Genomic DNA, 53,565 nt, shown 5'->3' with positions numbered 1-53,565 from the left:
ACGATTAACAGGTTCCCAGCCGAAAGTCCGATTAAACCGCCGAAAGTCACCAATAAACGCGACTGTAGTACTAGGCGCCGCCACTCCTACGCGCGGTTCTCCCGTTGCAGGGCGGCGTCGTGTTCGGCGTGGGCCTGCTTGAGCAGGTCCATGAACTCCGTTTCGTTGCGGATGAGCCGTTTGTACTTCTCCGGAAGCTTTTTGAGTTCCCCCTCCTCGCGGAGCATCTTGTTGAAGATTTCCTCGCGCTCGGCAATGCCCGTCTCGTAGTTCAGGTCCACGTATTCGGTGGCGTGCCGCTTGGCGCCGGAAACCATGTTCTTGGCCTTGCCCTTGGGGCTGTAGATCGAAGCCAGGATGGTGACCACCAGGACACCGATGATCACGGTGAGCGAGAGACCGGTGCTGATCTCGACGACGGTCACGTGTTCGCCGCCGTTGATGAAGTGCACGTTGTTCTCGTGCAGGGCGTGGAGGATGAGCTTGACGCCGATGAAGCCGAGGATCGCGGCCAGGCCGTAGGAAAGGTAGATGAGGCGGTCGAGCAGTTCGTCGATGAGGAAGAACAGCTGCCGCAGGCCCATGAGGGAGAACGCTGTGGCGGTGAATACGACGAACACGTTCTGGGTCAGGCCGAAGATGGCGGGGATGGAGTCCAGCGCGAACAGGATGTCCGTTCCGCCGATGGCCACCATCACCAGCAGCATGGGGGTCAGGACGCGTTTGCCGTTTTCCACGGTGAAGAGTTTGTCGCCGTCGTAGTGCTGTGACGCGGGGAGGAACTTCCTGGCAAGCCGGACCACCAACCCTTCGGAGTCGTCGTCGTGCGAATCCGGCCTGAGCAGGTTGCCGGCGGTGATCAGCAGGATGAGGCCGAAGATGTAGAACACCCAGGCGAAGCTGTTGATCAGGGCGGCGCCGAGGAAAATGAAGCCGGTGCGGGCGATCAGGGAGAAGACGATGCCGAACAGAAGCACCTTCTGCTGGTCCGCACGGGGGACTTTGAAGCTGGCCATGATGATCAGGAACACGAAAAGGTTGTCCACGGACAGGGCCTTTTCGGTGACATAACCGGCGAAGTACTCCGTGCCCATGGTGGGGCCGCCGAAGATCAGGACGCCGATGCCGAAGACTAGGGCGATGCCCACGTAGATCGCTGACCACGTGGCCGACTCCCTGAGCTTGGGGGAGTGCGCCTTGCGGACGTGGAAGAAGAAGTCGAAGGCCAGCAGGCCCACGATGCCGACGACGGTCAGTATCCATACGTAAAGGGGGACCTGCATGCTGCGTGCCTTCCGGTCGGTTGGGGTTGAGTCAACCCTACCGGGCGAGGGTTACTGGCTGCCTGCTACTGGGCGGTGTCTGCCCAGCCTTTGCTGGACGGGCCGCCGTCGGCTCCGTCCTGACACAGCCGGAAGGCGACATCGGCGGCCTGCGCGACCGCCGCCGCTGACGACTGCTTGGAACCGGCGCTCCCGGTGGCCGTGCCTGTGCTGGTGCCGGCTGCGCTGGCGCCGGCTGCGCCGGCGCCGGCTGCGCTGGTGCCGGCTGCGCTGGTGCCGGCTGCGCTGGTGCCGGCTGCGCTGGTGCCGGCCGCGAGTCCCGCCGCGTAGCCCACCATCAGGGCGGTGATTGGTGCCGCGGCGTGGGTGACGGACCGCGCCGACTCTCCGGCCAGGTCCAGGATGAGTTCGCGGTCAAAATCGAGGTCCAAGAGCTGCAGGGCCTGTGCCAGCCGGTGGCTCCATTGGTCCAGGATCTGGTTTTCGTTGTCGTTGGCGGTCATGGGTCGCTCCTAGGTGACGAGTGCGGTCAGATGTGTGGTCGGGAAATAACGGCAGATGCCTCGAGGTTAGGCTGTAGCGAGAGCTGCTATCAAGGAGATTCCCGATGAGTGATGTGACCATCCGCCAGAACCCGGACCGTGAGCGCTTTGAAGTGCTGGTCGCAGGCACCGTGATCGGCAAGGCGGCGTACAAAGAATACGACGCCGGCGACTCGCCGCAGCGGATTTTCTACCACACCGTGATAAACGAGGAGTACGGCGGCCAGGGGCTGGCAGGCAAGCTCGCCACCGCGGCACTGGATGAAACCGTGGCCGCCGGGCTGCGCATCGTCCCAGTGTGCCCCTACATCAAGAAGTTCCTCACCAAACATCCCGAGTACGCCGCGAGCACTACCGCCACCACACCGGCCCACCTCGATTTCCTCAGCGGGGCGCTGGCCGCGCGGGCTTGAGGGTAGCGCGGCGGCGGCGGGCGTAGCGAGGGCCGTCGCAGGCGCGGCGGGCGTAGCCAAGGCAGCGCGACGGCCATGGGTTTCGCGTGGCGCCACGCGCTGGCGTGGTCGGGCTGCCCGGTTAGGCTGCGATCCACTTCTCCCAGTCCGGCAACGGGTCAACGGGCAAGCCCGCGGGTGGATCTGGATCGAAGGGAATGTCCGGAGGCGCGTCTGGGTCGAAGGCACCGGGCATCCACGGCGGTTCCCAGTCGTACCCTTCGCTGAGGTAGCGGCGACCCGAGGGTGCCACCCAGCCCGGCGGTGCGTCGGTGCCCGCGCCGACAGGTTTCCAGCCGGTGGTGTGCCTGAGCCGGTGATGCCTCCGGCAGGGCTGGTTGAGGTTGGAGACGCCTGTAACGCCGCCCTTGTGCCAGGGCGTGACGTGATCCGCCTCGTTGTCGAGGGATTGGCTGTTGCAGCCAGGGAACGGGCATTTGCCATCCCGGAGGCGGAGCCACTGGAGCATGGCCACCGGGATGCGGTAACTGGAGCGTCCGATCTCCAGCGGTGCACCGGTGCCAGGGTCAGTCAGCACGCGGTGGAAGGACGTGGCGCCGTTTGCGACCAATTGGCGAGCCATGCTGGGCGGGATGGGTCCGTACCCATCCAGGTGGGCTGGTTCTTCGGTGGCACCCAGCAGGGAAAACACCGGCACCGTGACCAGTACTTGCGCCTTCGGCGACGGGACACCCTCAGCGACACCGGCGACCAGCCATTCTGCGGCGGTGTCTGCCCGGAGCTGGGCAAGGTTCCGCGGCTCGGCGGGCCCTTGTAGGGTCCTGGCTGCCGCAGTGGCGCGTTGCCAGATGGAAGCGGCGGTGTCGGCAGGCAGGTAGGCGGAAAGCCACGCCATGCCGTCGCGGTCCGGAGTGTATTCCAGCCGCCGGTCCTCAACGCTGGCCTGATGGCGTCGTTCGATGCTGACGGGGTGGTGGCGCTCCCGCCATGTTCGTGCTTTGGCGCGGAAGCGGGACGGCACCAGATCTCCAGCCGGACAGCCCCGCGCAGCGTTAACGGCGTCCGGGTCCAGGAAGTGCGCTTCCAGAGCGGCAGCCGCCGCCGTGTCGATGCCGGTGGTTTCGTCCACCAGGATCCGGGCGTGCTGCCAGGAGATGGTCCCGGCCTGAAGGGCAGTAAGAGTCAGCGGAAGTGCCGTGGTGAGCTGCCGGGTTTCCTGGAGGAATGCTTCAGCGGTTCTTTCGCTAACGGTCAGGACGCAAGCTAGCTCGGCGACCACACCCATCGCCGCGGAGCACCGCTCCTGGGGCGACGCCGACGGGGATGCCATGGCTTTCGTCGCCTCCGCAAAGGTCTCCGTCAGCCCGACCTTGACGGCTGCGGTGCGGGCCTCGATGTGGGCCACCTCGGTAAGGCCGTCCAGGCAGACGTCAGCCAGCTGCCGCAGATGGTCCGAGCCGGTCCCGCTGGCGAGCCGCGAACCGTCCCACACGCGATGCAGCTCGGCAACGGACGCCGCGACGGCGTTCAATGCCGTGACCACTGCGTTGTTTTCCATATTTACAGTTTGGCGGGAGGGTCCGACATTCAACATTTGCTCAATGGCACCGAGACTCTATGCTGGGCTGATCAAAATCCGGCCGCGCCGAGCCGGAATTAGGGCACGCTTCTTGCGACACTGGAAACATTCTTTGCCGGCGCGCTCACTGATACGTCAACGGAGTCCTTGCTATGAGCCACCTATTTAAGACCACCGCGTCATATCCGAATGCCCTGATGCTTTTGATAACGGAAGACGATCCAACTGTTCCGGAAATTGACCGAGTATCCAACATTTGGCAGAGCGAGAGCATGTTGGCCATCGCCGTTCAACACGATGCCGAGGGTGACGTTGAACTCCAGATCACCAATGAAACCCCGTCGACGTCCAACATGACGCTGCTCTTCCATGGCCTCCTCCCGACGGGGAGACGGCTTGTTGAGATCCAGACAGTGTATTTGGACCGCATCACCGGCATCAGGACCCTGACGCAGGAACTTCCGCTTCGCATTTGGGGTGACGATCCGGGGCAGCCGGAACACGTGGTGATCGAATGTCTCGGAATTGTGGAGCTTTCCTAGAAGGACCCCGGCACAGACAGTGGTCCGCGGCGACGGGGAACGTTTCAGCGCTATATCGCCTCAGCGCAGGAGTGAGTCGCGCTGCCCGCTACGCTCGACCTATGCATTCCCACGATGAGCCCCTTCCGCACCGGCCGAGGCGGGTCCTGGTGGCAGGAGTATCGGGCGCAGGCAAAACCACCCTGGCTGCGCGGATCGCGGCTATCACGGGCGGCAAGCACACGGAGATTGACGCTCTCTTCCATGGGCCGGACTGGACGCCCCGAGGGGAATTCCTGGCCGACGTGCACAGGTTGGTGGGCACCGATTCGTGGACCACCGAGTGGATGTACGATGCCGCGCGGCCACTGCTGGCTGACAAGGCGGACCTCCTCGTTTGGCTCGATCTTCCGTTCCTTCGCGTGACCCTTCCCCGTGTCCTCCGGCGAACTGTCCGCCGTCGGTGGCGCCGCGAAGAACTCTGGAACGGCAACATTGAAGCGCCGCTACTGTCCTTCTTCACAGATAGGGACCACATCGTCCGGTGGGCTATTCGGACGCGGCGAAAGTACTCCGGGGTGATGCCGCAGTTCGTCGCCGAATACCCGCATGTCGTCGTCGTCAGGCTGAGGTCCCAGCGCGAAGTCGAACAATGGCTCGGCGGATCGCTGATGCCTGCCGTCACCGGTTGACCGGTCCTGGGGGCAGAATGGGACCGTGATCTCGCCGAACGCAACAGTGAACCGCAACCCAAAAATGTCGCCGGGGGCGTGGGTGAGCCTCGCCATCACAGCTCTGGTTCTCTGCCTCGGGCCGGTGCTTATCGTCGTCGGCACGCTCCTCGTGGATGCCGACGACGAGCTTGCGCGGAGCGGGGAACGGACGGTGGGGTTGATTGTTGATTTTGACGACGTAAGGAAAGCCTCCGCCCGCGACATCAGAGTCGAGTACCAGTCCGCCGACGGATTCGTTTACTACACCTCGGCCGCCGTGGACCATGACCAGCACCCGGTGGTGGGCGAGGAAGTCACCGTGGCGTACCAGGAATCAGATCCAGGCAACGCAACGGTCCTCGGGTATGAAAGCGACGGCGTATCTTTGCGGGGGATGGGCGTCCTCCTGACTGCCCTTTTCGGGGGAATCGGCGTCTTCGTGTTCATCAGTAAGCTGCTGGGCAAGAGGAAGGACCCCAGGAAGCGCACGGACTAGCGCTTCGGGCAACGCCCAGAAAGATGAGGATCGGAATGCCAGAGACCGTTGAGGCTGTCCTTCACGACGGGTCAAGAATAGCTATCACGGCTCAGGGGGAGGGGCCGGCGCTGCTCCTGCCAGTCCGGCTGGAACCGTATGGGACCGTCGAGGCCGAGACCATGCGCGAATGGGGCGGGGATCCTGACGTGGGACCGGCCTTGGTCCACGGGCTTTCCAGGTCAAACCGCGTGATCGCGGCCGACTACGAAGGCCACCGGATGGCCCATCCTGCGGCAGACACGCTGACCCCCGATCACCTCGCCGCCGATCTGCTGGCCATTGCGGACGCCGCGGGAGCCGACGTTTTCGGTTACTACGGTTACTCATGGCTTGCGTTGAGCGGGCTCCAACTCGCCCTCCGCACGGACCGCCTCCGTGCCCTGGTGATGGGCGGTTTTCCGCCCGTGGACGGACCGTACCGGAGCATGCTGGCGGTCACCCGCGCCGCACATGCGATGTCCCAGGCGACGTCCACCCAGTCTCCTGGCCAGTCCACTGTTCCGGTCGCCGAGGCCGAACCGGGAGACTGGGACCACGTTTCCGTCCAGACCACCGAGGCGCAAACGCGGCAGTTCGTCACCCTGTATGAAGCGCTCCAAGGGTTCGACGACTTTGCCGCCGAAGTCCCGCCGGACTTGCCGCGGCTCGCCTTTGCCGGTGCCGAAGATCAGATTGACTACAGCGCCCAATGGGGCGGGGTCCGGGTGCGGATCGGTGAACCCCTGGCCCAACACCAGGCGGCCCTCATCGCTGCAGGTTGGGACGTTCAAGTCCTTCCCGGCCTGGATCACCTCAGCGCGATGCACAGCTCAGTGGTGCTGCCGATTTTGACCGCCTGGCTTCAGAGGGTCGGATGGGTAAGGCGGCCGGCTGCTGATTAGGCTTGGACCATGGACTTCCAGATCCGCCAGGCCACGCCGGATGATGCCGACGCCCTCGTGCGCATGCACACCCTGGTCCACGAGGAGTGCTACGCACGCCAGTTGTCACCCGAGTTCTTCCGCGCCCGCCGGGCCAGCATTCCCCAGCGCATCGAACAGCGTCGAAAATCCCTGGCAACCGCTGACCCGCGTCTCATTGCCTTGGACGACAGCAACGAAGTGGTGGGATTCGCCGATGCCGGCCCGGCACTCGACGCGGACGCGCCCGAACAGCTGGAGCTGTACGCGATCTACATTCTCCGGCGCATGTATGGCAGCGGCCTGGGGGCTGCCCTGCTGCACGCCGCCGTCGCCGATTCACCGGCGTACCTGTGGTTGCTTGAGGACAATCCCCGGGCGCTGGCCTTTTACCTCAAATACGGCTTTCGGGAGGACGGCGAGCGCAAACTGCTGCCGCCGGAATGGGAGGAGCTGCCCGTGATCCGAATGGTCCGGTCAGCCAAGCCCTAGGCTAGTCCGGCTGACCGCCAGGCTCCGTCCCGTCAGGCTCCGTTCCGCCAGTCTCTGTCCCGCCGGGTGCCGCGGTCTCCTCGGGTTCCCAGCGCAGCAGGTCGCCCGGCTGGCACTCCAGCACCTCGCACAGGGCTTCGAGGGTGGTGAAGCGCACCGCTTTGGCTCGGCCGTTCTTGAGCACCGCCAAGTTTGCGGGCGTGATCCCGACGCGATCCGCGAGTGCTCCCACGGACATCTTCCGCTTGGCAAGCATCACGTCGATGTCGACGACGATCGGCATCAGATCACCTCGTCGAGTTCGTCCCGCAGGTGCCTGGCTTCGGCATCGCGGGCCACCGCCTGTGCCAGCAGCATGCGCAGTACGACGACGACGAGCGCCACTCCGGCGATCAGCACGCCGGCGCCTCCGATCAGGAGGACGACGCCGGGGGCGACGGATTCGCCCGGGGCGAGGACGACGCCGAGCCCGAAGGTCAGCAGAGACGCCGCGGCGAAGGCTCCCGTCACCACATCCACGTAACGGAAGGCGGCGTGCGAGAACACGGTTCCGCGCCGCACCATCGTCAGCAGCCGCCAGACGCAGACCATGGTGACCTGGACGGCGAGGATGCCCAGGAGGACGATCACGAGGACCGGCACACTGACGCGGGCGATGTCCGGGCCCAGGTCCTCGTTGAGGTCCCGGGCCAGCAGCGGAACCATCACGGCCTGCACAAATACCGAACCGGCGAGTCCCATCGCGAGCACAATCCGCAATGCGAGGACAGTCAGCTTTCCCATTAGATCTCCTTGGGTGTCGAATAACAGTTGGATACTATCGATATTCGATAGCTTGGACAAGCGGACCCGGCGCGTGACTCCTCGAAAGGCCAGCCCGCAAGCGGACGCCCGTGGTAGCCTGCCGGGCATGGCCGTGGACCCTTCCCTGCTCACCTGGCTGCTCGACTCCGACCCGGCGCTCCGCTGGCAGGTGGAGCGCGACCTTGCGGGCGCGCCGCGTGACACGTGGGAAGCGACCCGGTCCCGTCTGGCCACGGAGGGCTTCGCCGCACGGCTCCTCGCCCTGCAGGATGCCGACGGCCAGTGGGCGGGCGGTGCGTTCTTCCCCCGAGACTTTGACTTCCACGGCCCCGAGGCAGCCGACGGCGCGGGGCAGCCGTGGACCGCAACCACGTGGACGCTCAACAGCCTCCGTGACTGGGGCCTCGATGGAGCCGTCCTCGCCGGCACCGCCGAATTGCTCGCCGCGAACAGCCGCTGGGAGTACGACGACCTGCCGTACTGGGGCGGTGAGGTGGACTGCTGCATCAACGCCTACACGCTGGTCAACGGGGCATGGCTCGGGGCAGACGTCTCCGGAATCGCCCAATGGTTCCTGGACCACCGCATGGCCGACGGCGGCTGGAACTGCGAGTGGGTGGAGGGCTCCACCCGGTCGTCCTTCCATTCCACCCTCAACGCGCTGAAGGGCCTGCTGGACTACGAAGCCGCGACCGGCGGAACCAGCAGGCTGCGCGCCGCCCGCCGGGCCGGTGAGGAGTACCTGCTGCAGCGCCGGCTGCTCCGCACCCTGTCCACCGGCGAAATAGTGGGCCCGTGGGTGACGCGGTTCGCCTACCCGTTCCGCTCGTTCTATAGCGCGCTCAACGCGACGGACTACTTCCGGGCAGCGGCCCTGCACGACGGAGCCGCGCCCGATCCGCGGCTGGCCGAAGCCATCGAGACGGTCCGGGCCGCCCGCCGTACCGACGGTACATGGCTGCAGGAGCGCCGCCATCCCGGACGGGTCTGGTTCGAAGTCGACGTTGCGCCCGGGGAGCCGTCCAAGTGGCTGACCTTCTTCGGGGCGCGGGTGCTGGACTGGTGGGACGGCGCGAACGGACACGTGCGGCCCCGGTGAAAGGGGCCGCACGTGTCCGTTCGCGCTTACCAGGCTGTTCCGGATGAGGGACCACCGGCCTATACCGCCCGGCAGTCCTTGTGGGTACCGTGGCCTCATGCAGAAGATATCGATCGAGGCCCTGGCCCGGCAGCAGCTCGCCGCCGCGCTTGCAGCGAGCAACGGGCGTGCCGCAGACACTGTCTATGGCGGGCATGAGAAGGTGCTCCGCCAGACCGTGATGGCGCTCAAAGCCGGAACGCAGCTGAGTGAGCATCAGAACCCGGGAGACGCCACGGTCTATGTCCTCCAGGGCAGCCTCCGCCTGCGCGCCGGTGAGAACTCGTGGGACGGCAAGCCGGGTGACCTGCTGATCGTCCCGGACGGCCTGCACAGCCTGGAAGCCGAAGAGGACTCGACGTTCCTGTTCACCGTGGCGAAGGGCACGACGCGGCCGTAACCAAGTTCGGCCCGGCGCGCCGATGTAGGCAAGACTGTTTCCGTGAGCAACAAACCCCGGACAGCCCTCGCCGTCGCCGGCCTCAGCCTGGGCACGTCGCTGAACCCGCTGAACTCGTCCATGATCGCCGTTGCCCTGGTGGTGCTGCGCGCGGACTTCGGGCTCGACGTCGCCACGGTCACCTGGGTGATTACAGCCTTCTACCTCACCTCCGCGGCTGGCCAGCCGCTGATGGGCCGGATGGCGGACCGCTTCGGGCCGCGGCGCCTGTTCAATTTCGGGATGATCCTGGTGGCAGTGACCTGCGCGCTGGCGCCTTTTGCCCCGAACTTCGCGCTGCTGTGCGTCGCCCGGGCCGTCATGGCGCTGGGGACTGCGACGGCGTACCCGAGCGCCGTCGTCATTGTCGGTGCCCTGGCCCGGGCCGCCAACGTCAAGTCCACCAGGCCGCTCGGCCGTATCCAGATGGCCAACACCTCCGCGGCGGCGGTGGGTCCGGTGGTGGGCGGGCTGCTGGTGAGCCTGGTCGGCTGGCAGGCCCTGTTCCTGATCAACGTGCCGTTGTCGCTGGCGGCGCTCCTCATTGTCCGGAAGTACGCCCCGGTGGACGACGACCGGGAACGCGGCAGCGCCGCCGAACTCCTCAGGGACTCGGACATTCCCGGCATCCTGGGCTTTGTCGGCTCCCTGACGCTGGTCATGATGGCCCTGCTGAACGTGCTGCCGGACGCGCGCTGGTGGCTGCTGGCCGGCGGTACCGTGCTGGCCGGGCTCTTCGTCTGGCGCGAACTGAAGTTCAGCCCGCCCTTCCTGGACCTGCGGCTGCTCGGCAGAAACCGGCCGCTGCTGCTGGTCTACCTGGGCTTCGCCGTGTTCAACGGCATCTACTACTTTGCGTTCTTCGGCCTGCCGCAGCTGCTGCAGGAAGCGGCCGGCTACGATCCCGGCGTCGTGGGTCTCCTCATGCTGCCGCTGGCAGCAATGTCCGTGATCGCGACGCCGTTCGCGGTCCGCGCGATCGATCGCTTCCGTGTGCGGCGGGTGCTGATCTCCGGCGTCCTGTTCCTGGTGGCCGCCGCCGGAGCCATGTGGCTGCTGACCGCCTCCTTCGCCATCCCGCTGGTGCTGCTGCTGACGGCCCTGATGGGCATTCCGTGGAGCGTGGTCAGCATCGCCTCCAGCCAGGGCATGTACGTCTCCACCCAGCCGCACGAGCGCGGCGTGGCCGCCGGGATCTTCCAGACCTGCCGGTACCTGGGCGCCATTACGGCCACGGTGATGATCGGCATCTTCTACGGCAGCGGCGTGAACCAGGCCAACTGGGGCCTGATGGTTCTCACCATGCTGGTGCTGGGGGCGGTCGCCTTCGGCGTGACGCTGCTGTGGCGGGAACGGAAATGAGCTGTGGGGTGCGGCCCAAAATGAGCGCCAAAACCACGCCGTAAGGACCCCCGCCCGCGCCCTCCGAAGCGCCCATCGGCGCCCCGATTTCCTTGTTTTCACGCCATATTGACACCCAGATGGCGCGGGAATACTGTCTGCCTTAACGGGGTCCTTCCGCCCCGTTTTCCAATATTTTCGGCGCTGACCCTGGGCCGCTTCTGCTTGGCGACGGCGCCAGCGAGGAGGGTCCCATGTCTTGGGAAATGTCCGGAACATACGTCGGCAACTGCACCTGCTCCCTGATCTGCCCCTGCCCCGTGGACGGCGTGCCCACCGGCCCGGACGGCGAGTGCCGCGGCTTCAACGTGTTCCATATTGCGACCGGCGCGATGGAGGAAACGGACCTGTCCGGCGTCGACTTCGCGTTCTTCAACTGGTTCCCCACCCACCTGACCGCAGGCGGCTGGAAAGTGGGGGCCGTCGTCGACGAGGGCGCATCCGATGCCCAGGTGGACGCACTCGAGAGCATCCTCCGTGGCCAGGCCGGCGGCCCGTTCGGGGATTTGGCTGCGCTGTACGGCGAATGGCTGGGACTGGAACGCGCAAGTGTCTCGTTCTCCGACGGGGATACTCCGTCCGGCTCGGTGGCGGGCCGCGTGGTTGTCACCTTCGAGCCGTTGCCCGGGCCCGACGGCGGCGTGACCACCGTGAAGAACGCGATGTTCGGCTTCGCCCCGGAGTTCCGGATCGGCAAGGGACCGGGGCACCCGGACCGCTTCGGGATGGAGTTCGACGGCGTATACGGCGAGACGTCCGACTTCACCTTCGCCAGCGAAATGGCCGAGGGCGCCCCCAAGGGCCGCGGCTAGGCCCCGCGTGATGTACCACCGGAAGCTGTTCAGGAGGGTGGGTGTGCAGCCGGTGGCGCACGCCCACCCTCAGGTATATGCCAGGCCGGCCTCCCGGATCGACCCGCGGGAAGCCGGGCTCGTCGCCATCCTCCTGGTGCTCGCGGCGGCGAGCTGGATCTTTACTTCAACCCAGCTGAGCGGAATGGACATGGGCCGCTGGACGGACCCGGGGCCGCTGGGGTTCTTCGTGGCCACCTGGGTGGTGATGCTGTCGGCCATGATGTTTCCGTCCGTGGCGCCCATGGTGGTGGCGTATGACCGGATCCAGCGGCACCGCAGGGTCACGGGACGGCACGCGCCTGCCGGGGCAACAACTGTGTTCGTGGCCGGGTACCTGCTGGCCTGGACAGCCTTCGGGCTGGTGGCCTACTCGCTGTACATGTCGGTCGCCTCGCTCGCGCCCGGGCTCTTCGGCTCGGACCAGGGCGGACGTTACCTGGCAGCCGGCGTGATCCTGGTCGCGGCGGTCTATCAGCTGACCCCCGCCAAGAACGTCAGCCTGATGAAATGCCGGACGCCCATGGATTTCATCCTGCACCGCATGCGGCCCGGCTACCGGGGCGCGCTGGTGATGGGTGTGGAGCACGGGGCGTGGTGCGTCGCCTGCTGCTGGGCGCTGATGGCTGCCCTGTTCGCCCTCGGGGTGATGAGCGTCGGCTGGATGGCGCTGATCGGTGCCTTCATCGCCGCGGAGAAGATGCTGCCCTGGAAACGGCTGGCCAACCGCTCCGTTGCCGTGGCGTTCGCCGTGATTGCGCTCGGCATTGCCCTCACCCCCGCGGCGACGGCGGGGATGGGGATGTAACGTGCCGCCGTCGCTGAGCGCGGGCGGCCATTAACCGGGGGAATTATCCAAAGGTCTCACCGAACAAAGGAGCCGACAATGTCTGAAGGAACTGGACTCCTCAGGCGGTTTTACGAAGAAGTGCTGGCGGGCGGAAATCTCGCCCTGATCGATGAATTTGTGCTGGACGACATCCAGGACCACGAGGACCCGATGCCCGGGCAGCCGCCGGGAAAGGACGGCGTGAAGTTCTACACCAACGCCATCCGTGCGGCGTTCCCTGACCTCACCGTCCAACTCGATCCGGCGTTGGCCGACGGCGACCTTGAGGCTGCCCACGTGGTGCTGTCCGGCACGCACACGGGGGAGTTCCTGGGTGTTCCTGCAAGCGGCAAGAGCGTGCAATTCAGCAGCGCGGACATCATCCGCATCCAGGACGGGAAGGTGGCCGAGCACTGGGGTTCCTCCGACACGCTGAGCCTCATGCAGCAGATCGGCGCCGTCCCGTCACAGACAACGGACGCGAGCGCCGGCTGATAAAGGTTCGGGCCAACAGAGTTTCCCGCCGCCGCTCCTAGCCGACGGCGGGAAGCACCGCGTGCGGCACTGTCCCGTGACGGTGCCGCACCCCTTTGCCCGCGAGGCTAGCGGCGCGCAGCCACGCCCGCGCCGGCAGGAGCCTCCGCCGGCGCGTCCGCGACGCCCGCGCCTGCCGCATCCGGGACCGGTGCGGCCGCCGTCGACTTTTCAGCTGCAACGAACCCCGCTTCCTTCGGCCCGGGCGGGTAGGCGTGGTTGCGCCCGGTCACCACAATCACCAGCGCGACGACGACCGGCACCGCAGCAGCGACCGGCACCATCAGCGGGCCCGCCATGGTGAGGGCGGCAGCGCCGTACAGCGCGCCGATGGTGATGCCCAGCTGGATGGTCAGCACCGTGAGGCCGTTGGCAGCCTCCCGGTACTCCCTGCCGGCGCGAAGGATGGCCGACTGGTTGTAGATGCCGATCGCGCCGAAGGCGGCACCCCACACCGCCATGAGCACCAGGGCACCGGGGACGGTCCTGCCACCCAGTGGAAGGAGGAGGTACGCGGCGGCGATGATCGCCGTCGTAACCAGCAGCGCACGGCGCGGCCGCATGTCCACGGTGATGCCGGCGATCCAGATGCCCACCAGCCCGGAGAATCCCAGCACGGTGAGGGAAAGGGTGATGCTGTAGTCGGGCAGGCCGGCTTCGCGGAGGAACGGCGCGATGAAGGTGAACAGGGCGAAGTGGGCCATGAGCATCAGCGGCCAGGCGATGGCCACCGATTTCACTCCGGGCTGGCCGATCGCCTTGCGCAGGGACGGCCGCGGGGCGTCCGGGATCCGCCGGACGGCGGGCAGCAGCCACATGGCCAGGCCTGCGAGGACCACACCGGCGCCCGCCAGCAGGAGGAAGGACGCCCGCCAGCCGACCACTGCGCCCAGGGCGGTGCCCAGCGGGGCGCCGATGGCCAGGCCCAGGCTGTTGCCGCTGAAGACGATGGCCATCGCCTTGCCCACCTTGTGGGCCGGAACGATGCGCGCCACGAACGGGGCCATCGCGGTCCAGAGCAGGCCGTGGGCAATGCCGCCCACCAGCCTGGCGGCCAGGGCAGCGCCGAAATCGGACACCAGGCCAACCAGGGCGTTGCTGACGGCGAAGGTCAGGACCAGCGCCACCAGGAGGATATGCCGGGGGATGCGGGCGAGCAGCATCGCAGCGGGGATCACCGTGGCCACGATGATCGCGGCATACCCGGCGGTGAGGTAGCCGGCCACGGGTTCGGATACGTTGAGGCCGGCGCTGATCTGGGGGAGCAGGCCGGAGGGCAGCAGCTCGGTGGTGATGGCGGTGAAGCCGATCATCGACAGCACCAGCAGTGCGCCGAAGGGCATGCGGTCGCGTGCAGGAACGGAGGTCGCGGGAGGCACGGGTGAAGAGTCCTTTTCAGGGAGTGGGGGAAGGAACACGGCGCCGGTTGCCGGTGTCCTCCACTCAAATTACCTGATTTATTTATTGCGAGGCAGGGTCTGTCAGAACCACCTTCGCGGGAATGCGCGGACCCTTTCCGTTCAGCCGATCCGCTCGGCCAGGGACACGATAATCCCCTCCGGCCCCCGTACGTACGCCATCCGCCAGCTGTTCTCGTACTGGCCGATGCCGCCGACCAGCCCGTAGCCGTCCGCGGCCAGTCCGTCCACGGCTGACTGGAGGCCGTCCACCTCGAAGGACACGTTGCGCAGCCCCAGCTCGTTGGCCATCGCATCGGGCGATCCCGGCTTGTGGTCGGGCCGGACGAAGCTCGCGAGCTCGATCCGGCTTCCTCCGTCCGGCGGCCGCAGCATAACGATCTCGGTGCGGGAGTCCGGGATGCCGCAGACGGTATCCAGGAACTCGCCCTCCACGAAAGTCCGGCCCTCCACTTCGAGACCCAGCTTGACGAAGAACGCCGTCACAGCGTCGAGGTCGGCGACGGTGATGCCGACATGGTCGAAACGCTGTATGTGTGCCACGAGAACCACCTCCTGTCAGTACTCGCCCTTGATCACGAAGTAGGAGCCACGGATAGTGCCGGCCAGCTTCGATTTCTGGCGGGCGAACTTGAAGCGCTCCGCCAGTTCCTCCGGCACGTCCATACCGTCGGCAAGTTTGAACCCCACGGCTCGCTTCCCGCCGTCCTCGATGCTGTACATAACGTTGATGGACAGCCCCGACTCGTAGAACACGTAGGACATCCGCAAGCCGTCGACTTCGAAGTCGGTTGCTTCCAGCGGGCGCGATCCGATGACGATGTCGCGCTCTTCCCGGAGGATCCGGTTCACCCGGTCCACCACCTCCGGAACCTCGCTGGCAGGGCTCACCGTGAAGACGTGGTTGTACTTGGTGCTGAAGTAGCGGGCCTCATTGGCGCGCAGACCCGCGGCGGCGTCGGCCACCGGGGATGATTCCAAGCCTGCAGTGGAAACGTTCTTGAAGTCGACGATGTGCGGCATGCGCCCTCCTGGTAAGGCGAGATCAGACGTGGTGGGACCAATGCTAACGCGACGGCGGTACGTGCTGGGCGTGAATCCCAGGGTCCGTTGGAAGTCGTTCGTCAGGTGGGCGTGATCCGTGTAGCCGAGTTCGGCAGCGATCGCCGCGAGGTCTGCCGCCGGGTCGGTCCGGGACCGGTCGGCGGCCTCCTGCAGGCGGCGCCGTCGGATCAGCGCGGACGGGCTCAGGCCGATGTACTTCTTCGCCACGCGTTGCAGGGTTCGCGGCGACACAAAAAGCCGCGCCGCAGCGTCCTCAAGGCGGGTCACTTCAGCTGGGGACCCGATCAGGTCCATCATCGCGTTGGCAAGCAGGCCCTCCTCGGAAACCTCCGGATCCTCCGCCACCAGCCAGCCGGTGAACGCCTCCACGGCGCGTTGCCGGCGTTCCGCCGGGTCGGTTCCGCTCATCGCCGCCAGCACTGAGGCATGAAGGTCCGCGAGCGGCAGCGGCAGTTGGGCATCCCGCAGGCTGCCCGGATCATCCGTGAAATGTGGCACCAGGGCAGGACGCAGGAGGGCTCCGACCGCCCATCCCCGGCCGGTGAGGTCGCGGTGTGACCGGCGGGTGGTGGGGCCGGCGAACTCCACGAGATCCTGCTGCACCACAAGGTTGGACGCGGGGAACGCGATCACGTGCTGGCGTGAGGTGTGCCCCGGCGCAATGTCCCATTCGGGGATCCAGAACCACTGCACCAGGTTCGTGACGGACTCGGGCGCTGGCACCCGGTGAAACGTGGGAAGCCGGGCCGGGTAGAGGATGCCCTTGAACGAATCCACCATCGGAGGGCACTCCTATCCGGGCTGTCGCATTTCGCCAAGCCGCCGGGGCGGACCCGTGCGTACCGTCAGAGGTATGACTGATACTACAAGCCCCGAACTGACCGTGGCCGCCGACGGCAAGCACACCACATCCGGCATCCCGCACGGCTTCACGAGCCTCACGCCGTTCCTTGCGGTTACCTCGGCCAAGGAGGCCATCACGTTCTACCGGGACGTTTTCGGCGCCCGCCCCGTCAATGTCACCGAGATGGGCGGCGTTGTGGTCCACGCCGAACTCGACTTCGGCCAGGGGCGGCTCCAAATCGGTGAGCCCAACCCCGACTATCATCTTGTCCCCGCGCCGGACGGCGACGATGACTGCTATTCCGTCGGCTTCTACTGCGCCGACGCGGACGCCCTGGTGGCGCGCGCCGAGCGGTCGGGGGCAACGATCCGGGAGCCGCTGTCCACCTTCGCGTCAGGAGACCGGTTCGCCAGCATCCGGGACCCGTACGGCGTGCGCTGGTCCATCATGACCCGCGTTGAGGACCTCTCCGAAGAGGAAAGCGCGCAGCGCGTCGCCGACTGGGCAGCGAAGCAAGGCTGACCTCCGCGGACTTTCCGGAACCCGTTGTCAGTGCCGGGAAGTGAGCCTACGCTGTGCGCACGGCCCCACTCCGGGGACCGTTGCCAGACAGGAACGAGACCATGACCAAGTATTTGTTTGAAGCGAATTACGTGGGCGAGGGAATCAAGGGGCTCATGCGCGAAGGCGGCACCAAGCGGCGTGACGCCCTGGTGGAGGCCCTCAATTCCGTGGGTGGATCGCTGGAGAGTTTTTACTACGCCTTCGGGGACACTGACGTCCTCGGTGTTTTTGAAGTCCCGGACCAGGCCGGGGCCGCAGCCCTTTCGCTGATGATCAATGCCACCGGCAACGTGAACGTCCGGCTGAAGCCGCTCATGACGCCGGAAGACATCGACGAGGCGACCAAGAAGACACCCTCCTACCGGGCGCCGGGGCAGTAGCGCGTTCGCAGGAAGCACGACGGCGGCACCCGGTTGGGTGCCGCCGTTTCACCTGAAGCCGGTCACTCCAGCTCCGCATCGGCGACCTTAGGTGTACATCAGCGAGCCGGGTGTGGTGAGGAGCTCGCCGGTTTCCAGCCAGGTCTTCAGGCCGGAGAGGATCATCGGCCAGCCGCCGTAGAGCTGGTCGTTGGCACCCTCACGGAGCTGGTCGTGGGTGACTGTCAGCCGGCAGGAATCGCCCACCGGTTCGATCTCCCAGGTGATCCGGGAGGTGCCTTCGGCTTTGACGTCCTCGCCCCAGAGCGCCCGCATGCTCTGGACGAGCCGGCGCGGCGGGTCCACCTCCAGGTTCTCACCCTCGCCCAGGAGCTCCCCGGCTTTGGGATTGCCCATCTCGAACCGGCCGCCGGGAGTCCAGTCCGAGGTGATGACCGACCCGAACTGGTACTTGCTGCGGATCTCGCCGTCCGTGATGGCCTCCCAGAGCCGTTCCGGGGTGGTCTTGATATAGATTTCGAAGATCTTTTCCATGGGACTTTCCAATCTGGTTTTGAGGTCGCTGAGGCCAGCGGCCCCTGGTTCGGCGTACTTGCTCACCCAGCGGTCGTGGACCAGCCGGATGGGCACCGGATTCAGGAAATGAAGTTTCTCGCGACCCCGACGGCGGGTCACCACCAGGCCGGCTTCCTCCAGGATCCTGAGGTGCTTCATGACTCCGTAGCGCGTCATGTCGAAGTGTGCCTCGAGGGCGTGGAGGGTCTGCCCGTCGTTCCTGAAGAGCTCGTCCAGGAGATCGCGACGGGTGGCGTCGGCCAGGGCCTTGAATACGGCGTCCACAACTCCAGAATAGGTGACTAAATGGTCACATGTCTAGGGTTCCAGCAGCGCCCCAGTACCTCAGCCCAGCAGCACCCACGCGGCGTTGTCCGGCTGCAGCCAGCCGTCCGTGACCAGCGGCGCGGCGCTGGCCAGCACGGTCCCGGCCGGCAGCCGCACCGCCTCGGTTCCCATCGCCACGGCCACCAGGAACTTCGCGTTGCGCTCGCAGATCAGCAGGTTCCCGTCCTCCACACGCCAGCTGCCGCCGTCGTCCGCGGTGAACACGCCCTGGTCCCACAGCTGACGGCGGAGTCCGACGGCGGCAGTCACCAGGGCGAGCGTGGAACCCGGGTCCTGCTGCTGGGTTTCAACCGCGTACTGGCCCCAGCCCTCGGGCTGCGGCAGCCACGGGTTACCGGGCTGACCGGTCGCCGGCGAGAAGCCGTGGTTCGCCTCCGGAGACGCGGTCCACGGCAGCGGCACGCGCGCGCCGTCGCGGGTGATGCCGCCGCGGGTCCACATCGGGTCCACCCGGGCTTCCGCCGGGACGTCCACCTCGGGCAGTCCGAGCTCCTGGCCCTGGTAGATATAGGCCGCGCCGGGCAGTCCCAGCAGGGCCAGCAAGGCTGCCCGGGCACGGCGCAGCCCACGTTCGCCGCCGTCCTCTGTCCCGCCGCCGAACCGCGTCACGGACCGGACAATGTCGTGGTTCTCCAGCGCCCAGCTCGGTGCGGCTCCGTGCAGCTGGCGCGCGGCTTCGAGTTCAGCCCCCACGGATGCCCACGCTGCGGGATCCCAGCCGAGCTTCACGAACGCGAACGCGAAGGCCTGGTGCATCTCATCGGCGCGGGTGTAGCGGGCGGCGCGGGCCGGTTCCAGGTTGACCTCGCCCACCAGCAGCCGGTGCGGCTGGTACTTCTCGGCGAGGGTGCGCCAGCGGCGGTACACCTCGTGGACGTCCTCCTGGTCCGAGACCAGGGGGTTGGCCCGCAGACCGTCCACCACCGCGGTGGCGGACGGCGCGTCCGGCAGGCCGTCGGCTTTGAAGAGGCCATGGGCGACGTCGATCCGGAGGCCGTCCACGCCCTTGTCGAACCAGAAGCGGAGCACGCCTTCGAAGTAGTCGCCCACGGCGGGCTTCCGCCAGTTCCAGTCGGGCTGGCCGGGGGAGAAGAGGTGCAGGTACCACTGGGTGTCCGTCGCAGACCCGGGAACAGCCCGGCTCCAGGCCCGCCCGCCGAATACGCTCTGCCAGTTGTTTGGCGGCAGGTCGCTGGCGGAGCCCGGCGCGGAACTGCGCCCTTCAACGAAGTGGAACATGTCCCGCTCCGGCGAGCCCGGCCGGGCCGCGAGGGCCTGCTGGAAGAGCGGGTGGGCCGAGGAGCAGTGGTTGGGGACGACGTCGAGCAGTACCCGCAGGCCCAGCGAATGGGCGAGCTCCAGCAGGGTATCGAACTCGTCCATGGTGCCGAACAGCGGGTCGACGCCGCAGTAATCGCTGACGTCGTAGCCCTGGTCCACCTGCGGCGAGGGCTGGAACGGTGTCATCCAGATGCCGTCCACGCCCAGGGAGGCGATGTACGGCAGGCGGGCGATGAGGCCGGCGAGGTCGCCCACGCCGTCGCCGTTCCCGTCCGCGAAGGAACGCGGATACACCTGGTAAATCACGGCTGAGTCCCACCAGTCGCCGGTGACTGAGCCGGCGGAGGGGCTGCCGCCGTCGTGCGTCATTTGCCGGCCCCGGCGGTGAGGCCTTCCACGATCCGGCGCTGGAAAATCAGCACCATGATCACCAGGGGAACGGTGACGATCACGCCGGCGGCCATCTGCTCGCCGAACGGTGCCTGGAATTCGGTGGCGCCGGTGAACTTGGAGATGGCCACGGTGGCGGTCTGGATGCGGGGATCGTTGATCATCGAGAGGGCGATGATGAACTCGTTCCAGCTGTGGATGAACGTCAGGATGGCGGTGGTGAATACGCCCGGCGCAGCCAGCGGGAGCAGCACCTTCCGGAACGCCTGCCATTTGGTGCAGCCGTCGATCATGGCCGCTTCCTCGAGGTCGAACGGCAACTGTTTCATGAACGTGGTCAGGTTCCAGACGGCGAGCGGGATGGCGAAGGACAGGTTCGGGATGATCATGGCCTGGTAGGTGTTGATCCAGCCGAGGTCCGTGAAGAACCTCAGCAGCGGGACCACCACCGAGATGCCGGGGAACATCGACGTCGCAATAATAACGCCGAGGATCACCGACTTGAACCGGAAATTCAGCCGGGAGATGGCGTAGGCGGCGAACACGCCCAGCACCAGGGCGAACACCGTGGTGGTGCCGGCCACGATCAGGCTGTTGAGCAGGGCCTGGCCGAACATGGTGGAGCCGTCGAACACCTTGACGTAGTTCTCGAGCGAGAACGGTGCAGGCAGGAGGGTGTTGTCGAAGATGTCCGCGGTGCGGCGGAGGCTGGAGACGATCATCCAGTAGAACGGCGCCAGGCAGTAGGCGAAAATCAGCACCAGCCCGGCGTACACGGAGTAGGAGCGCCAGGTGCGCTTCTTCTTCGTGGGGAGGGAAGCGTTCGACGCCGGGCGGCCGGCGCCGGTGCGCCCGGCGCTTCGGTCGCCGCGCGAGCCGGATTCCGAGGCGAGGCTGCGGAGTTCGGAGATGGTCATCGGGTGGCCTCGGCCTTCTGTGAACGGGTTGCCTTGCTCGTCTTGGAACGGTGCTTCTTCAGGCCCGGTTGCTTGGCACCGGTGACGTCCGTGCCCAGGACCTTAACGAAAACGATCGCGACGACGGCGACGTACAGGAAGAGCACTACGGCAAACGCGGAGGCGGAGCCGTAGCGGAGCTGGTTGGATTCGTCCCAGGCGAGCATGGAGAGGGTTTCCACGGATTCCTTCCCGGGGCCGATGAGCACGAACGGGAGGTCGAACATCCGCAGCGCGTCAAGCATGCGGAAGAGGACGGCCACCAGGAGCGTGGGCTTCACCAGAGGGAGCGTGATGGAGCCCAACTGGCGCCACCAGCCGGCGCCGTCGATCTTCGCGGCCTCGTACACTTCCTCGGGGATGATCTGCATGCCGGCCAGGACCAGCAGGCCGATGAACGGTGCGGTCTTCCACACTTCGGCGATGATCACGGCCAGCTTGGACGCGGTGCCTTCGGCGGTCCAGAGGATTTCGCTGCCCAGCAGGGTGTTGGCGATGCCGTCCGACTGGAAGATCCAGCGCCACAGCAGGCCGGAGACGGCGGTGGGCACGGCCCAGGGAACAAGGATGCTGGCGCGGAGGAAAGACCGGCCCTTGAACGCCCGGTTCATGGCCAGCGCCAGGCACAGGCCCAGGACGGTTTCCAGCAGCACCGTGGTGACGGTGAAGAACGTGGTGTTGCCGAAGGCGTTGAGGAAGCGCCGGCCGGATTCGCCCACGAACAGGTCCGCGTAGTTGGCCAGGCCCACGAAGGCCTCGCCGTCGGTGACGAACCCGTCCGCGTCCAGTCCGGATTCGGCGCGGAAGAGGGACTGGTGGATGGCCGAGATGAGCGGGTAGACGATCACCAGGGCCAGCACCAGGAGGGTGGGGGAGAGCAGCATGGCGGCCATGCGGCCCTCCCCGGGCGTGCGGGACGTGCCGGTGCCGCGTGGCTTCAGCTCCTGTGCCGGACGGGGTGCCGGAACGGTGGCGGTGGTGACTGTCATTTCGCGGAGATCTCTTCGAGCTTGGCCTGCATGTCGGTCAGCGCGGTGTCCGTGTCTTTTTCGCCGGTGATGGCGGCGTAGGCCTCTTCCTGGATCGCCTTGGTGGTGGCGCCGTACTGCACTACCTTCGGGCGGGGCTTGGCGTTGTTCAGGGATTCCAGCAGGGTGGGGAAGAACGGGCGCTTGGCCACGACGGCGGGGTCCTCATAAAGGGAGGCGTAGGCCGGGGCGCGGGAGCTGAGGGCCAGGCGCTTCTGGGCCTGCTCCTGGCTGGTGAAGAACTTGATGAACTCCAGCGCCGTGGCCTTGTTCGCGGTGAACGGGGAGACGGCCAGGTTGCGTCCGCCCAGGGTGGAGACGCCGGGGCCGTCGGTGCCCGGGATGGAGGTGATGTCGAACTTGCCGGCCACCTTGCTGGAGCCGTCGGTCGCGCTCAGGGAGGCGTAGAGGAACGGCCAGTTGCGCAGGAACACCACTTTGCCGTCCTGGAATGCGCGGCGTCCCTGTTCTTCGAGGTAGGTGATGGCGTCGGACGGGAACATGCCGTCCTTGAAGCCGTCCACCAGCAGGTTCAGGCCCTTCTTGGCTTCGGCGGTGTTCACGGTGGGCTTGCCCTCGGCGTCAACGACGGACCCGCCGGCGGAGGTGACGGCCTCGGAGAAGTTGACCGTGAGGGCCTCGTTCTTGTCGAACTGGCCGGTGTAGCAGGACATGCCGGCGGCTTCGGGGAGGGCCAGGATCTTGGCGCAGGCGGCCTTCATCTCGTCCCAGGTCTTGGGCGGGGCGGCGATGCCGGCGGCCTTGAGCAGGTCGGAGCGGAAGTAGAACAGGGCGCCGTCGGTGTAGTACGGGGCGCCGAAGAGCGTGTCCCGGTAGGTGGCGGCGTTGACGGTGGCGGGGATCATCTGGTCCGCGGGGACGGCGTCCTCGGGCAGCGGTATGATCCATTTGTTGGCGGCGAACTCGGAGGTCCACACCACGTCCAGGTTGAGCACGCTGAACGTGTCCGACTTGATCTGGGCGTTCTGGATGAGCTGCTGGCGCTGCTGGTCCGCGGAGTCCGGCAGTTCGATGAACGTGACCTTTTCGTCCGGGTGGGCTGCGTTCCATTCCTCGATGCTCTTGTTCGCCGCGCCCGAGGCGTCCCGGTTGGAGACGTAGTTGATGGGGCCCTTGCCCTCGAACGCCGCGGCGGCGTTGGCGGTGGCTTTGGGTTCCGGCGCGGATCCGCCGCAGGCCGTGAGCGAGACGGCTGCGGCCGTCACGAGTGCGGTGGTGGTGAGAAGAGTCTGCCAGGTCCGGCTGCGCTGCCTCATGTGTTGCTCCTTCTGGTTTTGGTTTGGGGTACGTGGTTGGGGCCCTGTTTCAGGGCACGGGGTTTTAGGGCATGGGGGAGTACGACGACGGCGGCACGGTGGTGTGCCGGCTGTCGCCGGTGGGTGGGGGTTGGGGTGCTAGTGGTTTAGGGGCGCCGTGGAGCCGCGTTCGATCAGCTGGTGCGGCATGATCTTCGGCCCCAGGTCGCGGGAGCGGAGGAGTTTCTTGACGGCCATCCGGCCCATGTCCTCCAGTGGCTGGGCCATGGTGCTCAGGGGCGGGTGGACGTGCAGGGCAGTGGAGGTGTTGTCGAAGCCGAGGACGGAGACGTCTTCCGGGACCCGGCGGCCGCGCTTCTGCAGTTCGTTCACCGCGGCTGCGCCCATCTCGTCGCTCATGGCGAAGATGGCGGTGAGGTCCGGCTCCTGGCGGAGGAGGTCGTCCAGGCCGGGGGCGCCGCTTTCGTAGAAGAAGCTGCCGGTGGCCGTGACGGGGGTGCATTTGGCTTCGGCCATGGCGCGGAGGTAGCCGCGCTTCCGGGGTTGTGCCACGTAGATGGAGGCGGGGTCGCCGGTCAGCAGGCCGATGCGGCGGTGGCCGAGCTTCAGCAGGTGACGGGTTGCGTCGTAGGCTGCCTGTTCGTCGTCGATCGCCACGCTGGGGGAGCCGGACTTGTCGCTGATGGCCACGGAGATGATCGGGATGTTCGGCCCCAGCAGCTGCCGCGTTTCGGGGGTGATGACGGCGGAGATGAGGATGACGCCGGCCGCCCGGTAGGTGCGGAGGGTCCGGAGGTAGCCGGCGATGTAGGCCGACTTGGCCCCGGTGCGGCCCAGCATTACGGCGTAGCCGCGCTCCTGGGCTTCCTGTTCCACGCCCAGCATCACCTGCGAGGCGAGGGCGTCCGAGACCATGGGTGCCAGCAGCCCGATCACGGAGGTCTGCCGGGTCTTCAGGCCGCGGGCCAGGTAGTCCGTTTCGTAGCTGAGGCTCCGCACCGCGTCCTCCACGCGCTCGCGGGTCTCGGCGGAGTAGCCCACGAGTCCGTTGACCACCCGCGAGACGGTGGCGGGAGATACGCCGGCGTGCTTGGCGACGTCCCTGATGGTTACCACTGTTGTTTCTCCTCGCGGGTGTTACGGGCTTCGAAATGCCGATCGAAACCGCTGTTACGCAAACGGTTTACGTAATCGGTTTCGTGATCTGCTGCACCAACACTAAACGGAGGGGAACGGGATTGCTGTACGTTTCGTAAACGGGGTGACCAGGCCCGGTGGTTGGGCCTGTCGAAACCCGGGCTGGGCGTCGCGGAGCCTTACGCCTTGGCCTGTCGTCCCGGAAACGCGGTCCGAAGCTGTGCCCGGAACGTCAGCTCACTTCGCCGGCTGACCGCGATGACGGAGAGCAGGCCTGTCAGCAGCACCACCGCACCGCCGGCCGCCACTGACCATCGGGCGCCGAACTCGGTGCCGATCCACCCCATGAGCGGCGCACCGACGGCGGTGCCGCCCTGCAGGACGGCCAGGTAGAGGGCCAGCACGCGTCCACGGAACTGCGGTTCCACGGAGAGCTGGATGCTGGTGTTGCAGCTGTTCAGGAACGTGATGGAGGCCAGTCCCACCGGTATCAGCACTGCGGCGTAGAGCCAGAACGACGGCGACACGCTGCCGATCAGGGTGAAAAACCCGAGTCCCAGGGCGCCGCCGAGCATGAAGCGCAGCCGGGGGCCGGACCGGCGGGCGGCGAGCAGGGCTCCGGCCAGGGTTCCGACGGCCATGATGGAACCCAGCAGCCCGAATTCCCCCGGTCCCGCCCCGAACACCGCGGTGGACATCAGGGCGTTGGTGATGGGGAAATTCATGCCGAAGGCACCAAGGACCCCCACCATGACAAGGATCAGCACCAGGTCCGGCCGGCTCCGAACGTAGCGCAGGCCCTCGACAACCTGGTGCTTGCCGCGGACTGCCAGCGTGGTCGGGGCAAGCTCCGAGGTGCGGATCCGGAACAGCGAGATGATGACGGCGGCGAAGCTGGCCGCGTTGATGAGGAACACCGGGCCTGTTCCCACCCAGGCAATGAGGACGCCGGCGATGGCGGGACCGGTGAGGCGTGCCGTGTTGAAGGATGCGGAGTTCAACGCGACCGCGTTGGCCACCTTGTCCCGACCCACCAGTTCCGAGACGAACGACTGGCGGGCGGGTGCGTCAATGGCGCTGGCCAGTCCCAGGCACAGTGCCGCCAGGTAGGCGTGCCACAACTGGGCGGTGCCGGTGACCACCAGGAGTCCGATGGCCAGCCCGCAGAGACCCATCGCCAGCTGGGTCCACAGCAGGATCAGGCGTTTGCGGTGCCGGTCTGCGAGGACGCCGCCGTAGGGGCCAAGGAGCAGCATGGGCAGGAACTGCAGGCCGGTGGTGATGCCGACGGCCGTGCCGGAATGGTTGGTGAGGACAGTCAGTACCAGCCAGTCCTGCGCGATTCGCTGCATCCACGTGCCGACGTTGGAGACAAGCGCACCTCCCGCCCACAGCCGGTAGTTGGGGTTCTCCAGTGCCTGGAACATGGCGCTCATTTGGCGCTCAGCTGCTGCATGATGTGGGCTGCGCGGCTCAGGATACGGCGGTCCTCGTCGCTCAGGCCGGCCACACGCTGGGCCAGCCAGGCGGTCCGCTGCTCACGCGCCTCGGCCAGGATGGCCGCGCCGGCCGGGGTGATTCCCACCTGGACCTGGCGGCCGTCCAGCGGATGCGCGGTCCGGGTGACAAATCCTTGCTCAGTGAGGCCGTTGACGATCCGGGTCATGGACGGCGCCTGGACGTGCTCGCGTTCCGCCAGTTCACGGAGGGTCTGCGGGCCGCCGCCGTTCAGTTGGGCCAGGACCGTGTACTGCCCCGGCGTGATGACGTCGCCGGTGGCCTCGACGCGGAGCCTGCGGGAAGTGCGCATCACCGCCGTCCGTAGGTCGATGGCCAGAATATCGGGCTTGATGCTGTCCGTTGCCTCGCTGCCCGTGGGCTCCGTGTTCGTTGTCATCACTGTGTGGTGCGCCTCCCGAATTTACTTAGCACTGCTAATTAGCTCTGCTAACCATTATGCTCCCGGGGAGAGCCCGCGGCAAGCAGGCGCGATATAGGACACTGTGAAGCGGTGGTTGAGCCTGTCGAAGCCGCGACGGCGCCGGCTACTCCGCGCCTTTGAGCTTCCGCCAGCCACCGGCCCGGTTGTTGGAGATGATGGCCCGGAACATCTCGCCGAGTGCTTCCTCGTTCACGGATTCGCCTTCGTGGAAGGCAACGGTGCGGGCCGTCTTGTTGGTGTGCCCGGCGGTGATGATGCCGTGCGGATCGGGGACGATGCCGCCGTCGTACATAAAGACGTTGACATGGTCCTTCGCCGCAAGGAGGGCGCAGATGTTGCCGTCCAGGACGAAGTAGGGCTGGACCGTCCGCTTGATGGTTTCTTCAACGTCGGGATCTGAAGCGTGGACCAGGTCGCGGACCTGCCGGCAGATGGCTTGCTGCCAATCCGGGAGCGCGTCGATGTAGTGGTCCACGCGCGGGTCTTTGGTGTACTCCATCGCCGTGTTCGTGTCCTCAGCCGCTCGTGACCTGCCCGCGCAGGATCTGCTCGCGCAGGATGTCGGCGTGCCCGCAGTGCTGGGCGAGCTCCCGCAGCATGTGCAGGTACACCCAGCGCAGCGGCAGCGGGCCGCGGCGGTTGCCGCGGAGCACGTCGTCGAGCCCTATTGCTGACGTGGCGAGGCGGGAGGCCTCGCAGGCCTCGCGGTGGGCCTGCCGGACGGATGCGATGGTGTCCTGGTCGTCGAGGATGAACGACTCATCCGGGGTGGCCGGGATGCCGATTTCGGCACGGGACCGGCAAGTGATGGCTTCGTCGAACCAGACCTTTTCCACGAACGTGGCATGCTTCACCAGGCCCAGCAGGGTGGTCCGCGACGGCACCAGCGAGCGGCGCGCCTGTTCCTCGGTCAGTCCGTCCAGACAGGAGTTGAGCATGCTGCGGTGCTCATTGAGGAAGGCCTCGAACTGGATGCGGACGGGTTCATGGAGGACGTCTTCTGCAAACGTGGCGGGGAGGGGAGGCATGGGTGAAGTATTGCAAGGCCGCAGGTGCCGGGGCAACGGCTATGGAAAGGGCACTACTACGGGGCGGAGTTACTGGGTCAAGCTACTGGGCCGATCGCCGGTTGCGGGCCTGGCGCACCAGCTGGCTGAATGCGATCACGAACACTGCCTCGATCAGCACCATCAATGCGAGCAGCAGCCACTGTCCCTCGCTGACGAAAACAATGGCGCCGGTGAGAACCAGCACTGTGCCGAGGATCAGCGCGTACACGGCGAAGCCAATGGCCACCTTGGCGCTGCGCACGCCCGTGCGGAAGCCAAATCCCAGCGGCTGGCCTCCTGGTAATCCCTCGACACGGTCGGGGCCGGCGGGTGGCAGCCTGTCGAACTCCTCCCACGGGTCCCGTGCCTGATCCTGGTCCGTCATAACTTCATTATCCCGCGCATCCGGACCGCGCATCCGGTCTGCAGCCCGGACCTATCCTGCACCGCAGCTTCCGTGCGAGCATGGGCCTCACCGGCACTCCTTGAAGGGTCAAAAATGAAATCCAACGAACTGCTGCTGGACGCTTTCGGCCGGATCCGGGAGGCTGTGGCGGACACGCTTGAATGGGTGGACGAGGACGTTCTGGTGCGCCGGGCTTCGGGCACCGGAAACCCGATTGTGTGGCTGATCTGGCACCTTGGCCGGGTGGAGGATGCGCAGGTAGCCGCGGCGGCGGGCCTGGAACAGGTGTGGATTTCGCAGGGCTTCGTGGACCGCTTCAACCTGCCGCTCCGCGAGCGCGACACCGGCTACGGCCATTCCAGCGTGCAGGTCGATTCGGTGAAGGCCACGCCGGAACTGCTGCTGGAATACTACGACGCCGTCCACCGCCAGACCGCGGAGTTCCTGCAGACCCTCGGCGACGAGGACCTGGACCGCATCGTAGACACCCGCTGGGACCCGCCGGTCACCCTCGGGGTGCGGCTGGTCAGCACCATTGCCGACTGCCTCCAGCACGTCGGGCAGGCCGCGTACGCCAAAGGTTTGAAGCACTGAGGTTCATTGATGTGCCCGGACCTCGGTGCGAAGATGGGTGAAGCACTACCAAGCCAATGATGGCGCCACGGGGGATGACGCATGACCTCCCTTGGAGGATCGAAGATGCAGCCCCAAAAGATACGCCGCCTGCGCGTCGCGGACATCAATGTTGTGGACCACCCAACGCTGAAGAAGGCATTGGGCGGGACCATCGTCGGCAACACCATGGAATGGTACGACGTCGGTGTGTTCGGCTATCTGATCACCACCATGGGCCCGGTGTTCCTGCCCGAAGCGGACAAGGCGGTGCAGAACCTGTTCCTGCTGGGGACCTTCGGCGCCACCTTCATCGCCCGGCCCCTGGGCGGCATTTTCTTCGGCTGGCTGGGCGACAAGATCGGCCGGCAGAAGGTTCTGGCCATGACCCTGATGATGATGGCGGCGGCCACCTTCGTCGTCGGACTTCTGCCGGGCTACGCGGTGCTCGGCATCTGGGCCGCCGTCCTTCTGGTGGTCACCAAACTAGTGCAGGGGTTCTCCACCGGCGGCGAGTATTCGGGAGCCACCACGTTCGTTTGTGAACATTCCCCGGACAACCGCCGCGGCTTCTTCGTCAGCTTTTTGGACATGGGCAGCTACCTCGGCTTCGCGCTGGGCGCCGCACTGGTATCAGCGCTCCAGCTGATCCTCGGGCAGCCGCAGATGGAAGCCTGGGGTTGGCGCATCCCGTTCCTGATCGCAGGGCCGCTGGGCATCGTGGCCATCTACTTCCGCATGAAGATCGAGGAGTCGCCCGCCTTCAAAGCCACCCAGGAGGCGGAAGCCGTGGCCGCCAGTCACCACGAGACAGGTGACGAACTCCGCCCAGTCGGCCCGGTAGGGATCTTCAAGGATCACTGGCGCCGCATCGTGCTGGCCATGATCCTCGTGGCCGCCGGGAACACCGTGGGCTATGCGCTCACGTCCTACATGCCCACGTACCTCACCACCAACAAGGGCTACGACGAGATCCACGGCACGCTGCTGACCGTTCCGGTGTTGGTGGTCATGTCGCTCTGCATCCCGCTGACGGGCCGCCTCTCGGACAGGATTGGGCGCCGCCCGGTGCTGTGGATCGGGGCCGTCAGCACCGTGGTGCTGGCGCTTCCGGCGTTCCTGCTGATCTCGGTGGGCACCGTTCCCGCCACGCTCGCGGGCCTGGCCATGGTCGCATTTCCGGTGGCGTTCTTTGTTGCCATTCTGGCGTCGGCGTTGCCGGCACTGTTCCCCACAGCGCACCGATACTCCGCCATGGGCATCGCCTACAACTTCGCGGTGGCGATCTTCGGCGGCACCGCCCCGTTCATTATCGCGGCCCTCATCCAGGCGACCGGCAATGACCTGATGCCGGCGTTCTACCTGATGGCGACGTCGGCCATCGCGGCGGTCGCCATCTACTTCCTGCCGGAATCCGCCCGCCGGCACCTGCCCGGGTCGATGCCCAGCGTGGACTCGGACGAGGCAGCCCGCGAACTGGTGGCCACCCAGGATGAGAACCCGCTGCTGGACATGGACAGCCTGCCGTTCGACAGCAGCTACGAAGCTGCACGCGCGTCCCACTCCGGAAAGCCGGGCACGACGACGGGCGGTTGAGCGGACAATATGGCCAGGCGGGGACTTTCGACTCTTCCCCGCAGGGGCCGCGCAGGCAAGGTTGGGCCCATGCAGGAACCCGGCGCGGGACCTCATTCGCCGTGATTTCTTCGGCCGGGGCCACGGCCTGGGCGGCGGGACGAACCCGTTCGACGACCTGGACCGGTGTGACGCGATCCTCCTGGTCGGAGCGAACTCGACGGCCGCGCACCCGGACGTGGGCTCCCGCATCTTCCAGAGGGTCATGGACGGCGCCCGCCTGGTGGTGGTTGATCCCCGGCTCACCTCCCTGGCCCGGCACGCGGACGTCCACCTTCGGCCCCCGCAGGGAACCAACGTGGCTGTGTTCAACGGCCTGGCGCACGTCCTGGTCCGGGAGGGGCTGGTGGACGAGGCCTTCCTTACCGCGCACTCCAACGGCCACGGGGAGCTGCTCGGGCTGCTCGGGGACTACCCGCCGGAGCGCGTAGCCGGGATCTCCGGTGTCCCCGCAGAGGACCTGGTGCGGGCCGCCGCCGTGTACGGGCAGGCGCTGGCTCCGGCGATTTTCTACGGCCTCGGCGTGACCGAACACCGGCACAGCACGGACGCTGTCCAACTTGGCACTCCTGCGCGGCGCCGTCGGACCGGGCACCGGCGGAGGGGTGAACCCGCGCGGGCAGAACAACGTCCAGGGAGCCTCGGACATGGGGGCGCTGCCCGACCTGCTGCACGGTACCAGAAGGTCCTGGACCCTGCAGCGCGTGCCCGGTGCACCGAGGCCTGGCGGCCTGCCCGCTGGTGATCTGCAACGATTTGTTCCTCTCCGCGACGGCCGCAGCCGCGGACGTCGCCTTCCTGGTTGCCGTGTGGATCTGCCGACTCTCCCTGGAACGCCTCGTCTTTACGAGGGCGGCTTTGCTACGCCGGACGGCCTGGCGCATCTGGCTGCCAGGCCTTACCTTCCTCCCGGCGAGCAATGCGATCCGGAGTTCCCGTTCCTGCTGATCACAGGGCGCCGGGGGGAACACTACAACTCGGGAAGCATGACGCGCCGCACAGACAACCTGCGCCTGCTCGCCCGGGAAACTATCGACGTCGGACCCGGGGACGCTGCTGCACTGGGACTGCACGTTGGCGACGTCGTCCGGGTGGGCAGCCGGCACGGGACGGCGGTCCTGCAAGCCAGGATCACGGACGAGGTGGAACCGGGCCAGGTCTTCGCGGGCTTCCACTTCCCTGGTGCCGCGGTCAGCGGCCTCACCTCCCCGGTGGAGGATGAGGTCACAGGGTGCCCCGAATACAAGCTGACGGCGGTCCGTCTGTCCGGAGTCGGCTGACCGGAGTCCGCACGGCAGGAAGTCACCGGGCAGACGGCGTTCCCGCCGTCTGCCCGTCCGCCGGCGTCACCCGGATCCTCGCGATGCGGAGCCGGTCCATCGCCAGGACCGTCAGCACGTGGCCCGGCGCCTCCACTCGGTCCCCAACCCGCGGCAGCCGGCCCAGACGGTCGATCACAAACCCGGCCACTGTCTCATAGTGTCCGTCCGGGAGGGCGATGCCGCACGCCGTCTCGAACTCCTGGAGGATCAGGCCGCCGTCGACGTCGAGGGAACCGTCGGCCAGGGTGACGCGGTCCTCGTGGTCGGCGCCGGTATCGTACTCGTCGTAGATTTCACCCACCAGTTCCTCCACCAGGTCCTCCAGGGTGACGATGCCGTCCGTGCCGCCATACTCGTCCACCACCAGCGCTATGTGATGTCCTAGCCGGCGCATCCGGGACAGGGTGGGCAGCACCCTGTTCGTCCCGGGAAGCGGGTGGATCTCGCGGACAATGTCTTTCACCAGGCCTTGGTCAAAATCCCCGTCGCGAGGCATCGGGTCACGGATGTGGACGAAGCCGAGGACGTCGTCCGGGGTCCGGCCGATGACAGGAAACCGTGAAAACGGGCCGTCCCGCACCATGCTGCGTGCGTCCGCAATAGTCATGGTGCCTTCGATGAAGGTCACCTCGGTGCGGGGGCGCATGACCTCCTGCAGCGTGCGGTCCCCGGCGCCGAACACGTCGTTCAGGATGTTGCGGCTGTGTTCTTCCAGCATGTCGCTCTCCGCCACCATGTCCCAGAGTTCCTCGGAGCTGACGCTTTCCTGTTTGGCGTGGGGATCACCGCCCAACAGCCGCACCAGCGCATCGGTGGACACGGACAGCAGCCAGATCACCGGCCGCATGATCTGTGAGAGGACGATCAGCGGCGGGGCGAGGACCTTCGTGAAGCCGACGGCGCCCTGCATGGCCAGCCGCTTGGGCACCAGCTCACCCAGCACCAGCGACAGATAGGCCACCAGCAGCGTCATGCCGATAAGAGCCACCGGTTGGGCTGCTGCGCCGAACCCTGCGCCTTGCAGGTACCGTTCGACGTCGGGCGCAATGGTGGACGCGCCGTAGGCGGCGGAGAAGAAACCGGACAGGGTCACGCCGATCTGGACAGTGGACAGGAACCGGTTGGGGTTTCGGGCCAGCGCGGCGGTCCGGGCCCCGCCTTTCCCCGACTTTTCGATCTGGCGCACCTGGCTCTCGCGCAACGAAACGAGCGCCATCTCGGTGCCGGCAAAGACACCGCCCAGCAGCACAAAGAAGAGGACCAGCAGGAAATTGACCAACGTGACGCTGTCCATGACCCGACACTACCGAACGGCGCCTTTATCTGACTGCCCGGTCACGGCTCCAGCGTCAGGATCGTCCCGTCTGCCAGGGCCTTCCGGGACAGTGTTTTGTAGCCTTCCTGCTCGAACAGCACCGTGATGGTGTCCTCCTCGTGCCGCATCACCAGGCCCGGCCCCCATTCCTTATGTACAACTGAGGCCTGGAGCGGAAAAGGGTCACCACCCGCGGCGGCCGCGGCGGCGTCGTCGTAATCCTCCGCGTAGGCGGAGCCGTCGGTGCAGGTATCGCAGTTGCCGCAGGGTTCGGGGAGGTCCTCGCCGAAGTAGCCCAGCAGGAACTGGCGCCGGCAGGCGCCGGTCTCGGCGTAGCCGCGCATCATTTCGATGCGGGAGCGGTCCACCCGCTGGCGTGCTTCGGCATGTTCGACGGCGCGTTCCACCACCGCGGGCAGCTTGGCTCCCGCGTCCAGCCGGACGCCGCGCTTGCCGGTGCGGACGGCGCGGGTTTCCTGCAGCTGGTTCAGCAGTCCGGTGAGCCTGCGCGGGGAGAAGCCGGTCTGCTCGGCCAGGGCCTTCTGCTTCACCGGCCCGCCGGCGGCGCGCAGTGCCTGGAGGACGGCAAGGAGCGATTCCTCGTCCGGGGCATGGGTGCCGAAGAACTTGCGCAGTCCCAGGTCCTCGGAGCGGTAGTGGAGGACGGCGGCGGCGGGTTGCCCGTCCCGCCCGGAGCGGCCGATCTCCTGGTAGTAGCTGTCCAGCGAGTCGGGGATGTCCGCGTGGATGACGAAGCGGACGTTGGGTTTGTCGATGCCCATGCCGAAGGCCGTGGTGGCCACAACCACGTCGAGCTCGTCGTCGAGGAACTGCTGGTGGACGCGGTCCCGCTCGCCCTGTTTCCGGCCGGCGTGGTACGCCTCGGCGCGCAGGCCCAGGGCCGTGAGCTCGGCGGCGTAGGCCTCGGTGTCCTTCCGGGTGGCGGCATACAGCAGCCCGGGACCCTTGAGCTCCGCCACCTGCCGGGTTACGGCGCGGCGCTTGTCCTTGTCCTTGTGGTGGCGGACCACCTCCAGCCGGATGTTGGGCCGGTCGAAGCCGTGCACCAGGACCACCGGGTCCTTCATCCGCAGGCGCTGCTGGATTTCGTCGCGCACCGGTGGAGAGGCGGTGGCGGTGAGGGCGACGACGGGCGGGTTGCCCAGGTGCTCGCGGACCTCGCCGAGGCGCAGGTAGTCGGGGCGGAAGTCGTGGCCCCAGGAGGAGACGCAGTGAGCTTCGTCCACCACGAGCAGCGGGATGTCCAGGGCCGCGAGCCGTTCGACTGTTTCGGTCTTGGCGAGCTGTTCGGGGGCGAGGAAGACGAAGACGGCGTCGCCGTTTTCGGCGGCTTCCCATGCGGCGTTGTTTTCGGCATCGCTGTGGCCGGAGTTGATGGCGACGGCGGCCTGCCCGCCGAGGGTCTCGACGAGCCCGTCCAGCTGGTCCTCCTGCAGGGCGATCAGCGGGGAAACCACGACGGCGGGACCCCGCCTTGGGCTGTTCCGGTGCAGTTGGAGCGCGGCCACCTGGTAGATGGCCGACTTGCCGTAGCCGGTGGGCATCACGGCGAGGACGTCCCCGCCGGCGACGAGGGCGCGCATTCCGGCCAGCTGGCCGGCGCGGAGGCACGGGAGTCCGAAGGTGTCTGCCGCGAGCCGGCGGAGGCCGGCGTCGGGATCCGGGGTGGTGCCAGTGCTGGAAACTGTTTCGGTGCCCGGGACAGTCCCGGTGGGGACTGCGGGGGCGGGGGCCTTGGCCATGACGGCAGCTCCGTGGGGTGCGATCCGGCGGCCGGGCGTCTTCAGCCGAGGGTGCCAGCATAACGCGGCGGGCCTCAGATGCGCCGAGCTTGGTAGGCGGAGTACCGGACACCGTCCTGTGGCTTGTACCTCAAGACCCTGAAAAGAAGCTGGGAATTCTCTAGACATTGGATAAACACAGGTTTAGGCTGAGCGCCATTGGGGGGGCCCAATATTAACTCAGCTGGAGGCGAAGCATGCCACGACGCAGCAGATTGGTCTTTTTTTCAGCATTTAGTACTTTGGCGCTATCAGCATTAGGGCTGACAGGCGCGACAGCGCACCCGGACGGCCAGCACGGTATGGACGACGGGCATCTCCTCGGGAACGGGGCTTCCGGAAAAATTGAACTCGTGGATGTCGTCGACCTGACAGACACTCCCGATTTGATCGCAGACGTCAGCGTCTCTCCGGACGGCAATACCGCCTTTCTCGCCAACTGGGGCGAGCCCGACTGTGCAGGACCCGAAACGGGCGGGCAAACCAGCCCGGATGCCGGCGTCTACATAGTTGACATCACCAGCGTGGACCAGGCCGCGCCCGCAGGCGGATCGGAACCAAAACAGGTCGGATTCATTCCGTCGCACCAGGACACGCGCCCGGGTGAGGGCCTGCAGGTGGTGAAAGTCACCACCTCAAACTTCAGCGGTGATGTCCTGGTGGTAAACAACGAATCATGCGGTAAGAACGGCAAAGGCGGGGTTTCCCTCTATGACGTTACCGACCCGCTGAATCCTAAGAAACTGTCCGAGAATTTCGGCGATCACGAGCCGCGCAGCAGTGATTCCAACGAGATCCACAGCGCCTTTGCCTGGGACGCGGGCGACAACGCCTACGTAGTGGTCGCTGACAACGAAGAGTCCACGGACGTGGACATTCTGGACATCACCAACCCGCACCGGCCACGTCTAATCGCGGAATACGACCTCAACGACTTCGACGTGCAGCAGCCCGAACTGGGACTTACCGATTCTTTCCTGCATGACATGGTGGTAAAAGAAATCAACGGTCAGTTCATCATGCTGCTCTCGTACTGGGACGGTGGCTACGTTCTCCTGAACGTCGATGATCCGGCGAATGCCGTGTTCGTTGGCGACTCGGAGTTCGCCGCCGTTGACCCCGAGCTGCTTGAATCCCTGGGAGTGTCCCTCACTCCTGAGGGCAACGCGCATCAGGCCGAGTTTACGGCCGACAACCGGTTCATCATCAGCACGGACGAGGACTTCGCCCCATACCGCACCGACGATTTCACTATCACCAGCGGCGCCCATCAGGGCGCCTACCCCTCGGTGGTCGTTTCCGGCGGTCAGCCCCCGGCCATTCTGGAGGACCTGACCCTGAACGGCCCCGTGGCGTACGGGGGCTACGGCTGCCCGGACTCTACAGCCATTCCCACTCCAGCGAGCATCCCGGGGTACATGGAATCCCTGCAACCCGGTGAGGAAGCCACCCTCGTGCTCCAAAGAGGTCCCGTCGGTGACCCCAGTGCCACGGAAGCAGCCTGCTTCCCCGGCGAGAAGGCACATGAGGCAGCGCTTGCGGGCTGGGACGCCGTGCTCTTCGTGAACCATCACAGCGGCGAGGCCGTGCCTGGTGAGCCGTTCTGCGGTTCAGGCGCCTTCGTTGACGAGATCGTCGCGGTCTGCACCACGCATGCGGCCTTCCACCGGCTGTTCGAGCTGGCACCCCTGGATGCGCCATGGACCTACCCTGAAAACCTGGCTATCGGAACCATCGGCGCGGACATTGAAGTGGGCTCGGTCTTTGACGGCTGGGGCTACGTCCACCTTCTGGACGCCAACACGCTGGAGGAATTGGACACCTATGCGATTCCGGAAGCCCATGATCCCGCATTCGCCTTTGGCTTCGGGGACCTGAGCGTCCACGAGGTAGCCGTGGACCCCCAGGACCCATCCCTGGCGTACCTGTCGTACTACTCCGGTGGCCTCCGGGCGGTCCAGATCCAGTGCAGCAACCCTGCTGATACCGCCACCTGTGAACTGATGGAAGTCGGCGGATACCTCGACCCGGAAGGAAATGACTTCTGGGGTGTGGAAACGTTCGTCGGTGAGGACGGCATGACCTATGTCCTCGCAAGCGACAGGGATAGCGGCCTCTGGATCTTTAGGGATCCGTAACGGGGAACTACGAATAGCAGCGAAGGGAAGGAGGCGGCTTGCCGCCTCCCTCCCTTATTTTGGCGTGATGCGGGGTCTGAAGCCTTAGGTCTGCAGCGCGTACGCCGTCGGCAACTTCAAGCCGCGCTGCTCCACGAGGGTGCGCAGGCGGGTGGGGTAGTCGGTGATGCTTTGGCCAGGGAACCGCTGTGGATGTCATTGTCGATTCCGCCGAGGTTGGGGCCGGCACCCGGCTGGCCCACCTCAAGTTGGCTGGACGGTTAACAAGCGCGTGATGATCTGTAGCGGCACGTGGGCCGGATCATGAAGCCCGGGATCAGCAGTGTGACAGGCAATCTCAAGGCCGGATCAAGACTTAATCAACGTTATGTGAGGATCGGCGCAGATTCCGTTTTCAAGGCGTGGAGGGAAATACGCTTCTGATCAGCAACATTTCGGCTTTAGAAAAAAGGCCCGGCCATCGCCGGGCCTTTGTTTATGGGGGCAACATTGTCGAATTACCAGACCCTTTTCGGTCCGTCACCTACCAGCACGGGCCCCGGCCCGAGGCCGCCGCGCAAGCCGCGGGTTTCAACTTTCATAGTGGGCGGCTTCACGGCCCTGTTTATGCTCATCGGGTGGTTCAGCAGCGGGCTTGGCGGCGCTCTGATCTTCCTGGCCATCTCTGCCGGCCTTACCGGCCTCTACGTCCTGGCGACCGGCCGCCGTTCCTGGGCGTGGCTGCCCGCCAAGCGGAAGGCGGGCGCCGTTGCGCTTGCCGTTTCCTTTGCCCTCTTTATCGCGGGTGGCTCAGTGGTGCCGCGGACGGATGACGGGAACGTCCAGGCCGCATCGTCGGAGAGCACAGCATCGTCAGCCACAGCGGCGGCGAGCCCGACGGCGAAAGCCACGGTGACGCCGTCGTCCGCTCCCACCGTCCAGGAGACGGGCGCCCCGCTGGATCCCGAAAGCCCGTACCTGTTGGCGCAGGGCGCCAGCGTGGCGGCGCCAAAGACGCAGCCTGCGTTTGCCACCAAGGCGATCGACCTGCTGGCCACCCTGCCGATCAAGGGCAGGGCGCCGAAGACGGGCTATGACCGCGCCCTGTTCGGGCAGGCTTGGGCGGACGTTGACCGCAACGGCTGCGACACCCGCAATGACATCCTCAAGCGCGACCTGACGGGCATCACGTACACCAACAGCGTGCCCTGCAAGGTGCAGTCCGGGACACTGGCGGACCCGTACACGGGCACGAGCATCAAGTTCCTGCGGGGGAGTGCCACCAGCAGTGCCGTCCAGATCGACCATGTTGTGGCCCTGAGCGACGCCTGGCAGAAGGGCGCTCAGCAGCTGACCACCGAACAGCGGACAGCCTTCGCCAACGATCCGCTGAACCTTCAGGCGACGGACGGCCCCACGAACATCAAAAAGGGCGACGGCGACGCCGCCACCTGGCTGCCGCCGAACAAGGCCTTCCGCTGCGAGTACGTCGCCCGGCAGATTTCGGTGAAGGCCACCTACAGCCTGTGGGTCACGCAGGCGGAGCACGATGCGATGGCCAGGATCCTGGCCGACTGCTCGGGCCAGCTCGCGCCGACCAACGAGAAGGCGCCGGTGGCCGCAGCCCCGGCACCTGCTCCGGCAGCCGTGGCCCCCGCCCCGTTTGTGGCGGTGCCTGCCCCGGCAGCACCCGCTCCGGCCGCTGCTGTGCCGGCTCCTGTTGCTCCCGCTCCTGTTGTTCCGGTCCCGGTTCCTGTCGCACCGGCCCCGGCTGCCGCGTACTACGCCAACTGCGCGGCGGCGAAGGCCGCAGGTGCCGCGCCGCTGTACGCCGGCTCAGCGGGTTACCGCCCTGCGCTGGACCGCGACCGCGACGGCATCGCCTGCGAAAGCTAGACCGTCCACATCACTTCACAGTTTCAAACATTCCAAGGGGGAAAAATGAAGAAGACACTGGCACTTGTTGTGCTGACCGGGCTCATGCTGACCGGATGCGGTGGCAAGCAGGCGGCATCGTCCGCGACCGCGGTTGCAGAAGTCTCAGACGCTGTCACGGTTCCAAGCGTGATGGGCCTGACCCTGGATAAAGCCACGGATCAACTGGAAGACCTCGGGCTCAAGGTCAAGGCGGAGGACACCGTCGACGGCAAAATGATCATGTCCAAGAAGAACTGGCAGGTGACGTCCCAGGACCCAACGGAGGGCACGAAGGTGGCGAAGGACTCCACCGTGCACCTCGGCGTCAAGAACCTCGAAAAGGAGGCGGCGGAAAAGGCTGCCGCGGACAAGGCGGCTGCTGAGAAGGCTGCGGCGGAAAAAGCTGCAACGGACAAGGTTGCGGCTGACAAGGCTGCGGCGGACAAGGCGGCTGCAGATGCGGCCGCGGCCGCCGCGGCGGCCGCGAAGTTGGCGGCCGAACAGGCGGCGGCGAAGCAGGCGGCCCCGCAGCCGCCGGCACCGGCGCCGGTTGCTCCCGCTGCGCCCGCGCCTGCGCCGGTCGCCCCGGTGCCGGGCACCGCCTACTACGCCAGCTGCGCCGACGCGAAGGCAGCAGGGGCCGCGCCGATATACGCCGGTCAGCCCGGCTACCGTGCCGGTCTTGACCGCGATAACGACGGCACGGCCTGCGATAAATAATCGGCGCTTTCCGGAGCAGCTGTTCTGCCGTGGTTACTTCCTTCTCTGAAAGGTAACCACGGCAGCCGGCTTTAAGGACAAGGACTCTTTTTCGGACAGGTGAACTAGTGCACTGTCTCCCTCTGCCGTGGCTCTGGTTCGCGCTCCTGAGGACTTAGTATCGAGTCGGATTTGAGCGCAAGCAGCCCTGAAAGCAGTGCCGCGACCAAGATTGACGCAAACGCCAAGGACGACGAAACACCCATGAGGTACGTGGCAGCCGTGAGGCTGAGGGGGCTGGAAACCGTTTCAAGAAACTGGACGGCCGTCATGGTCTTACCGAGATCAGTGGAAGCAATCTGTTGGTGGATAAGGGACGTGCGCCCCACAGTCCAGGCAATCCCTCCGGTGCAAACGATAAAGAGAGCACTGGCCACAGCGATCCACGAAGGGACGAAGAAGAGCAACGAGCCCCCAGCCATGAGCCACGAGGAACGCTGCATGAGAATGTTTGGACGCCAGCTTGAAAACAGCCCGGACAGGATTGATCCGCAAAACAGGCCGGCGGCCGCGGCTGCACCCACAATCCCCACTTCGGTAGTTGAGCCGCCCAGGCCAGCGGAGGTTTGGAAGATAGCCAGGGTTGAGAGAGGCGCGGACAGAAACCCGATCAGGATGACTGTCCCGGCGAAACGCCACCAGCCGTGCAATTGAGAGAGTCTCCTGTACCCTGCGGAAAGCTCTTGAATAAAGCCTGGCCGATCGGGCGCGCTGCCTGGACGGTCCGGCCACGGCAGGAAGTTCATGATCAACGCGATGACGGTGAAAGAGACAGCGTCCACGGCCAGCAACCACCAGGGACCCCAGACAGCACTCAAAGCTCCGCCGATGGCCGGCCCCACGATGGAAGCCGATGTCCATGCCGTAGAGACTGATGCATTGAACTTTGCTGTGCCGTCGCCATACATTTTCGGGATGGCAACGAAGGTTGCGGTTCTGGCGAACATGTCGAGGCTGCCGCGCAGGAAGGCGCCGAGTACAAGAACCCAGAATGGCGTGTGCCACGGCCCGATAAGGAGTGCCATAGCTGCAACCACCAGCGCCTGACCCCAATATCCAATGTGGGTCATGGTGCGCGGCGACATACGGTCGGCCAGTCCTCCGATGAGCACTCCGGGAAAGGCCTTTGGCAGCTGGGATGCGACGGCAACGATGGACATCTGAGCAAGGCTGCCGCTCGTTTGAAGCACGATGAGCGGCAGGGCGATGTTGTACGCGCCGCCGCCAAGCGAATTAACCCACATTCCCGTCAGGTGCAGACGCCGCTGCCATGGCTTTGCTGGAGACAATTTACTTTCCTTGGTACGCGTGGAGGATGGTGGCAAGATCGGACTGCTTTTCTACTGAGGTCAGTAGCCATTGCATGGCGGGAGCCTGCCAAAAGCTGATGTTCCAGGTACGGGCAACCATCACGTGGAAGAGGGTGGTGCAGCATGGGACCAGGATCCGCCATCTTCCGGGAAGAACGAGGGCGAGAGGCAGGGCGAGTAATTCGAGGAAGGGAATTGCCCGGGTAATGATTCGAACGGGCCGGGCAAATCTCTCCTGGGCAAAGGGATGGCTGTCAGATGCCCCTAAATGCGAGTGGTAGATGTGATTGGCATCCCCGCGTCGGACCCAGGCGTCGAAGCCGTGGATCAGTTTGGACAGGCCAGCTTGGGTGTAAGGCAGATACAGAGCTACACGTGACACTGAGAGCGGCAAATTTGCGAGCCGCGGGTCGGTCTTCGCGGAGTGGGGCCACTGGCTTACGGCAAGGACCGCCTCGATAAACGTGTCATAGGGCCATCGGCCCGGAAGGGACCGGGCATCTGCGGCACGAGTTCCAAGAAAGACCCCCAGGGCTGCCCGCCGGAGCCAGGAAGGGTGCTTTGAATCGGAACTCGTGAACACCTCGCTCGCCGCTGCTGCCAGTAGCAAGCCGGCTGCAATGCCTTGAGCCCCCGGGATGTTGGGGAAAGTGGAATCGCGACCCGAAGTCGCGGCCGGAGGATCGAGGGCAGCCTTGTAGTCGCGCATGGCAGCTGGGCCTGGTCGTAACGTGACTGCCACTGCGGCGACGATCCACAATGCGGCAGTGCGTGCCTGCCGCAAACTTGCTGGCTTACTGCGCATCTGATGGAACATAGGTATACACGACTTCCCTTTCCTGGGGCATTCCCCGCACGGTGGTCTCTACCCAGATTTCCATCCTGGATAGGGGGACGTTGGGTAGATTTGCGGGCGCTCTAACCTCGTCAAATGACCTCCACCGATCCCTGCGCAGTCTGCGGAGAATCCTTTGGCACAGGACTTGTTTCGGATGGTCCTCGTCGCCCATGAAAACGTCTGCAAACACTGCCCCGGCCCGGAAGAACTGGGTCGGTATGCAGTTTGCGGGCCCGCAGGCTACTACCGTTCCGTCTGAAAGGTGGAACTCGACGGCGAAACGGGAGAGGCGGTCGCCGAACTTCGCATTGAACATATTGTTGGATGCAATGGGCCAGAAGTTCCTGTTGGCAACGGTCGACACCAGTGAAGCGACCGTAAACGCCCCGGCCAGTGCGACCAGTGCCTTGCTGCTGTTGACGTCAGGTGCACGCAGCACAGTGGATATTCCTGGCGAAGTCTTCAAATTCCGACGACAGTTCCAGTGAGTCAAAGACCAGTCTCCGACCATCCAGCTGCGTCGAGCCGGTAAGCAGATAGCGGAACACTTCCATGGCGGCAATCGACGCCACGATGGAATTGAGCGGGCCGAAGCTGGGCGCCTGGTAGGCCGAGTTGAAATTTGTCGTAGTGAGGGACGCCGTGGAGTTCGTACGTCCGTCGTTATCCGTTGCCGCGCACAGCAGACATGGAGTTTCGCCCGGCCTGACGACCGGGCCCACCACTCCACGCGTGTCCTGGTAACCGGCACAGGTAAACGGAGTTCCGGAAATAATGGACGCTTCGTTGGACCACTCGAGCACTTCCTGGGGAGTATCGGCGGATACAACTACGAAGTCTGAATCGTGAAAGATCGGCAGGAGGTCCTCGACGCCTGAGATCATTGACGGGACTTCGATCGTGTTGACTTCGGGCGCTCGAAGCGAAAGATTCTTTGCAGCCGCTTCGATCTTCGATTTGCCGACGTCCTGGGCGGTGAAGAGATACTGCCGGGTGAGGTTGCTTTTCTCGACGGAATCTCCGTCCACCAGCACGATGGAACCGACCCCGGCCGTTGCGAGCTGCATGGCCACGTTGGTTCCGATGCCGCCGACGCCGATGAGCGCTACCGTTCGTGTGCGGAGCAAGTCACTGGCTCCCGGGCCTGTGCCGTGAGCCAGCGCGAAGTACAGATCATGGCGGCTGTATTGCCCTGAAAGGTCAATCCTGTAGGGCACCAAAATTTCGGCGTCGATGAGTTCCTCGATGACTTGCCCGGAGCTTTCGCCAAGCAGTAGTTGGGCCTCATTGCCCAGTTCATCGAGTGTGCGCGGTTGCGATGCAAATCCAAGCAATTCCGCCAGCCCGTCTGGTGCGTCTTCAATTTCGATCGCATTGGGTGGTGCCAATCCGATGTGCACGGAGGTGTCACTTGTGACGACGGGAAGCGACTGCTTGAGGGAGTAGGTCGTGGCTGCCAATACTTGCCTCCAATTAGGAGTGGGGACCACGCAATGCGTGGTCCCCACTAATTTTTCTTGGTTCAGTTGAACACGAAGTTCAGCTTGGAACGGCGCTTGGTCAGTCGCTTGAGCTTCAGCATGGGTCACTCCTCTAGGTTTATCAATTTGTTGGACGGATTGAATCTACGACATCTGTCACAGATTTGACAAGGCTCTTGACTAGAAATTCTTTGAATACCGAATCGTGTTACAAACGTAGGTTGGAACGCGTATAGAGTCGTGTGCATGTTTGAACTTGTTGTCCCGGATACATCCTTCTACCCGTCGTTTGCCGAGTCTCACCGTGAGTGGGGCGGCGCTCACCAGGACGGTGCCGGCCTGTTGCCAGACGACGACGTCACCAGCCCGGAGGGATTCGCCGAGTGGGTCCAAAGACTTTCGCGTGCTGAACGGGCTGCCGAGGCGGGCGGCATTGTTCCTTGCACCTATCGCTGGATCACGGAGGGCTCGCGGTACGTGGGGGCGATTGCCTTCCGCCACTACCTCACCCCGGCCCTCCTGAACTCGGGCGGGCATATCGGATACGGGGTCCGGCCGTCCGATCGAGGGCGCGGGGCGGCGTCGTGGGCTCTGCACGAAGTGTGTGCCAGTTTGGCTGCGCAGGTAGAGCCTGATCGCGTTCTTCTGACCTGCGATGATGCAAATGCAGCGTCAGTCAGGACTATCGAGCGTTGTGGAGGCCTGCTCGAGGACGTGAGGATGGGCGGGAACGGGCGGCCATTTAGGCGCTACTGGATTGATGTGGCGCGGTCCTAAGTCAGACGGGGCTGGTGCGACTTCAAGCTAAAGCATCCGCGCCAAGAACGCCCCACGGTCCTGCGGGTGAAGAGGCAGCCCCGCCGGAGCGGCCGCCCAAGCCTTGCCTGCGAAGGGATCGTATACGCCGGTCCCCCTTCCCACGGGATGTGGAACCGGGGAGAGTCCACCAGAAACAGCCCGCCGCCGATGATGATAACGGCCGCATCCATCAGAGCAAGTGAGAGTTCAACATCAACTTACGGCGGGGATGCTTCATCCGTTCGACGCATATTTTGTTTTTTCTCTAGATTATCGATTCTAACTAAGATACTGTTTTCTTAGTCACAGATCCGTGCGCAGCGGGATCTGATAGAGCCGTGCAACGAAGAGGAGACAAGGATGTCTTGGGGATTGATCAGCGCCATGGGCCACGTAAGTATTCAAACGACGGACATTGCCAGCTCGGTATTTGACGCAACTCAAATCCTGGGACTCCGCGAAACGGAGCGCACGTCCGACGCCGTGTACCTTGCCGCCGGGAATGTCCATCATGAACTCGTCTACGTCGAGTCGGATGTCAATGGCGTGGATGGATTCGGCCTTGTCGCCGCCAATGGCGACGCACTGCGCGAGATTCGTCGGCGGGTGGACAGCGAGAACTTCACGATCGTCAGCAACAAGCCCCGCGGTGCTGGTATCGAGGACGGTTTCTCCTTCATCGGGCCCGAGGGCTTCGTGTTTGAAATCTATGTCGGCATGCAGGAGGACATCGCCCTCCAGCAGTCCTTCGGCCCCGATCGGTACGGCCACTTCAACTTCCATCCCCGGGACGTGGGCGGCATGATGCGGTTCCTGCGCCGGGTCTTGGATTTCCGCCTCTCGGACGTCATTGGTGACGATTTTGCCTATTTCATGCGCTGCAACCCTGACCACCACGGCATCGCCCTGGTTCGAGGTGAAGGAACCCTGCATCATCACGCCTGGCAGACGCAAAGCATTGCCGACCTCGGCAAGCTTGGTGACAGGCTGAACAAGCTGGGCCGGGACCTCATCTGGGGCCCGGTCCGTCACGGGGCCGGCCACAACATCGCCGCCTACTACGTGGAACACTCTGGTGCCGTCGTCGAGCTCTACACGGATCTGGAGCAAATCTACGACGACGCCCGTCCGCCCGTGGTGTGGGGCGAGGACGAGAATTGGTACAACATGTGGGGCCAGTACCGGCCGTTGGACTTCCGCAAGTTCGGGCTGGCGCCAGTTGACCGCCGGTCCCTCAGCAGCATCCACCGCTGACCCCTACGGGCCCTCTGCGCCCATCGGGCGCTCCGTTGGGCGCAAAATAAAACACTTTCACCGAAGTTATGCGTAATCGACTCGCCTTCTCCTGTGATCCGCGTCATGCTTGAACGTACGGATAAGGGGCTTGCTTCGGAACGTGACCAACATTGGCGTCGGCCACCGAACTCTCACAGCTTGAAAAGAGACCATGTTGAACCCGAAAACAGCCCAGAGCAATCAGGGGCCGGTGAACCTCCCCGCGGGCAGAAGGCGGCCCGCGGCTGACTCGCTGAACACCAAGGACATGCGCCGGATCCTCGGCTCCAGCCTTATTGGCAGCATCATCGAGTACTACGACTTCATTCTGTATGCCACGGCAGCGTCGCTGGTATTTGACCGCGTCTTCTTTGCCAACTTGGGTCCCGGCCTTTCCCTGTTCGCTTCGTTTGCGACGCTGGCAGCGGGCTACGTGGCGCGGCCGCTGGGCGGCATCATCTTCGGCCACTTCGGCGACCGCCTGGGCCGGAAGCAGATGCTGGTGCTGTCCATGCTCATGATGGGTGGCGCCACCGTCCTGATCGGGCTCCTGCCCACCACGGACCAGATAGGTGTTGCAGCGCCGGTGGTGCTGGTACTCCTGCGCGTCATCCAGGGCATTTCCGTCGGAGGGGAATGGGGTGGCGCCACGTTGATGGCCTTGGAGCACGCCCCCGCGAAAAAACGCGGACTCGCCGCGGCGTTCGCCAATGCGGGCGGTCCGGCCGGCGGGCTGCTGGCCACCCTTGCAGTCTCCGCCGTTTCCGCCCTGACCGGGGACCAATTCCTGGTCTGGGGCTGGCGGATACCCTTCCTGCTTAGCGCCCTGCTAATCCTCATCGGCATGATTATCCGGTTGAGGGTGGCAGAGACTCCCGTCTTCCAGGCGCTCGACGCCGAAGCTGCCAAAATCAAGCACCCGCCTTTGCTGGAGGTGCTTCGCCATCATCCGCGCCTCGTCGTGGTCACCCTTGTGGCCACACTCGGGTTCTATGCCTGCCAGGGCCTGCTGACGGTGTGGGGTGTTTCGATGGCGGTGGCAAGCGGCGTGGACCGCTCCGGCGTCCTGAATTGGAAGGGCGTAGCCGCCGTCGTGACCGTGGCGGTCTGCTTCTATTCAGCACGCCTCAGCGACCGGATCGGCCGGCGTGCGGTCCTTACCGGCGCCGGCGTGGCGGCCATCCTCCTCGCCTTCCCCCTCATCATGCTGCTGACAAACGGAACCCTCTGGGGCTTTGCGGTGGCAGTGGTGATCGGCAACGGACTGGTCCAAGGGGCCCTCGCAGGACCTATCGGCGCGTTTATCTCCGAGCAGTTCCCCACTGGCGTCCGCTACACGGGAGCATCCCTGTCCTATCAGGGAGCCTCGATGATCGGCGCCGGCTTTACTCCGATGATTGCCACGGGCCTGGTGCTGGCAGCCGGCGGCGGAATATGGCTGGTGGCGGCGTTCTGGATCGTCATCCTGGGGGCGGGCCTCGCGGCAGTGCGCCTGACGCGTGAGGGCTCGCGCCTCAAGCTCGACGCTGTCTAGCCCGACGCCGTCTAGCCTCCTTCTCCGAAAACCCCGGCTGGCAGATAGTGCCAGCCGGGGTTTCCCTCTAGTTCCAATTGTCAATTTTATTGAACTCATTAGTCGGAAACTTCTCATTTACGCAACATGTTCTGACTGCCATGATGGAGGCAGCGAGGCGCCCGGACAGGCGCGCACATCACGAAAGGAACCAGGCAATGAAGCCTAAGAATCACATGGTGCTCACCACCTTCATGCTGCCCGCGGGCTACCACAAGGACAGCTGGAGGATGGAAGGAAGCCGGGCCGAGGAACTGGGCAACCTTGATTTCGTGGCAGATCTGACCGCGATGGCCGAGGCCGCCAAGCTCGACGCCGTCTTCTTCGGGGACATCGTCCACGCCAACACGGTGATGCGGGGCGACATCAAGATGAACGGGTTCTACGAACCCATGACCGTGCTGGCGGCGCTCGCTGCCAGGACCAAGAACATCGGCCTGATCGGGACCATGTCCACTTCATTCTCCGAGCCGTACAACCTGGCCCGGCAGCTGTGCGGACTGGACCACATGTCCAACGGCAGGGCCGGCTGGAACATCGTCACGTCGTCGGACGGCTTCAGCAACTACGGTGTGGAGGACGTTCCCGATCCCGCCGTGCGGTACCGGCGGGCCACCGAGTTCGTTGACGTGGTGCAGCGACTCTGGGACAGCTGGTCCGATGACGCCATCATCGTGGACCGGGCCTCCGGCGAGTACGTGGACCGCAGCAAGCTCAAGGCCATCCGGCACAAGGGCGAGTTCTTTGAAGTCGAGGGCCCCATCAACATGCCGCGGTCGCCGCAGGGCCGGCCCGTCCTGGTCCAAGCGGGATCTTCGGGCCCCGGAATGGACCTGGGTTCCTCGGTGGCCGACGGGATTTACACCGCGCAGCCGTTCAAGGAGCCCTCCATCGAGTTCTACACCAAGTTCAAGAACATGGTGGCCGAGAAGGGCCGGAACCCCGACGACGTCAAGATCATCCCCGGCATCCTGCCGATTCTTGGCGACACCGAGAAGGAAGCACAGGAGCTCGCCAACGAGTTGGCCGGTTACGTACATCTCGGCAACGGCCTCAAGCAGGTGGGCGCCGACCTCAAGATGGACCTTTCCGAGCTGGAGTTCGATGAAAAGATCCCGGCGGAGTGGTTCTCGGACGACCCCAGGCTGGGCAGCCGCTACCAGATCTACCGCAAGAAGAGCGTGGATATGGGGATGACGCTGCGGGAGCTGATCGTTGACCTGGCGCGTTCCACCGGACACCAGTGGATGGCCGGCACCCCCTCTCGGGTGGCTGACCGCATGGTGGACTGGTTCGAGTCGAAGGCCTGCGACGGCTTCAATCTCAACGCGCCCTTCAACCCGGGCGGCTTCAAGCTCATTTGCGACAAGCTGGTCCCGGAGCTCCAGGACCGCGGCTACTTCCGGTCCGAGTATGAGGGCACCACCCTGCGTGACAACCTTGGACTCTCGCGCCCGTCAGCCTAGGCCCGCTCAGTCCGTCGATTGTCGGCTTAAAGCTGCCCGGCTTCGAAGCCGGGCGTGCCGAACCGTTCGACGGCGACATCCACCCACGCCTGGGCACGGGCATTCAACCGCATGCTGCGCGTCCAGGCCAGTGAAACGGTGGCCGGGGTGCGGGTGTGTACGCGGGGCTCCGCAACCCGTTTGAGGACAACCTTCAGTTCCTCATAGGGCGCATCCAGCATGGGCTGCTGGAACAACACGGCGACGCCTCGGCCGCCCGCCACCAGGGACCGCACCGTGGCGTAGCTGCGTGAGCGGTGCCGGATGTCCGGAGTAAGTCCGGCGTCGCGGTACATGTCCAGAATGCGCGTGGAAATGGGTGGAGCGTCAAAAAAGATGAGCGGACTGGCAGCCACGTCCCGGAGGGAGACCGCTTCTGACTCGCGCAGGGGGTGGTCTTCCGGGAGCAGGATGTAGGGCTCCACGGAGAGCAGCGGCGCCGTCTTCAGGGCAGGGGAAATGTCCATGTCGTACACGAAGGCGGCGTCGATGGAGCCGTTGAGCAGGCGGTCTTGGAGATCCTCGTGGTACCCCTCGATGAAGTCCACCTCCACATGCGGGCATTGATCCGCAAAGTCCGCCAGCATCGGAGGAATGATGGTGGGCGCCAGCGGCATGAAGCAGCCGACGGTTAGCGGTCCCCGGATATCCGCCCTGTCCCTTTTGGACAGCGACGCGATCTCATCGGCGAGGTCCAGCAGTTGGCGCGCCTGGCGGAACACCACGAGGCCCGTCGACGTCAGGGTGAGCCCCTTCGACTTGCGCTTGATGCACAGCTGCGCGCCCACGATCCGCTCGAGTTCGGCGATGGACATGGAAATTGCCGACGGCGCCATGTGCAGCCGGCGTGCCGCCTCGCTCATGGTTCCGGTCTCGGCCGCCACCACAAAGTGGAGTACCTGGCGCAGGGTGATCGAGGGATTTAGGCTGATATTCACATTGTCAATTCTACTGATAACCATGAGCAGAAACAGGTCATTTACTTGATCAATACAGCTTGTCATGATGAAACAAACGGTGCCGACGTCGGCGCCACAGTTATTGCCGCCGCGGCGGCGGCACACCTTCCCGAAAGTGACGTGACGTAATGGACGCACAAGCCAGATTCCTTGACCAAGCGGAAGCCATTGTCGGCGCCGACAATGTTGTCCGCGCTACGCCGCAAGAGGGCTACATCGATCCGTACCCGCTGAACCCCGGACGGGCGAAATGGCCCGGCGTCCGTCCCGTCAGCGTGGAAGAGGTCCAGGCAATTGTGCGGCTCGCCAACGAGACCGGGGTTCCGCTGTGGTCCTTCTCCAGAGGCAAGAACCTTGGTTACGGGGGGCCGGAACCCCGCACCCGGGGCATGGTGGCGCTGGACCTCAGCCGCCTCAACAAGGTCATCGAGGTGAACGACCACCTCAACTACGCCGTCATCGAGCCCGGAGTCAGCTTCTTCGACCTTTTCGAACACATTCAGGAACAGGGCCTGAAGCTGTGGATGTCCGTTCCCGCCCTCGGCTGGGGTTCCATCCTCGGTAATGCGCTGGACCGCGGCTACGGCATGACGCCCATGGGGGACCATGTGCAGTCCATATGCGGCATGGAGGTAATCCTTCCGGACGGTGAGCTGGTGCGGACCGGAATGTGGGCCATGGAGGGCACGGAACTGGGGCCCATCTTCAAGGGCGGCTTCGGCCCCACCCTTGACGGCATCTTCACCCAGTCCAACCTCGGCATCGTCACCAAGATCGGCCTTTGGCTGATGCCCTGGCCCGACGTGTACTTCAACGGTGACGTTGTGGTGGAGCGCGAGGAGGACATGCCCAAGCTCGTGGATATCCTGACCCAGCTCCGGCGCGAGGAGGTCATCCAGAACAACGCCCTCTGCGGCAACGTGGTGCGGGCTGCCACCATGAACGGGCCGCGCTCCCGCTGGTACGAGGGGGAGGGGTCCATCCCGGACGAGCGCCTCGAAGAAATGCGTCAGGAGATGGGCATCGGCCAGTGGAACGCCAAGTTCGCCATCTACGGCGACAAGGGCCTTGCCGAACGCAGGCTGGAAATCATCAGGGAACGTTTCGCCGGACTTGATGGTTTCACCGTCAAGGCTCGTATGTACGAGGGTGCCGAAGGCATGCAGGTGGCGTACGAGGATATTGCCGACATTGACCGCACGCAAATGGCCGGAGTGCCTACGCTTAAGCCGCTGTCCACGGTGGCGTGGGCGGCGGAGAACGGCGGCCACATTGACGCGGCGCCCATCATTCCCGCGCGCGGGGAGGAAGTGTGGGCGTTCTACCGGGAAGCCAAGGAGCTGTACCGCCAGTACGGCTTTGACCTGTACATCGGCTACCACCTCTACGCACGCCACATGGTGCACGTGACCATGATCTTCTTCGAAAACGACAACCAGGAGCAGCTGGCGCGCGCGCGGGCGCTCTATTCTGCGTTGCTCGCGGCTGCCCGCAGCCATGGATACGCTCCCTACCGCAGTCATGTGGATTACATGGACGTCATCGCCGACGGTTTCGACTACAACAACAACGCCGTCCGCCGGCTCCAGGAGAAACTGAAGGACGCTTTGGATCCCAACGGCATCCTGTCGCCCGGAAAGCAGGGGGTCTGGCCACGGCGGTACCGGGAGGTGGGGGCGGAGGCGCCCGTCGGCGTGGCGGAGTCGGTGGTCCCGCGGTAGGGGGCTGCCTCTTAAACCAATAGGGGCCGGAGGCCGGTGAACAAACCAGCCTCCGGCCCCTATTGGCTGCCCTTCTCCCTTACAGAGGCGGCCTACCGGCTAGGAGCCGCTGATATTGACCGCGACGGACTTGACCTCGGTGTAGGCCTCCACGCCCTCGCGGCCGTTCTCCTTGCCCCAGCCGGACTGCTTGAAACCCCCGAACGGCATGTTCGCGTCCATGCCGCCGGCGGCGTTAACCCGCACATTTCCCGCCTTCATCCGGCGCGCGAACTGATGGGCCCGGGAAATGTCCTTGGTCCAGATGGTGGAGGAGAGCCCGTAGACGGTGTCATTGGCGCGGGCCACGATGTCCGCAACGCTGTCCGAGTCGCGGAAAGTTGCCGTCGAGAGAACCGGCCCGAAAATCTCCTCCCGGACCACCTTCATGTCGTGGGTGGTGTTGCGCAGGATGGTCGGCTGGATGAAGAAGCCGTCCCCGGCCACTGCCGCGCCGCCGGTGACCAGCTCCGCGCCCTCCTCACGGCCGCTCTGGATGTAGCCCAGGATCCTCTCGCGCTGCTGCTCTGAAATGACCGGACCGACCTGGGCCTGCGGGTCAGTGCCGGGGCCGATCCTCAGCGCCTCGGCCCGTTGCGAGATCCCTGCGACCACTTCGTCCGCCACGGCCTCGTGGACGTACAGGCGGGAGCCCGCAGCGCACACCTGGCCAGTGTTACCAAAGATACTCATTGCCGCGCCGTCGATGGCCCGCTCGAGGTCCGCGTCCGGGTAGATGACCACCGGAGACTTGCCGCCGAGTTCCAGTGAAACGCGCTTCAGGTTGCCGGCGCACGAAGCCAGCAGGTGCTTGCCTACGGCGGTGGAGCCCGTAAAGGAGATCTTGTCCACGAGGGGATGGTCCGCGATCCGCTGTCCGGAAACAGCGCCGAGGCCCTGGACAATGTTCAGCACGCCGGGCGGGAACCCCACCTCCAGGGCCAGTTCCCCCAGCCGGACCGCGGTCAGGGGCGTGAGTTCCGCCGGCTTGAGCACCACGGTGCAGCCTGCCGCCAGGGCGGGCGCCAACTTGGCCGCGGTGATGGCCAGGGGGCTGTTCCACGGAACGATCAAACCAACGACGCCGATGGCTTCCCGGAGCGTATAGGCGTGCCATTCGCCAGGGAGGGAGACGTTGCGGGTTTCGCCGTTGAGCTTTGTCGCCCAGCCCGCGTGGTAGCGGAACGACTCGGCCGCCCCAGAGATTTCGAAGGCCCGGGCAAAGCCCAACGGCTTTCCGGTATTGAGGGTCTCCAGCAATGCCAGTTCGTCGGCGGCGGCGTCAATGGCCTCGCCGAGCTTCCAGATCAGGCGGCTCCGCTGGGCAGGCGACATTGCCGGCCACGGACCCGAGTCGAAGGCCCGGCGGGCGGCCTGGACCGCACGGTCAACGTCCTGGGCGCTCGCGGATGCGGAGTCCACCAGGAGATCGCCGGTGGAGGGGTCGGTGACGGGGAGCGGTTCCTCTCCGCCGTCCACCCATGCTCCGTCGATCAGCAGGCGGAGCGGCCTGCCCAGCAGGTCAGGCCTCGGAATGGTGGGGAGGGTCTGGGTAAGGGGCGTCATTGGCTTCCTTCCGGGAGGCGGCTGCTCAGGATTGATGTTATGCAATCTGTGATGGTTGCCACATCACGTTCTCCAAGATACATTGTTCTAGGAATTATGCATTTATTTTGCTTGCACTCAATGAGGAGATTCTGGATGGAAAAGCACAAGCGCCACTCACTTTTGGCCAAGGTTCTGACGCCCGCGGTGGCCGGCCTGACCCTGCTGTCACTTGCCGCCTGCGGGGCCCCCGGTGCGGCCAGCGGTGCCGCCGGGGACGCGGCTGGCTCGGAGGGCAAGACATCGATCAAGGTTGTAGTGGCCCCGATCCAGTTCGAAACGGCCTACGTCGCCAAGGAGAAGGGCTTCTTCGATGAGGCAGGCCTCACCGTGGAAATCGTCCCCGGCGCCGATCCCTCGGCCAACCTGGCCCAGACCGTGAGCGGACAGGCTGACATCACCACGGCATCCTGGGGTGTGATGACCACCGCCACGGCGAAGGGCATGCCGGTGAAGGTGGTCTCCGGAAACGGCGTGGTTGATCCCAACTCGGACAACTCCGGAATCCTGATCCCCAAGAACAGCAGCATCAAAACCGTTGCTGACCTGAAAGGCAAGAACGTTGCGGTGGTCGGCGTGAACACCGGCGGCGACATCCCCATGCTCCAGGCTGCGGCGGCGGCGGGAATCGACCCCAAGTCGATTACGGAGATCGCTGTTCCCTACGCCGGCATGCAGGCTGCCCTGGAGCAGGGAACGGTGGATGCCGCGTTCGCAGCCGATACCTACTACCACCAGCTCGTCGACGCAGGCTTCAAGAGCATTGCCAGCCCGGTGCGCGAATTCCAGGGCAACATGCCCGTCACTGTCTGGGCCGCCACCGACGCCTGGCTCAAGAGCAACCCCGGAACCGCCAAGAAGTTCAATGACGCCATGACCAAGGCGGCCCAGTTCTACACTGACCCGGCAAACGTCAAAACGATCGTGGACATCACCGCACGCGTTAAACAGGTGGACTCCGCGAAGGTCAACCCCAAGTCCTACGTTCCGGTGAACACGTCCATCAACCTGGCCACAGGTCAGGCCGGTATCGACGCCATGAAGGACCTCGGCTTCGTCAGCAAGCCGCCGACCGCCGAGGCCATGCTCTGGGCCGACGCCCCGCGCTTCACCAAGTAAGGCTGCCGGGAATCAGGTACATGACGGAGAGATCGATATGAAGACAAGTACAAAGTCGATGGACTGGGGGTTGACCACCCAGCGAGTACTGGCGGTTGCGGCACTCCTGGCCATCTGGCAGCTGGTGATCTGGAGCGGCACGCTTCCCTCGATGACACCAGGGGTCGCCGCCCTTGTGTCCTCCATTGGCGCGGCCCTGACATCGGCAACGTTCTGGTCGGCGCTTGCGCAGACCATGACGGCTGCC

At 65.3% G+C, this 53,565-nt stretch carries 55 protein-coding genes and 1 pseudogene (1 of these 56 cut by a window edge); 28 read left to right on the top strand and 28 right to left on the bottom strand.

Annotated features, from left to right (window positions below; translation table 11 throughout):
• Positions 1-86: 86 nt before the first annotated feature.
• Together PV761_RS11360 and PV761_RS11355 are read right to left on the bottom strand one after the other, a co-directional pair.
• Complete coding sequence (locus PV761_RS11360; RefSeq protein ID WP_347896795.1) at positions 87-1,283, bottom strand: TerC family protein; 1,197 nt, start codon at positions 1,281-1,283, stop codon at positions 87-89.
• Between the two features lie 65 nt (positions 1,284-1,348).
• Entirely contained in the window at positions 1,349-1,786 is a 438-nt protein-coding gene (locus PV761_RS11355) for a DUF6457 domain-containing protein (protein WP_347896793.1), read from the bottom strand.
• Between the two features lie 104 nt (positions 1,787-1,890).
• Here PV761_RS11355 and PV761_RS11350 point away from each other — a divergent pair, with 104 nt between their 5' ends.
• Positions 1,891-2,238, top strand: a complete 348-nt coding sequence (locus PV761_RS11350; protein ID WP_028271986.1) for a GNAT family N-acetyltransferase — start codon at positions 1,891-1,893, stop codon at positions 2,236-2,238.
• 121 nt (positions 2,239-2,359) lie between these two features.
• On the opposite strand, the gene PV761_RS11345 is transcribed toward PV761_RS11350, so the two are convergent.
• Positions 2,360-3,796: a DUF222 domain-containing protein gene (locus PV761_RS11345; RefSeq protein WP_347896791.1), complete on the bottom strand. Its 1,437-nt coding sequence runs from the start codon at positions 3,794-3,796 to the stop codon at positions 2,360-2,362.
• Positions 3,797-3,969: 173 nt separating this feature from the next.
• On the opposite strand from PV761_RS11345, the gene PV761_RS11340 reads away from it, so the two are divergent.
• From PV761_RS11340 to PV761_RS11320, 5 genes are all read left to right on the top strand, one after another.
• Positions 3,970-4,359, top strand: a complete 390-nt coding sequence (locus PV761_RS11340; protein ID WP_347896789.1) for a hypothetical protein — start codon at positions 3,970-3,972, stop codon at positions 4,357-4,359.
• A gap of 101 nt (positions 4,360-4,460) precedes the next feature.
• On the top strand, positions 4,461-5,030 hold the full coding sequence (locus tag PV761_RS11335; RefSeq protein WP_347896787.1) for an AAA family ATPase: 570 nt from the start codon (positions 4,461-4,463) through the stop codon (positions 5,028-5,030).
• Positions 5,031-5,055: 25 nt separating this feature from the next.
• Positions 5,056-5,547: a DUF3592 domain-containing protein gene (locus PV761_RS11330; protein WP_347896785.1), complete on the top strand. Its 492-nt coding sequence runs from the start codon at positions 5,056-5,058 to the stop codon at positions 5,545-5,547.
• A gap of 35 nt (positions 5,548-5,582) precedes the next feature.
• The gene (locus PV761_RS11325; RefSeq protein WP_347896783.1) at positions 5,583-6,470 is read left to right on the top strand and encodes an alpha/beta hydrolase; all 888 of its coding nucleotides are present in this window, start codon (positions 5,583-5,585) and stop codon (positions 6,468-6,470) included.
• A 9-nt stretch (positions 6,471-6,479) separates the two neighbouring features.
• On the top strand, positions 6,480-6,980 hold the full coding sequence (locus PV761_RS11320) for a GNAT family N-acetyltransferase (protein ID WP_028271991.1): 501 nt from the start codon (positions 6,480-6,482) through the stop codon (positions 6,978-6,980).
• Position 6,981: 1 nt separating this feature from the next.
• Here PV761_RS11320 and PV761_RS11315 read toward each other — a convergent pair whose 3' ends face one another.
• Positions 6,982-7,263, bottom strand: a complete 282-nt coding sequence (locus PV761_RS11315) for a helix-turn-helix transcriptional regulator (RefSeq protein WP_347896781.1) — start codon at positions 7,261-7,263, stop codon at positions 6,982-6,984.
• A complete protein-coding gene (locus tag PV761_RS11310) occupies positions 7,263-7,763 on the bottom strand; it encodes a DUF2975 domain-containing protein (RefSeq protein WP_347896779.1) in 501 nt (166 codons plus the stop codon). The genes PV761_RS11315 and PV761_RS11310 overlap by 1 nt, the downstream gene beginning before the upstream one ends.
• Positions 7,764-7,890: 127 nt before the next feature.
• Between PV761_RS11310 and PV761_RS11305 the strand changes: the two genes are divergently transcribed.
• From PV761_RS11305 to PV761_RS11280, 6 genes are all read left to right on the top strand, one after another.
• Positions 7,891-8,883, top strand: coding sequence for a squalene cyclase (locus tag PV761_RS11305; protein WP_347896777.1), 993 nt, complete (start codon positions 7,891-7,893; stop codon positions 8,881-8,883).
• Between the two features lie 97 nt (positions 8,884-8,980).
• Complete coding sequence (locus tag PV761_RS11300; protein ID WP_028271994.1) at positions 8,981-9,322, top strand: cupin domain-containing protein; 342 nt, start codon at positions 8,981-8,983, stop codon at positions 9,320-9,322.
• A 42-nt stretch (positions 9,323-9,364) separates the two neighbouring features.
• Positions 9,365-10,723: an MFS transporter gene (locus PV761_RS11295; RefSeq protein ID WP_347896775.1), complete on the top strand. Its 1,359-nt coding sequence runs from the start codon at positions 9,365-9,367 to the stop codon at positions 10,721-10,723.
• Positions 10,724-10,956: 233 nt separating this feature from the next.
• A complete protein-coding gene (locus tag PV761_RS11290) occupies positions 10,957-11,574 on the top strand; it encodes a DUF1326 domain-containing protein (RefSeq protein WP_347896773.1) in 618 nt (205 codons plus the stop codon).
• A 10-nt stretch (positions 11,575-11,584) separates the two neighbouring features.
• The gene (locus tag PV761_RS11285) at positions 11,585-12,421 is read left to right on the top strand and encodes a DUF2182 domain-containing protein (protein WP_347896771.1); all 837 of its coding nucleotides are present in this window, start codon (positions 11,585-11,587) and stop codon (positions 12,419-12,421) included.
• 78 nt (positions 12,422-12,499) lie between these two features.
• Positions 12,500-12,937: an ester cyclase gene (locus tag PV761_RS11280; RefSeq protein ID WP_043439110.1), complete on the top strand. Its 438-nt coding sequence runs from the start codon at positions 12,500-12,502 to the stop codon at positions 12,935-12,937.
• Between the two features lie 107 nt (positions 12,938-13,044).
• On the opposite strand, the gene PV761_RS11275 is transcribed toward PV761_RS11280, so the two are convergent.
• From PV761_RS11275 to PV761_RS11260, 4 genes and pseudogenes are all read right to left on the bottom strand, one after another.
• Positions 13,045-14,355, bottom strand: coding sequence for an MFS transporter (locus tag PV761_RS11275; protein WP_347896768.1), 1,311 nt, complete (start codon positions 14,353-14,355; stop codon positions 13,045-13,047).
• 141 nt (positions 14,356-14,496) lie between these two features.
• A complete protein-coding gene (locus PV761_RS11270) occupies positions 14,497-14,937 on the bottom strand; it encodes a VOC family protein (protein WP_347896766.1) in 441 nt (146 codons plus the stop codon).
• A gap of 15 nt (positions 14,938-14,952) precedes the next feature.
• On the bottom strand, positions 14,953-15,417 hold the full coding sequence (locus PV761_RS11265) for a phage tail protein (RefSeq protein ID WP_347896797.1): 465 nt from the start codon (positions 15,415-15,417) through the stop codon (positions 14,953-14,955).
• Positions 15,418-15,477: 60 nt separating this feature from the next.
• A pseudogene (locus tag PV761_RS11260) lies at positions 15,478-16,239 on the bottom strand (helix-turn-helix transcriptional regulator); the annotation flags it as partial.
• A gap of 73 nt (positions 16,240-16,312) precedes the next feature.
• On the opposite strand from PV761_RS11260, the gene PV761_RS11255 reads away from it, so the two are divergent.
• Both PV761_RS11255 and PV761_RS11250 read left to right on the top strand, forming a co-directional pair.
• Complete coding sequence (locus PV761_RS11255; RefSeq protein WP_347896764.1) at positions 16,313-16,825, top strand: VOC family protein; 513 nt, start codon at positions 16,313-16,315, stop codon at positions 16,823-16,825.
• 101 nt (positions 16,826-16,926) lie between these two features.
• Positions 16,927-17,247 (top strand): GYD domain-containing protein, encoded by a 321-nt coding sequence (locus tag PV761_RS11250; protein WP_028272004.1) that lies wholly within the window; start codon positions 16,927-16,929, stop codon positions 17,245-17,247.
• A gap of 87 nt (positions 17,248-17,334) precedes the next feature.
• Here the strand turns inward: PV761_RS11250 and PV761_RS11245 are convergent, their stop codons facing one another.
• The 11 genes from PV761_RS11245 to PV761_RS11195 form a co-directional block, all read right to left on the bottom strand.
• A complete protein-coding gene (locus PV761_RS11245) occupies positions 17,335-18,087 on the bottom strand; it encodes an SRPBCC domain-containing protein (RefSeq protein WP_347896762.1) in 753 nt (250 codons plus the stop codon).
• Positions 18,088-18,147: 60 nt separating this feature from the next.
• The gene (locus PV761_RS11240) at positions 18,148-19,800 is read right to left on the bottom strand and encodes an alpha-amylase family glycosyl hydrolase (RefSeq protein WP_347896760.1); all 1,653 of its coding nucleotides are present in this window, start codon (positions 19,798-19,800) and stop codon (positions 18,148-18,150) included.
• Entirely contained in the window at positions 19,797-20,738 is a 942-nt protein-coding gene (locus tag PV761_RS11235; protein ID WP_347896758.1) for a carbohydrate ABC transporter permease, read from the bottom strand. Before PV761_RS11235 ends, PV761_RS11240 begins: the two co-directional genes overlap by 4 nt.
• Complete coding sequence (locus tag PV761_RS11230) at positions 20,735-21,766, bottom strand: sugar ABC transporter permease (RefSeq protein ID WP_347896756.1); 1,032 nt, start codon at positions 21,764-21,766, stop codon at positions 20,735-20,737. The genes PV761_RS11235 and PV761_RS11230 overlap by 4 nt, the downstream gene beginning before the upstream one ends.
• Entirely contained in the window at positions 21,763-23,082 is a 1,320-nt protein-coding gene (locus PV761_RS11225) for an ABC transporter substrate-binding protein (protein WP_347896754.1), read from the bottom strand. The genes PV761_RS11230 and PV761_RS11225 overlap by 4 nt, the downstream gene beginning before the upstream one ends.
• Positions 23,083-23,220: 138 nt before the next feature.
• On the bottom strand, positions 23,221-24,198 hold the full coding sequence (locus PV761_RS11220; protein WP_347896752.1) for a substrate-binding domain-containing protein: 978 nt from the start codon (positions 24,196-24,198) through the stop codon (positions 23,221-23,223).
• A gap of 200 nt (positions 24,199-24,398) precedes the next feature.
• Positions 24,399-25,655 carry an MFS transporter gene (locus PV761_RS11215; protein ID WP_347896750.1) on the bottom strand — a complete coding sequence of 419 codons (1,257 nt, stop codon included), beginning with the start codon at positions 25,653-25,655 and terminating at the stop codon, positions 24,399-24,401.
• Positions 25,652-26,116, bottom strand: a complete 465-nt coding sequence (locus PV761_RS11210; protein WP_347896748.1) for a MarR family transcriptional regulator — start codon at positions 26,114-26,116, stop codon at positions 25,652-25,654. Before PV761_RS11210 ends, PV761_RS11215 begins: the two co-directional genes overlap by 4 nt.
• Before the next feature lie 148 nt (positions 26,117-26,264).
• A complete protein-coding gene (locus tag PV761_RS11205) occupies positions 26,265-26,660 on the bottom strand; it encodes a DUF1801 domain-containing protein (RefSeq protein WP_347896746.1) in 396 nt (131 codons plus the stop codon).
• A gap of 16 nt (positions 26,661-26,676) precedes the next feature.
• Positions 26,677-27,189: a DinB family protein gene (locus tag PV761_RS11200; protein WP_347896744.1), complete on the bottom strand. Its 513-nt coding sequence runs from the start codon at positions 27,187-27,189 to the stop codon at positions 26,677-26,679.
• Between the two features lie 82 nt (positions 27,190-27,271).
• Positions 27,272-27,595 (bottom strand): hypothetical protein, encoded by a 324-nt coding sequence (locus PV761_RS11195; protein WP_347896742.1) that lies wholly within the window; start codon positions 27,593-27,595, stop codon positions 27,272-27,274.
• A gap of 114 nt (positions 27,596-27,709) precedes the next feature.
• Here PV761_RS11195 and PV761_RS11190 point away from each other — a divergent pair, with 114 nt between their 5' ends.
• From PV761_RS11190 to PV761_RS11175, 4 genes are all read left to right on the top strand, one after another.
• Positions 27,710-28,210 carry a DUF664 domain-containing protein gene (locus PV761_RS11190; protein ID WP_347896740.1) on the top strand — a complete coding sequence of 167 codons (501 nt, stop codon included), beginning with the start codon at positions 27,710-27,712 and terminating at the stop codon, positions 28,208-28,210.
• An 81-nt stretch (positions 28,211-28,291) separates the two neighbouring features.
• Positions 28,292-29,824 (top strand): MFS transporter, encoded by a 1,533-nt coding sequence (locus tag PV761_RS11185; RefSeq protein ID WP_347896738.1) that lies wholly within the window; start codon positions 28,292-28,294, stop codon positions 29,822-29,824.
• Positions 29,825-29,885: 61 nt separating this feature from the next.
• A complete protein-coding gene (locus tag PV761_RS11180; protein WP_347896736.1) occupies positions 29,886-30,608 on the top strand; it encodes a molybdopterin-dependent oxidoreductase in 723 nt (240 codons plus the stop codon).
• A 241-nt stretch (positions 30,609-30,849) separates the two neighbouring features.
• Positions 30,850-31,143 carry a molybdopterin dinucleotide binding domain-containing protein gene (locus PV761_RS11175; protein WP_347896734.1) on the top strand — a complete coding sequence of 98 codons (294 nt, stop codon included), beginning with the start codon at positions 30,850-30,852 and terminating at the stop codon, positions 31,141-31,143.
• Between the two features lie 22 nt (positions 31,144-31,165).
• Here PV761_RS11175 and PV761_RS11170 read toward each other — a convergent pair whose 3' ends face one another.
• Together PV761_RS11170 and PV761_RS11165 are read right to left on the bottom strand one after the other, a co-directional pair.
• Positions 31,166-32,479 carry a hemolysin family protein gene (locus PV761_RS11170; protein ID WP_347896732.1) on the bottom strand — a complete coding sequence of 438 codons (1,314 nt, stop codon included), beginning with the start codon at positions 32,477-32,479 and terminating at the stop codon, positions 31,166-31,168.
• Between the two features lie 41 nt (positions 32,480-32,520).
• Positions 32,521-34,263 carry an ATP-dependent DNA helicase RecQ gene (locus PV761_RS11165; RefSeq protein WP_347896730.1) on the bottom strand — a complete coding sequence of 581 codons (1,743 nt, stop codon included), beginning with the start codon at positions 34,261-34,263 and terminating at the stop codon, positions 32,521-32,523.
• Between the two features lie 392 nt (positions 34,264-34,655).
• Here PV761_RS11165 and PV761_RS11160 point away from each other — a divergent pair, with 392 nt between their 5' ends.
• From PV761_RS11160 to PV761_RS11150, 3 genes are all read left to right on the top strand, one after another.
• Entirely contained in the window at positions 34,656-36,440 is a 1,785-nt protein-coding gene (locus tag PV761_RS11160; RefSeq protein WP_347896728.1) for a hypothetical protein, read from the top strand.
• A gap of 582 nt (positions 36,441-37,022) precedes the next feature.
• Positions 37,023-38,315: a DUF1524 domain-containing protein gene (locus tag PV761_RS11155; RefSeq protein WP_347896726.1), complete on the top strand. Its 1,293-nt coding sequence runs from the start codon at positions 37,023-37,025 to the stop codon at positions 38,313-38,315.
• A gap of 45 nt (positions 38,316-38,360) precedes the next feature.
• Entirely contained in the window at positions 38,361-39,056 is a 696-nt protein-coding gene (locus tag PV761_RS11150) for an excalibur calcium-binding domain-containing protein (RefSeq protein ID WP_347896724.1), read from the top strand.
• Between the two features lie 104 nt (positions 39,057-39,160).
• On the opposite strand, the gene PV761_RS11145 is transcribed toward PV761_RS11150, so the two are convergent.
• From PV761_RS11145 to PV761_RS11130, 4 genes are all read right to left on the bottom strand, one after another.
• Positions 39,161-40,384 carry an MFS transporter gene (locus PV761_RS11145; protein ID WP_028272020.1) on the bottom strand — a complete coding sequence of 408 codons (1,224 nt, stop codon included), beginning with the start codon at positions 40,382-40,384 and terminating at the stop codon, positions 39,161-39,163.
• A gap of 1 nt (position 40,385) precedes the next feature.
• Positions 40,386-41,114, bottom strand: a complete 729-nt coding sequence (locus PV761_RS11140; RefSeq protein ID WP_347896722.1) for a hypothetical protein — start codon at positions 41,112-41,114, stop codon at positions 40,386-40,388.
• 85 nt (positions 41,115-41,199) lie between these two features.
• Positions 41,200-41,682 carry a hypothetical protein gene (locus PV761_RS11135; protein WP_028272022.1) on the bottom strand — a complete coding sequence of 161 codons (483 nt, stop codon included), beginning with the start codon at positions 41,680-41,682 and terminating at the stop codon, positions 41,200-41,202.
• Positions 41,666-42,703, bottom strand: a complete 1,038-nt coding sequence (locus PV761_RS11130) for a TOMM precursor leader peptide-binding protein (RefSeq protein WP_347896719.1) — start codon at positions 42,701-42,703, stop codon at positions 41,666-41,668. Before PV761_RS11130 ends, PV761_RS11135 begins: the two co-directional genes overlap by 17 nt.
• Before the next feature lie 267 nt (positions 42,704-42,970).
• On the opposite strand from PV761_RS11130, the gene PV761_RS11125 reads away from it, so the two are divergent.
• The 4 genes from PV761_RS11125 to PV761_RS11110 all read left to right on the top strand — a co-directional run bounded on the left by PV761_RS11125 (position 42,971) and on the right by PV761_RS11110 (position 47,836).
• A complete protein-coding gene (locus PV761_RS11125; protein WP_347896717.1) occupies positions 42,971-43,501 on the top strand; it encodes a GNAT family N-acetyltransferase in 531 nt (176 codons plus the stop codon).
• A 381-nt stretch (positions 43,502-43,882) separates the two neighbouring features.
• Complete coding sequence (locus tag PV761_RS11120) at positions 43,883-44,776, top strand: VOC family protein (RefSeq protein ID WP_347896715.1); 894 nt, start codon at positions 43,883-43,885, stop codon at positions 44,774-44,776.
• A 193-nt stretch (positions 44,777-44,969) separates the two neighbouring features.
• Complete coding sequence (locus PV761_RS11115; RefSeq protein ID WP_347896713.1) at positions 44,970-46,331, top strand: MFS transporter; 1,362 nt, start codon at positions 44,970-44,972, stop codon at positions 46,329-46,331.
• 197 nt (positions 46,332-46,528) lie between these two features.
• Positions 46,529-47,836, top strand: coding sequence for an LLM class flavin-dependent oxidoreductase (locus PV761_RS11110; protein ID WP_347896711.1), 1,308 nt, complete (start codon positions 46,529-46,531; stop codon positions 47,834-47,836).
• Positions 47,837-47,862: 26 nt separating this feature from the next.
• On the opposite strand, the gene PV761_RS11105 is transcribed toward PV761_RS11110, so the two are convergent.
• Positions 47,863-48,813, bottom strand: a complete 951-nt coding sequence (locus PV761_RS11105) for a LysR family transcriptional regulator (RefSeq protein ID WP_347896709.1) — start codon at positions 48,811-48,813, stop codon at positions 47,863-47,865.
• Between the two features lie 149 nt (positions 48,814-48,962).
• Here PV761_RS11105 and PV761_RS11100 point away from each other — a divergent pair, with 149 nt between their 5' ends.
• Positions 48,963-50,555 carry an FAD-binding oxidoreductase gene (locus PV761_RS11100; RefSeq protein ID WP_347896707.1) on the top strand — a complete coding sequence of 531 codons (1,593 nt, stop codon included), beginning with the start codon at positions 48,963-48,965 and terminating at the stop codon, positions 50,553-50,555.
• 99 nt (positions 50,556-50,654) lie between these two features.
• Here PV761_RS11100 and PV761_RS11095 read toward each other — a convergent pair whose 3' ends face one another.
• Complete coding sequence (locus PV761_RS11095; protein ID WP_347896705.1) at positions 50,655-52,160, bottom strand: aldehyde dehydrogenase family protein; 1,506 nt, start codon at positions 52,158-52,160, stop codon at positions 50,655-50,657.
• Between the two features lie 135 nt (positions 52,161-52,295).
• Here PV761_RS11095 and PV761_RS11090 point away from each other — a divergent pair, with 135 nt between their 5' ends.
• Entirely contained in the window at positions 52,296-53,318 is a 1,023-nt protein-coding gene (locus PV761_RS11090) for an ABC transporter substrate-binding protein (RefSeq protein ID WP_347896703.1), read from the top strand.
• Positions 53,319-53,355: 37 nt separating this feature from the next.
• A protein-coding gene (locus tag PV761_RS11085; protein ID WP_347896701.1) for an ABC transporter permease subunit crosses the window boundary here: on the top strand, positions 53,356-53,565 show its start. The gene runs 570 nt beyond the window's last position; 210 of the gene's 780 nt are visible here — the first part of the coding sequence; it begins with the start codon at positions 53,356-53,358; its stop codon lies off the right edge, out of view.

The sequence above is a fragment of the Arthrobacter sp. CC3 genome, from assembly GCF_039907775.1.
Classification (GTDB): Bacteria; Actinomycetota; Actinomycetes; order Actinomycetales; family Micrococcaceae; genus Arthrobacter.
Note: the sequence above shows the minus strand (reverse complement) of the source record. Positions and strands in the feature narration are given on the sequence as shown.

Excerpts from the sequence above, each read along its gene's own strand:
- PV761_RS11315 (WP_347896781.1), bottom strand. The coding sequence starts at position 7,263 with ATGCCGATCGTCGTCGACATCGACGTGATGCTTGCCAAGCGGAAGATG.
- PV761_RS11305 (WP_347896777.1), top strand. The coding sequence starts at position 7,891 with ATGGCCGTGGACCCTTCCCTGCTCACCTGGCTGCTCGACTCCGACCCG.
- PV761_RS11285 (WP_347896771.1), top strand. The coding sequence starts at position 11,585 with ATGTACCACCGGAAGCTGTTCAGGAGGGTGGGTGTGCAGCCGGTGGCG.
- PV761_RS11250 (WP_028272004.1), top strand. The coding sequence starts at position 16,927 with ATGACCAAGTATTTGTTTGAAGCGAATTACGTGGGCGAGGGAATCAAG.
- PV761_RS11110 (WP_347896711.1), top strand. The coding sequence starts at position 46,529 with ATGAAGCCTAAGAATCACATGGTGCTCACCACCTTCATGCTGCCCGCG.
- PV761_RS11300 (WP_028271994.1), top strand. The coding sequence starts at position 8,981 with ATGCAGAAGATATCGATCGAGGCCCTGGCCCGGCAGCAGCTCGCCGCC.
- PV761_RS11310 (WP_347896779.1), bottom strand. The coding sequence starts at position 7,763 with ATGGGAAAGCTGACTGTCCTCGCATTGCGGATTGTGCTCGCGATGGGA.
- PV761_RS11115 (WP_347896713.1), top strand. The coding sequence starts at position 44,970 with ATGTTGAACCCGAAAACAGCCCAGAGCAATCAGGGGCCGGTGAACCTC.
- PV761_RS11355 (WP_347896793.1), bottom strand. The coding sequence starts at position 1,786 with ATGACCGCCAACGACAACGAAAACCAGATCCTGGACCAATGGAGCCAC.
- PV761_RS11170 (WP_347896732.1), bottom strand. The coding sequence starts at position 32,479 with ATGGACAGCGTCACGTTGGTCAATTTCCTGCTGGTCCTCTTCTTTGTG.
- PV761_RS11235 (WP_347896758.1), bottom strand. The coding sequence starts at position 20,738 with ATGACCATCTCCGAACTCCGCAGCCTCGCCTCGGAATCCGGCTCGCGC.
- PV761_RS11150 (WP_347896724.1), top strand. The coding sequence starts at position 38,361 with ATGAAGAAGACACTGGCACTTGTTGTGCTGACCGGGCTCATGCTGACC.
- PV761_RS11240 (WP_347896760.1), bottom strand. The coding sequence starts at position 19,800 with ATGACGCACGACGGCGGCAGCCCCTCCGCCGGCTCAGTCACCGGCGAC.
- PV761_RS11200 (WP_347896744.1), bottom strand. The coding sequence starts at position 27,189 with ATGCCTCCCCTCCCCGCCACGTTTGCAGAAGACGTCCTCCATGAACCC.
- PV761_RS11335 (WP_347896787.1), top strand. The coding sequence starts at position 4,461 with ATGCATTCCCACGATGAGCCCCTTCCGCACCGGCCGAGGCGGGTCCTG.
- PV761_RS11140 (WP_347896722.1), bottom strand. The coding sequence starts at position 41,114 with ATGCGCGACTACAAGGCTGCCCTCGATCCTCCGGCCGCGACTTCGGGT.
- PV761_RS11210 (WP_347896748.1), bottom strand. The coding sequence starts at position 26,116 with ATGACAACGAACACGGAGCCCACGGGCAGCGAGGCAACGGACAGCATC.
- PV761_RS11165 (WP_347896730.1), bottom strand. The coding sequence starts at position 34,263 with ATGGCCAAGGCCCCCGCCCCCGCAGTCCCCACCGGGACTGTCCCGGGC.
- PV761_RS11265 (WP_347896797.1), bottom strand. The coding sequence starts at position 15,417 with ATGCCGCACATCGTCGACTTCAAGAACGTTTCCACTGCAGGCTTGGAA.
- PV761_RS11320 (WP_028271991.1), top strand. The coding sequence starts at position 6,480 with ATGGACTTCCAGATCCGCCAGGCCACGCCGGATGATGCCGACGCCCTC.
- PV761_RS11175 (WP_347896734.1), top strand. The coding sequence starts at position 30,850 with ATGACGCGCCGCACAGACAACCTGCGCCTGCTCGCCCGGGAAACTATC.
- PV761_RS11185 (WP_347896738.1), top strand. The coding sequence starts at position 28,292 with ATGACCTCCCTTGGAGGATCGAAGATGCAGCCCCAAAAGATACGCCGC.
- PV761_RS11290 (WP_347896773.1), top strand. The coding sequence starts at position 10,957 with ATGTCTTGGGAAATGTCCGGAACATACGTCGGCAACTGCACCTGCTCC.
- PV761_RS11195 (WP_347896742.1), bottom strand. The coding sequence starts at position 27,595 with ATGACGGACCAGGATCAGGCACGGGACCCGTGGGAGGAGTTCGACAGG.
- PV761_RS11205 (WP_347896746.1), bottom strand. The coding sequence starts at position 26,660 with ATGGAGTACACCAAAGACCCGCGCGTGGACCACTACATCGACGCGCTC.
- PV761_RS11225 (WP_347896754.1), bottom strand. The coding sequence starts at position 23,082 with ATGAGGCAGCGCAGCCGGACCTGGCAGACTCTTCTCACCACCACCGCA.
- PV761_RS11345 (WP_347896791.1), bottom strand. The coding sequence starts at position 3,796 with ATGGAAAACAACGCAGTGGTCACGGCATTGAACGCCGTCGCGGCGTCC.
- PV761_RS11230 (WP_347896756.1), bottom strand. The coding sequence starts at position 21,766 with ATGACAGTCACCACCGCCACCGTTCCGGCACCCCGTCCGGCACAGGAG.
- PV761_RS11350 (WP_028271986.1), top strand. The coding sequence starts at position 1,891 with ATGAGTGATGTGACCATCCGCCAGAACCCGGACCGTGAGCGCTTTGAA.
- PV761_RS11120 (WP_347896715.1), top strand. The coding sequence starts at position 43,883 with ATGTCTTGGGGATTGATCAGCGCCATGGGCCACGTAAGTATTCAAACG.
- PV761_RS11255 (WP_347896764.1), top strand. The coding sequence starts at position 16,313 with ATGACTGATACTACAAGCCCCGAACTGACCGTGGCCGCCGACGGCAAG.
- PV761_RS11215 (WP_347896750.1), bottom strand. The coding sequence starts at position 25,655 with ATGAGCGCCATGTTCCAGGCACTGGAGAACCCCAACTACCGGCTGTGG.
- PV761_RS11360 (WP_347896795.1), bottom strand. The coding sequence starts at position 1,283 with ATGCAGGTCCCCCTTTACGTATGGATACTGACCGTCGTCGGCATCGTG.
- PV761_RS11325 (WP_347896783.1), top strand. The coding sequence starts at position 5,583 with ATGCCAGAGACCGTTGAGGCTGTCCTTCACGACGGGTCAAGAATAGCT.
- PV761_RS11090 (WP_347896703.1), top strand. The coding sequence starts at position 52,296 with ATGGAAAAGCACAAGCGCCACTCACTTTTGGCCAAGGTTCTGACGCCC.
- PV761_RS11340 (WP_347896789.1), top strand. The coding sequence starts at position 3,970 with ATGAGCCACCTATTTAAGACCACCGCGTCATATCCGAATGCCCTGATG.
- PV761_RS11190 (WP_347896740.1), top strand. The coding sequence starts at position 27,710 with ATGAAATCCAACGAACTGCTGCTGGACGCTTTCGGCCGGATCCGGGAG.
- PV761_RS11125 (WP_347896717.1), top strand. The coding sequence starts at position 42,971 with ATGTTTGAACTTGTTGTCCCGGATACATCCTTCTACCCGTCGTTTGCC.
- PV761_RS11280 (WP_043439110.1), top strand. The coding sequence starts at position 12,500 with ATGTCTGAAGGAACTGGACTCCTCAGGCGGTTTTACGAAGAAGTGCTG.
- PV761_RS11095 (WP_347896705.1), bottom strand. The coding sequence starts at position 52,160 with ATGACGCCCCTTACCCAGACCCTCCCCACCATTCCGAGGCCTGACCTG.
- PV761_RS11100 (WP_347896707.1), top strand. The coding sequence starts at position 48,963 with ATGGACGCACAAGCCAGATTCCTTGACCAAGCGGAAGCCATTGTCGGC.